The organism is Bradyrhizobium sp. Arg237L, assembly GCF_029990105.1.
Taxonomy (GTDB): Bacteria; Pseudomonadota; Alphaproteobacteria; order Rhizobiales; family Xanthobacteraceae; genus Bradyrhizobium.
The window spans coordinates 1-57,671 of record NZ_JAQMIL010000013.1 but is presented as its reverse complement, the minus strand read 5'-3'; the positions used below and the strand labels follow the sequence as shown (position 1 = coordinate 57,671).

General features: G+C 61.5%; 51 protein-coding genes and 1 pseudogene (1 of these 52 running past the window's edge). 40 read left to right on the top strand and 12 right to left on the bottom strand.

The genetic code is table 11. The features are described 5' to 3' along the window. The 7 genes from nosZ to OZ411_RS10530 all read left to right on the top strand — a co-directional run. On the top strand, positions 1-1,828 hold the 3' portion of the coding sequence (gene nosZ, locus OZ411_RS10560; RefSeq protein WP_282527880.1) for a TAT-dependent nitrous-oxide reductase. The gene continues 119 nt to the left of window position 1, outside the view; only the last 1,828 of its 1,947 coding nucleotides appear in the window; its start codon lies beyond the left edge, outside the window; the stop codon is at positions 1,826-1,828. Beyond that, entirely contained in the window at positions 1,828-3,228 is a 1,401-nt protein-coding gene (locus tag OZ411_RS10555) for a nitrous oxide reductase family maturation protein NosD (protein WP_282527879.1), read from the top strand. The genes nosZ and OZ411_RS10555 overlap by 1 nt, the downstream gene beginning before the upstream one ends. After that, positions 3,225-4,142, top strand: a complete 918-nt coding sequence (locus OZ411_RS10550) for an ABC transporter ATP-binding protein (protein WP_282527878.1) — start codon at positions 3,225-3,227, stop codon at positions 4,140-4,142. Before OZ411_RS10555 ends, OZ411_RS10550 begins: the two co-directional genes overlap by 4 nt. Further along, positions 4,139-4,972 carry an ABC transporter permease subunit gene (locus tag OZ411_RS10545; protein ID WP_282527877.1) on the top strand — a complete coding sequence of 278 codons (834 nt, stop codon included), beginning with the start codon at positions 4,139-4,141 and terminating at the stop codon, positions 4,970-4,972. The genes OZ411_RS10550 and OZ411_RS10545 overlap by 4 nt, the downstream gene beginning before the upstream one ends. Next, entirely contained in the window at positions 4,969-5,520 is a 552-nt protein-coding gene (locus OZ411_RS10540) for a nitrous oxide reductase accessory protein NosL (RefSeq protein ID WP_282527876.1), read from the top strand. The genes OZ411_RS10545 and OZ411_RS10540 overlap by 4 nt, the downstream gene beginning before the upstream one ends. Positions 5,521-5,530: 10 nt before the next feature. Further along, complete coding sequence (locus tag OZ411_RS10535) at positions 5,531-6,526, top strand: FAD:protein FMN transferase (RefSeq protein ID WP_282527875.1); 996 nt, start codon at positions 5,531-5,533, stop codon at positions 6,524-6,526. Positions 6,527-6,660: 134 nt separating this feature from the next. Beyond that, positions 6,661-7,017, top strand: coding sequence for a YbaN family protein (locus OZ411_RS10530; protein ID WP_282527874.1), 357 nt, complete (start codon positions 6,661-6,663; stop codon positions 7,015-7,017). Between the two features lie 46 nt (positions 7,018-7,063). On the opposite strand, the gene OZ411_RS10525 is transcribed toward OZ411_RS10530, so the two are convergent. Then, complete coding sequence (locus OZ411_RS10525) at positions 7,064-8,275, bottom strand: ABC transporter substrate-binding protein (RefSeq protein WP_282527873.1); 1,212 nt, start codon at positions 8,273-8,275, stop codon at positions 7,064-7,066. Positions 8,276-8,315: 40 nt separating this feature from the next. Continuing rightward, on the bottom strand, positions 8,316-9,929 hold the full coding sequence (gene ggt, locus OZ411_RS10520; protein WP_282527872.1) for a gamma-glutamyltransferase: 1,614 nt from the start codon (positions 9,927-9,929) through the stop codon (positions 8,316-8,318). A gap of 156 nt (positions 9,930-10,085) precedes the next feature. On the opposite strand from ggt, the gene OZ411_RS10515 reads away from it, so the two are divergent. Continuing rightward, the gene (locus OZ411_RS10515; RefSeq protein ID WP_282527871.1) at positions 10,086-10,991 is read left to right on the top strand and encodes a LysR family transcriptional regulator; all 906 of its coding nucleotides are present in this window, start codon (positions 10,086-10,088) and stop codon (positions 10,989-10,991) included. 103 nt (positions 10,992-11,094) lie between these two features. Here the strand turns inward: OZ411_RS10515 and OZ411_RS10510 are convergent, their stop codons facing one another. Both OZ411_RS10510 and OZ411_RS10505 read right to left on the bottom strand, forming a co-directional pair. Next, complete coding sequence (locus OZ411_RS10510; protein ID WP_282527870.1) at positions 11,095-11,478, bottom strand: carboxymuconolactone decarboxylase family protein; 384 nt, start codon at positions 11,476-11,478, stop codon at positions 11,095-11,097. Beyond that, positions 11,475-13,061 carry an MmgE/PrpD family protein gene (locus OZ411_RS10505; RefSeq protein WP_282527869.1) on the bottom strand — a complete coding sequence of 529 codons (1,587 nt, stop codon included), beginning with the start codon at positions 13,059-13,061 and terminating at the stop codon, positions 11,475-11,477. The genes OZ411_RS10510 and OZ411_RS10505 overlap by 4 nt, the downstream gene beginning before the upstream one ends. On the opposite strand from OZ411_RS10505, the gene OZ411_RS10500 reads away from it, so the two are divergent. The 10 genes from OZ411_RS10500 (at position 13,036) to OZ411_RS10455 (ending at position 24,044) form a co-directional block, all read left to right on the top strand. Then, positions 13,036-13,929, top strand: coding sequence for an NAD(P)-dependent oxidoreductase (locus OZ411_RS10500; RefSeq protein WP_282527868.1), 894 nt, complete (start codon positions 13,036-13,038; stop codon positions 13,927-13,929). The genes OZ411_RS10505 and OZ411_RS10500 overlap by 26 nt on opposite strands. A 30-nt stretch (positions 13,930-13,959) precedes the next feature. Then, the gene (locus OZ411_RS10495; RefSeq protein WP_282527867.1) at positions 13,960-15,357 is read left to right on the top strand and encodes an MmgE/PrpD family protein; all 1,398 of its coding nucleotides are present in this window, start codon (positions 13,960-13,962) and stop codon (positions 15,355-15,357) included. Positions 15,358-15,472: 115 nt separating this feature from the next. Next, the gene (locus OZ411_RS10490) at positions 15,473-16,408 is read left to right on the top strand and encodes a branched-chain amino acid ABC transporter permease (protein WP_130576554.1); all 936 of its coding nucleotides are present in this window, start codon (positions 15,473-15,475) and stop codon (positions 16,406-16,408) included. Then, positions 16,405-18,183 carry a branched-chain amino acid ABC transporter ATP-binding protein/permease gene (locus OZ411_RS10485; RefSeq protein WP_282527866.1) on the top strand — a complete coding sequence of 593 codons (1,779 nt, stop codon included), beginning with the start codon at positions 16,405-16,407 and terminating at the stop codon, positions 18,181-18,183. Before OZ411_RS10490 ends, OZ411_RS10485 begins: the two co-directional genes overlap by 4 nt. Continuing rightward, the gene (locus OZ411_RS10480; RefSeq protein WP_282527865.1) at positions 18,170-18,877 is read left to right on the top strand and encodes an ABC transporter ATP-binding protein; all 708 of its coding nucleotides are present in this window, start codon (positions 18,170-18,172) and stop codon (positions 18,875-18,877) included. Before OZ411_RS10485 ends, OZ411_RS10480 begins: the two co-directional genes overlap by 14 nt. Before the next feature lie 32 nt (positions 18,878-18,909). Next, positions 18,910-20,160 carry an ABC transporter substrate-binding protein gene (locus tag OZ411_RS10475; RefSeq protein WP_282527864.1) on the top strand — a complete coding sequence of 417 codons (1,251 nt, stop codon included), beginning with the start codon at positions 18,910-18,912 and terminating at the stop codon, positions 20,158-20,160. Positions 20,161-20,182: 22 nt separating this feature from the next. After that, positions 20,183-21,418 (top strand): ABC transporter substrate-binding protein, encoded by a 1,236-nt coding sequence (locus OZ411_RS10470; protein WP_282527863.1) that lies wholly within the window; start codon positions 20,183-20,185, stop codon positions 21,416-21,418. Positions 21,419-21,472: 54 nt separating this feature from the next. After that, a complete protein-coding gene (locus OZ411_RS10465; protein ID WP_282527862.1) occupies positions 21,473-22,243 on the top strand; it encodes an SDR family oxidoreductase in 771 nt (256 codons plus the stop codon). A gap of 85 nt (positions 22,244-22,328) precedes the next feature. Continuing rightward, positions 22,329-23,042, top strand: coding sequence for a GntR family transcriptional regulator (locus OZ411_RS10460; RefSeq protein WP_130576541.1), 714 nt, complete (start codon positions 22,329-22,331; stop codon positions 23,040-23,042). A gap of 27 nt (positions 23,043-23,069) precedes the next feature. Further along, positions 23,070-24,044, top strand: coding sequence for a tripartite tricarboxylate transporter substrate-binding protein (locus tag OZ411_RS10455; protein ID WP_130576539.1), 975 nt, complete (start codon positions 23,070-23,072; stop codon positions 24,042-24,044). A gap of 11 nt (positions 24,045-24,055) precedes the next feature. Here OZ411_RS10455 and OZ411_RS10450 read toward each other — a convergent pair whose 3' ends face one another. Then, positions 24,056-24,688: a GntR family transcriptional regulator gene (locus tag OZ411_RS10450; protein WP_282527861.1), complete on the bottom strand. Its 633-nt coding sequence runs from the start codon at positions 24,686-24,688 to the stop codon at positions 24,056-24,058. 125 nt (positions 24,689-24,813) lie between these two features. Between OZ411_RS10450 and bioB the strand changes: the two genes are divergently transcribed. Genes bioB through OZ411_RS10430 form a run of 4 tightly spaced genes read left to right on the top strand, consistent with a single transcriptional unit; the run spans position 24,814 to position 28,941 of the window. Continuing rightward, positions 24,814-25,824 (top strand): biotin synthase BioB, encoded by a 1,011-nt coding sequence (bioB, locus tag OZ411_RS10445; RefSeq protein ID WP_282527860.1) that lies wholly within the window; start codon positions 24,814-24,816, stop codon positions 25,822-25,824. Between the two features lie 47 nt (positions 25,825-25,871). Then, on the top strand, positions 25,872-27,026 hold the full coding sequence (locus OZ411_RS10440; protein WP_282527859.1) for an 8-amino-7-oxononanoate synthase: 1,155 nt from the start codon (positions 25,872-25,874) through the stop codon (positions 27,024-27,026). After that, positions 27,023-27,655 carry a dethiobiotin synthase gene (gene bioD / locus OZ411_RS10435; RefSeq protein WP_282527858.1) on the top strand — a complete coding sequence of 211 codons (633 nt, stop codon included), beginning with the start codon at positions 27,023-27,025 and terminating at the stop codon, positions 27,653-27,655. Before OZ411_RS10440 ends, bioD begins: the two co-directional genes overlap by 4 nt. Next, positions 27,652-28,941, top strand: a complete 1,290-nt coding sequence (locus tag OZ411_RS10430) for an adenosylmethionine--8-amino-7-oxononanoate transaminase (protein WP_282527857.1) — start codon at positions 27,652-27,654, stop codon at positions 28,939-28,941. The genes bioD and OZ411_RS10430 overlap by 4 nt, the downstream gene beginning before the upstream one ends. A 39-nt stretch (positions 28,942-28,980) precedes the next feature. Here OZ411_RS10430 and OZ411_RS10425 read toward each other — a convergent pair whose 3' ends face one another. Next, complete coding sequence (locus tag OZ411_RS10425) at positions 28,981-30,483, bottom strand: UbiD family decarboxylase (protein ID WP_282527856.1); 1,503 nt, start codon at positions 30,481-30,483, stop codon at positions 28,981-28,983. A 117-nt stretch (positions 30,484-30,600) separates the two neighbouring features. Between OZ411_RS10425 and OZ411_RS10420 the strand changes: the two genes are divergently transcribed. The 4 genes from OZ411_RS10420 to OZ411_RS10405 are packed head-to-tail and all read left to right on the top strand — an operon-like array spanning position 30,601 to position 33,509. Continuing rightward, entirely contained in the window at positions 30,601-31,137 is a 537-nt protein-coding gene (locus tag OZ411_RS10420; protein ID WP_282527855.1) for an SCP2 sterol-binding domain-containing protein, read from the top strand. 2 nt (positions 31,138-31,139) lie between these two features. Then, complete coding sequence (locus OZ411_RS10415) at positions 31,140-32,117, top strand: peptidase U32 family protein (RefSeq protein WP_282527854.1); 978 nt, start codon at positions 31,140-31,142, stop codon at positions 32,115-32,117. Positions 32,118-32,173: 56 nt separating this feature from the next. Then, the gene (locus tag OZ411_RS10410) at positions 32,174-33,121 is read left to right on the top strand and encodes a U32 family peptidase (RefSeq protein ID WP_282527853.1); all 948 of its coding nucleotides are present in this window, start codon (positions 32,174-32,176) and stop codon (positions 33,119-33,121) included. 34 nt (positions 33,122-33,155) lie between these two features. Further along, complete coding sequence (locus OZ411_RS10405) at positions 33,156-33,509, top strand: hypothetical protein (protein ID WP_282527852.1); 354 nt, start codon at positions 33,156-33,158, stop codon at positions 33,507-33,509. 55 nt (positions 33,510-33,564) lie between these two features. On the opposite strand, the gene OZ411_RS10400 is transcribed toward OZ411_RS10405, so the two are convergent. Next, positions 33,565-34,284, bottom strand: coding sequence for a Crp/Fnr family transcriptional regulator (locus OZ411_RS10400; protein ID WP_282527851.1), 720 nt, complete (start codon positions 34,282-34,284; stop codon positions 33,565-33,567). 187 nt (positions 34,285-34,471) lie between these two features. Here OZ411_RS10400 and OZ411_RS10395 point away from each other — a divergent pair, with 187 nt between their 5' ends. The 6 genes from OZ411_RS10395 to OZ411_RS10370 all read left to right on the top strand — a co-directional run bounded on the left by OZ411_RS10395 (position 34,472) and on the right by OZ411_RS10370 (position 40,013). Beyond that, a complete protein-coding gene (locus OZ411_RS10395) occupies positions 34,472-35,122 on the top strand; it encodes an alternative oxidase (protein ID WP_282527850.1) in 651 nt (216 codons plus the stop codon). Positions 35,123-35,628: 506 nt separating this feature from the next. Next, positions 35,629-35,769, top strand: coding sequence for a hypothetical protein (locus OZ411_RS10390; protein WP_165420928.1), 141 nt, complete (start codon positions 35,629-35,631; stop codon positions 35,767-35,769). A 173-nt stretch (positions 35,770-35,942) separates the two neighbouring features. Continuing rightward, positions 35,943-36,869 carry a lactate dehydrogenase gene (locus OZ411_RS10385; RefSeq protein WP_130576523.1) on the top strand — a complete coding sequence of 309 codons (927 nt, stop codon included), beginning with the start codon at positions 35,943-35,945 and terminating at the stop codon, positions 36,867-36,869. Positions 36,870-37,089: 220 nt separating this feature from the next. Then, positions 37,090-38,391 carry a cytochrome c peroxidase gene (locus OZ411_RS10380; RefSeq protein ID WP_282527849.1) on the top strand — a complete coding sequence of 434 codons (1,302 nt, stop codon included), beginning with the start codon at positions 37,090-37,092 and terminating at the stop codon, positions 38,389-38,391. 127 nt (positions 38,392-38,518) lie between these two features. Beyond that, entirely contained in the window at positions 38,519-39,187 is a 669-nt protein-coding gene (locus OZ411_RS10375; RefSeq protein WP_282527848.1) for a phosphate ABC transporter ATP-binding protein, read from the top strand. Beyond that, positions 39,177-40,013 carry an ABC transporter permease gene (locus OZ411_RS10370; protein ID WP_282527847.1) on the top strand — a complete coding sequence of 279 codons (837 nt, stop codon included), beginning with the start codon at positions 39,177-39,179 and terminating at the stop codon, positions 40,011-40,013. Before OZ411_RS10375 ends, OZ411_RS10370 begins: the two co-directional genes overlap by 11 nt. Before the next feature lie 82 nt (positions 40,014-40,095). Here OZ411_RS10370 and OZ411_RS10365 read toward each other — a convergent pair whose 3' ends face one another. Continuing rightward, positions 40,096-40,479: a hypothetical protein gene (locus OZ411_RS10365; RefSeq protein ID WP_245475590.1), complete on the bottom strand. Its 384-nt coding sequence runs from the start codon at positions 40,477-40,479 to the stop codon at positions 40,096-40,098. Between the two features lie 572 nt (positions 40,480-41,051). Then, positions 41,052-42,407, bottom strand: coding sequence for a glycosyltransferase family 4 protein (locus tag OZ411_RS10360; protein WP_130576520.1), 1,356 nt, complete (start codon positions 42,405-42,407; stop codon positions 41,052-41,054). Between the two features lie 905 nt (positions 42,408-43,312). Here OZ411_RS10360 and OZ411_RS10355 point away from each other — a divergent pair. The 4 genes and pseudogenes from OZ411_RS10355 (at position 43,313) to OZ411_RS10340 (ending at position 49,052) form a co-directional block, all read left to right on the top strand. Continuing rightward, positions 43,313-44,185: a hypothetical protein gene (locus OZ411_RS10355; RefSeq protein WP_130576518.1), complete on the top strand. Its 873-nt coding sequence runs from the start codon at positions 43,313-43,315 to the stop codon at positions 44,183-44,185. Positions 44,186-44,526: 341 nt separating this feature from the next. Next, a pseudogene (locus OZ411_RS10350) lies at positions 44,527-45,597 on the top strand (glycosyltransferase); the annotation flags it as partial. Between the two features lie 216 nt (positions 45,598-45,813). Continuing rightward, complete coding sequence (locus tag OZ411_RS10345) at positions 45,814-46,707, top strand: hypothetical protein (RefSeq protein WP_282527928.1); 894 nt, start codon at positions 45,814-45,816, stop codon at positions 46,705-46,707. After that, on the top strand, positions 46,704-49,052 hold the full coding sequence (locus tag OZ411_RS10340; RefSeq protein ID WP_282527846.1) for a glycosyltransferase family 2 protein: 2,349 nt from the start codon (positions 46,704-46,706) through the stop codon (positions 49,050-49,052). Before OZ411_RS10345 ends, OZ411_RS10340 begins: the two co-directional genes overlap by 4 nt. A gap of 135 nt (positions 49,053-49,187) precedes the next feature. Here the strand turns inward: OZ411_RS10340 and OZ411_RS10335 are convergent, their stop codons facing one another. Continuing rightward, a complete protein-coding gene (locus tag OZ411_RS10335) occupies positions 49,188-50,162 on the bottom strand; it encodes a Hint domain-containing protein (RefSeq protein WP_282527845.1) in 975 nt (324 codons plus the stop codon). 179 nt (positions 50,163-50,341) lie between these two features. On the opposite strand from OZ411_RS10335, the gene OZ411_RS10330 reads away from it, so the two are divergent. Together OZ411_RS10330 and OZ411_RS10325 are read left to right on the top strand one after the other, a co-directional pair. Next, positions 50,342-51,370 (top strand): helix-turn-helix domain-containing protein, encoded by a 1,029-nt coding sequence (locus OZ411_RS10330; RefSeq protein WP_282527921.1) that lies wholly within the window; start codon positions 50,342-50,344, stop codon positions 51,368-51,370. Between the two features lie 245 nt (positions 51,371-51,615). Next, on the top strand, positions 51,616-54,999 hold the full coding sequence (locus OZ411_RS10325; RefSeq protein ID WP_282527844.1) for a tetratricopeptide repeat protein: 3,384 nt from the start codon (positions 51,616-51,618) through the stop codon (positions 54,997-54,999). A gap of 8 nt (positions 55,000-55,007) precedes the next feature. Here OZ411_RS10325 and rfbD read toward each other — a convergent pair whose 3' ends face one another. Together rfbD and rfbC are read right to left on the bottom strand one after the other, a co-directional pair. Next, positions 55,008-55,922, bottom strand: a complete 915-nt coding sequence (rfbD, locus tag OZ411_RS10320; RefSeq protein ID WP_282527843.1) for a dTDP-4-dehydrorhamnose reductase — start codon at positions 55,920-55,922, stop codon at positions 55,008-55,010. Continuing rightward, complete coding sequence (gene rfbC / locus OZ411_RS10315; RefSeq protein ID WP_028164743.1) at positions 55,922-56,476, bottom strand: dTDP-4-dehydrorhamnose 3,5-epimerase; 555 nt, start codon at positions 56,474-56,476, stop codon at positions 55,922-55,924. The genes rfbD and rfbC overlap by 1 nt, the downstream gene beginning before the upstream one ends. Before the next feature lie 109 nt (positions 56,477-56,585). Between rfbC and rfbA the strand changes: the two genes are divergently transcribed. Both rfbA and OZ411_RS10305 read left to right on the top strand, forming a co-directional pair. Next, entirely contained in the window at positions 56,586-57,461 is an 876-nt protein-coding gene (gene rfbA, locus OZ411_RS10310; protein ID WP_282527842.1) for a glucose-1-phosphate thymidylyltransferase RfbA, read from the top strand. A 25-nt stretch (positions 57,462-57,486) separates the two neighbouring features. Further along, positions 57,487-57,671 (top strand): NAD-dependent epimerase/dehydratase family protein (locus tag OZ411_RS10305; protein WP_282527841.1); only part of this gene is annotated, 185 nt, incomplete at its 3' end.

Below are 57,671 nucleotides of genomic sequence, written 5' to 3'. Positions count from 1 at the left end.
TGCGCCCGAACCGGCCGCGGCACAGACCAAGGCGGCGCCGGCGCGTGCCGGTGGCCTGAAGTCGGAGATCGCGCCCGGCGAGCTCGACGAATACTACGTCTTCTTCTCAAGCGGCCAGACCGGCGAAGTCCGCATCGTTGGTATGCCTTCGATGCGCGAGTTGATGCGCATTCCGGTATTCAACCGTTGCAGCGCGACTGGCTGGGGCCAGACCAATGAGAGCCGCAAGATCATGACGGAGGGCCTGCTGCCGGAGACCCGCGAGCGGCTGAAGAGCCGCCTCGGCATCTGGACGAACGGCGACTGCCACCATCCGCATATGTCGTTCACGGACGGAACCTATGACGGCCGCTACGTCTTCATCAACGACAAGGCAAATACCCGCCTCGCCCGCATTCGCACCGACATCATGAAGTGCGACAAGATCATCGAGCTTCCCAACCAGTACACGATCCACGGCATGCGCCCGCAGAAATATCCGCGCACCGGATATCTTTTCTGCAACGGCGAATACGAGGTGCCGCTGCCAAACGATGGCAAGGTGCTGGACGACAAGAGCAAATACTGGTCGATCTTCTCCGCCGTCGACGGCGACACCATGAAGGTCGCCTGGCAGGTGATGGTCGACGGCAACCTCGACAATACCGACTGCGACTACCAGGGCAAATATGCGTTCGCGACCTGCTACAACTCCGAGAAAGGCGTGACGCTCGCCGAAATGACCGCAAGCGAGCAAGACTGGGTCACTGTCTTCAACATCAAGCGAATCGAGGAGGCGGTCAAGAAAGGCGACTACAAGGAGATGAATGGTGTGCCCGTGATCGACGGGCGGCATGGTTCGCCTTACACGCGCTACATCCCTGTCTCCAACAGCCCGCACGGATTGAACACCGCACCTGACGGGATTCATGTCGTCGCCAACGGCAAGCTGGCTCCGACGGTGACCGTCCTCGACGTTCGCCTGCTCGACCAGCTATTCGATGACAAGATCAAGCCGCGCGATGTCGTGGTCGCCGAGCCCGAGCTCGGACTCGGCCCGCTGCATACGGCCTTCGACGGCAGAGGCAACGCCTACACGACCCTGTTTCTCGACAGTCAGGTGTGCAAGTGGAACATCGATCAAGCCAAGCGAGCGTTCAAGGGCGAGAAGGTCAACCCGATTGCCCAGAAGCTCGACGTCCACTATCAGCCAGGTCACAACCATGCCTCGATGGGCGAGACGAAGGAGGCTGACGGCAAATGGCTGCTGTCGCTGAACAAGTTCTCCAAGGATCGCTTCCTCAATGTCGGTCCGCTCAAGCCGGAGAACGATCAGCTCATCGACATCTCGGGCGACCGCATGCGCCTCGTCCATGACGGTCCGAGCTTCGCCGAACCCCATGATGCCGTGATCGTGCACCGTTCGAAGCTGGAAGGCCGCGTTCTCAGCATCTGGAAGCGCGACGATCCGTTCTTCGAGGAAGCGCGCAAGCAGGCGGCTGCCGACGGCGTCAAGCTCGAAAGCGACGCCAAGGTCGTCCGCGACGGCAACAAGGTGCGAGTCTACATGTATTCCGCCGCACCCGCCTTCGCGCTGGACAAGTTCGAGGTCAATCAGGGCGACGAGGTGACCGTCTATATCACCAACATCGACGACGTCGAGGACCTCACCCATGGGTTCTGCATCGTCAACTATGGCATCAACATGGAGATCGACTCGCAGCAGACATCGTCGGTGACCTTCGTCGCCGACAAGCCGGGTGTCTATTGGTACTTCTGCACTTGGTTCTGCCACGCCATGCACATGGAAATGCGCGGGCGCATGTTGGTGCACCCGCGAAACGCGTGATGGTGGGGGCGCCACACCATATGGCGCGGTTCGGGCTGGCGGCACTTGCCGCTGCCAGCCTTGTCGCACGCGCATCGGCAGCGCAGCTCGCGGTTACACCGGAGCTGGGCGACCTGCAGGCGGTGCTCGACCAGGCGGCGGATGGCGATGAAGTGCGCCTCTCCGCCGGCACCTATCGCGGACCGTTGCGGATCGCCCACCGCATGACGCTTGCCGGCGAAAGCGGAGCCGTAGTCGCAGGATCTGGCCAGGGCAGCGTCGTGACGGTCACCGCCCCCGGCGCCGTGGTGCGCGGCATTGAAGTGCGCGGGTCCGGACGCTCGCTCGAGACGATGGACTCCGGCATTTTTGTCGAGCAATCCGCGCGCGACGCCGTCATCGAGGACAACCGCATCGAGGACAATCTGTTCGGCGTCTATGTGCACGGGGCTCCCGATGCCGTGGTTCGCCACAACCACATCACCGGCTTGCACCAGACGCGCATCAGCGAGGCCGGCAACGGCGTGTCGGTGTGGAATGCTCCCGGGGCCAAGGTGATCGACAACGAATTCCGCTACGGGCGCGACGGCATCTTCGTCATCTCGAGCCGCAACAATCTTTTCAGCGGCAACCGTTTCAGCAACCTGCGCTTCGCGATCCACTACATGTACGCCAATGACGGCGAGATCACGAACAACGTCTCGACCGGGAATACCATCGGCTTCGCCTTCATGTTCTCTAACCGGCTCGTGGTTCGGGACAATGTTTCCGAGCGCGATCGGGATCGAGGTATGCTGTTCAACGCTGCGAATGGTTCGAAAATCACAGGCAACACCGTGATTGGCGGATTGCAGCCGGCCGAACGCTGGGCGACATCAGACAGCCGTGCCGCGGAAGAAGGCATGTCGCAGATGGAAGCCGGCACCGCCGCGCAGGCAAGCCAGACCAAGGCTCCGCGCCTGGGTCCGGAAAAATGCGTATTCATCTACAACACCAACAACAACCGGCTCGAGAACAACTGGTTCGAAGGCTGTGAAATCGGCGTGCATTTCACTGCAGGTTCCGAAGGCAACGCCATCATCGACAATGCGTTCGTCAACAATTCCAACCAGGTCAAGTATGTCGGTACTCGCTATCTCGACTGGTCGAAGGGCGGGCGCGGCAATTATTGGAGCGACAACCCGGCTTTCGATCTCAACGGCGACGGTATTGCCGATACGGCGTATCGGCCTGGCGACCTGATCGACCGGGTGTTGTGGACCGCGCCTGCGGCAAAAGTGTTGATCAACAGTCCCGCCGTGCAGGTGATCCGGTGGGCGCAGGGACAATTTCCCGCGCTGCTGCCCGGCGGCGTCGTCGACAGTCATCCGCTGATGTCGCCGCCGGCGCGCCGCAAGCTTGCGGAAGGGATTCGGCCATGACCACGGTGCGAATAACGGACGTCAGCAAACGGTATGGGCGGATCGATGCGGTGTCCGGCGCCTCGTTCGAGCTCGACCAAGGCGAAATGGTCGCCTTGATCGGTCACAACGGTGCCGGCAAGACCACGCTGATGAAGCTGATGCTGGGTTTGATTCATCCGACGCACGGCACCATCCGGGTCCTCGGCGAGAATCCCGCCGCAGGTCAGTTTTCGGCGCGGCGCCGGCTTGGCTACCTGCCGGAAAACGTTTCCTTCGATGCCACGCTAACCGGACGCGAGACGCAGCGCTTCTTTGCTCGGCTGAAGCAGGAGCCGATCGCAAAGGCGGAGCAACTGCTTGATATCGTCGGGCTCGGCGCAGCCGTCGACCGGCGCGTCGGCACTTATTCGAAAGGCATGCGCCAGCGCCTCGGCCTGGCGCAAGCGTTGATCGGACGGCCGCAATTGCTGCTGCTCGACGAACCGACCACCGGTCTCGATCCGGAACTGCGCCAGACCTTCTATGAAGCGATCCAACGGCTTGCTGCCGAAGGCACCACGGTTCTGCTCTGCTCGCACGCGCTGACCGAACTCGAGGAACGGGCGGGACGCGTGATCATCATGAACCGCGGGGTCAAGGTCGCCGATGGCTCGCTCGATGAGCTGAGGCGGCTGGCGCAACTGCCGACCCGGATCCGGCTCAAAATATCCGGCCTTGCTCAAGGCGAGGTACCCGCCTGGCTACCCGCATCCGCGCCATACCGGCGGCTCAACGGCCACGTTGTCGAGATCGATGCGGCACCGGAGCAAAAGATCGATCTGTTGCGGCGCGTGACTGCAGCCGATACCTCGGTCGAGGATATCGACGTGATGTCGCCGAGTCTCGACGAACTCTATGCGCATTTCCTGCGATCGGCGGAGCGGAAGCGATGAATGCCATTCTCACCATCACGGCCAAAGAAATCCGCCAGGCCGTGCGCAACCGCTGGGTGTTTGCCGCAACGCTGCTGCTGGCAGCGCTGGCGTTGTCGCTGACCTTCCTTGGCAGTGCGCCAAGCGGCAGCAATGTGGGCGCGCGTCCGCTCGATGTGATCATCGTCAGCCTTTCGAGCCTTACGATCTTCCTGGTGCCGCTGATTGCGCTCCTGATCGCGCACGATGCGATCGTCGGCGACATGGAACGTGGCACCATGCTCCTGCTCCTGAGCTACCCAGTCGCCCGCTGGCAGGTGCTGGTCGGGAAATTCTGCGGACATCTCGCCGTGCTCGCCTTCGCGACCTGCTTTGGCTATGGGGCTGCCGTCGCAGCCCTGTTGGCAACGGGCAGTGATATGGATCGCGAGGGGCTGGAGGCATTCATCGCCATGATCGCTTCCTCCGTACTGCTGGGAGCGGTCTTCATTGCAATCGGCTACTGGGTCAGCGCGCAGGTGCGCGACCGCGGCACCGCTGCTGGCGTCTGTATCGGCCTGTGGCTGTTGCTCGTGCTGGTTTACGACATGGCGTTGCTCGGCCTCCTCGTCCTGGACAAGGGTCAGAACATGTCGGGCCCTGTTCTCAACACCTTGCTCCTCCTCAATCCGACCGACATCTACAGACTCCTCAATTTGACCGGCTTTGCCAATGTCAGCGCATTCTCGGGCATGGCAGGGCTTGCCGGCAGCGCGACGTTGTCGGTCCGCGTCCTCGTGGCGGCGCTCGCGCTGTGGACACTTATTCCACTGACAGCCGCAAGCCTGTCGTTCTCCCGGAGGGAGCTATGAAGCGTATTGCTGTTGTCCACACGCTGCTCGCGCTGATCCTGCTCGCAGGCTGCAACGAAAAACAGCAGACCGCGCTCCCGCTGCCGCACGCGATGACGGCGGAGGCGATCGGCCGTTATTGCGGCATGAACGTGCTCGAGCACCCAGGGCCGAAGGGACAGATCCTGACCGCTGGCCTGATCGAACCGGTCTGGTTCTCCTCGGCGCGCGATGCCATCGCCTTCACGATGCTGCCGGACGAACCGAAGGACATCCAAGCCATCTACGTCTCCGACATGGCGAAGGCACCGAGCTGGGACAAGCCCGGCGCGGATAATTGGGTGGAGGCGCGAAAGGCGCTGTTCGTAATCGGCAGCCGCATCAAGGGCGGAATGGGCGGCGCCGAAGCTGTGCCGTTCTCGAACCGGGCCGCCGCGGAGAAGTTTGTCGCCGAGAATGGCGGACAGATCGTTGGTTTCACGGAGGTGCCGCGGGATTACGTGCTGGGATCGAACGAGTCCAGCGCGTCGACGGACGACAGACCATCCGCGCCTGGCTCGACGAATTGAGGAGAGGTTCATGGCCGCGATGCTATCGCGCCGCCGCTTTATCTGCATCACCGCCGCGGCGGCAGGCCTTTCCCTCGTTCCTTTCGGACGCGGGGCAAGGGCGGACGCCAACCTGCTCACCTGGCGCGGCACGATGCTCGGAGCCGTCGCCACCATGAAGATCCATCACGAGCACCCGCATGAAGCGGAACGCCTGATCGCGGCAGCCTGCTCGGAAGCGCGACGGCTCGAGCGGCTGTTCAGCCTTTATCGAGAAGACTCCGCCCTGGTCGAGCTGAACCGGACGGGCGTGCTGGTCGACCCTGCTGCAGAACTCGTCGAGCTCCTGGAAATCTCCTTGCGTTATGCCAAGCTGACGAACGGGGCGTTCGATCCAACTGTGCAGCCGCTATGGCGTCTCTATGCCGATCATTTCTCGCGCGCCCACGCCGATCCCAACGGCCCGGCCCTGGCCGACGTGCAGGCGGCCCTCGCAAATGTGGGCTACCACCGGCTTCACGTCAGCCGCGACCGCATTTCGATGCCGCGCGGTGCTGCGATCACCCTGAACGGCATCGCGCAAGGCCATGTCACGGACAGGATCGTCGACCTCCTGCGCGCGCAAGGTATCGCGCGCAGTCTCGTCGACATGGGCGAGAGCCGCGCCATCGGACCGCGTCCGGATGGACAGCCTTGGGAAATCGGGATTGCCGACCCAGATTCGGTAGGCGTCACCGCGACGGTCATTCCGATCATCGACCGGGCGGTATCGACATCGGGCGGCTACGGCTTCTGTTTCGATGCCGATGGTCGCTTCAACCACCTGTTCGACCCGTCGAGCGGCGGGTGCGCCGGACGCTACCGCAGCGTGACCACGGTCTCCGCCGATGCGACCGCCGCCGATGCAATGTCCACCGCCTTCAGCCTCATGGCGGAGCCGCGCATCCAGTCACTGCTTATGCCCGCGCGGATCGAACGGGTACACCTCATCGATGCGCGCGGGCGTGCCTCTGATCTGGTCGCATAACGACCAGATGATGATCCAGCCCTTTCGCCCAGCCGGCGCCGCCGACCTGGAACTACGATCGGCGCCGCCGACCTGGAACTACGATAAGCTCGGCATCCGTCACAAGCCCTCCTCTTGCATGGTGGTTGCGGCCGATGCGTCGCGTTTATCTTGTTCTCGGTTTCATCTTCGTCGCCACCGGTTTTGTCGGTGCATTCTTGCCAGTGCTCCCGACAACGCCATTCCTCATTCTTGCCACGACCTGCTTCGCGCGATCCTCGCCGCGGCTTGAAAACTGGCTCCTCTCCCATCCTCGCTTCGGGCCGGCACTGCGTGCGTGGCATGAGCATGGCGCGATCCCCTCGCGAGCGAAGCTGCTGGCGCTTGCCGGCATGAGCCTCGGATTCCTGCTGTTCTGGATCGGAACCGCGCCTGGCCCGATCCTGATGGCAAGCGTCGGAGTGCTCATGCTTACGGGTCTGGTCTACGTCTTCACCAGACCGTCTCCTTGAACTTGAACAGGCTGGTTGCGGCGTTCCCCTAAGGACTGACGCAGAGCTATTTCTCCACCAGCGGACATTGGCTTTCGGAGAGCGGACGGAACGATTCCTCGCCGGACATCTCAGCCAACACCTGATAGAAATCGCCGCGATATTTGGATTCGGCGGGAGACTTCACCTTCATAAGGTAAGTCTTGTGCATCACACGGCCATCGACCCGGACTTCAACGTTCTTGTTATAGAAATCGTTCACTGGCATTTCCCGCATCTTCGCGGCGACCGCTCTGCCGTCATCGGTGTCGGCCGCCTGCACAGCCTTCAAATAGTGCATCACCGAGGCATAAGTGCCGGCGCTGATCAGATTTGGGATAAAGCCACCCGAGCGTTCCATGAAGCGCTTGGCCCAGGCCCGGGTCTCGTCGTTAGCATCCCAATAGAATGAGGTGGTCAACGTCAGACCTTGAGCGACGTCGAGTCCAAGCCCCTCGATGTCGTTGATATAGATTACCAGACTCGCCAGGTTTTGCCCGGATTGGACGATACCGAATTCGCGAGCCTGTTTGATGGCGGTCAGCAGATCGGCGCCCGACATCGCCAGCCCGATTTCCTTGGCTTTCGACGCCTGCGCCTGCAAGAGGAACGAGGAGAAGTCCGGTGAGCCAAAGGGAAAACGTACGCTGCCGACTACCGTGCCGCCATTCGCCTCGACGAAGCGGCTCGCATCATTCTGAAGAGAATGACCGAAGGCATAGTCGCTGGTCAGGAAGAACCAGGAAGTGCCACCCTGCTTAGTCACTTGGCTGGCCGTGCCCTTGGCGAACGAGTATGTGTCATAGCTCCACTGCGTCGTGGTCGCCGAACAGGCCTTTCCCGTGAGCTCTGTGGTCGCTGCGCCCGAGATCAACAGGATCTTGTTGCGCGGACGCGCAATCTCTTGCGTCGCCAGCGCGACCGCCGAGCCGGCGACGTCCGTGATCGCATCGACGCCTTCAGTGTCAAACCACTTGCGACTTAAAGTAGAGGCGATGTCGGCCTTGTTCTGATGATCCGCGGTAACGACGACAATCGGCTTCCCCAGAACCTTCCCTCCGAAGTCATCAACGGCCATCTGTGTGGCCTCGACCGAATGCTTGCCAACGAGATACGCGAATCCGCCCGAATGGTCCGTCAACACCCCAATTTTGACGACGTCGTCGGAAACTTGCGCGTGCGCGGCGGCGCACGACGCCAGCACAGCAGCCACGGCCAATCCCAAGCTTGATGTCTTCACAATCGTTCTCCCCTCTGGAATTTTCGTTGTTGTCTACAGCTCAGACGGCCAGTGCGATCCCGTCGTGCCCGGGATCGGCTCCGCCGTCGAGCTTGTCGCCATCGATGCGGATGCCGTGGACGGCCGCGAATCCGAACGTGTACGGACTGCGGATCACCTCGTATCCCTCAGCCTCGAGCTGTCTGGTAGTACGATGGATGATCCGATTTGAGACATCGATCGCGTCGCTGGTTGCCGAGAACCGCGGCGCGCTCACCGCTTCGGTCATCGTCATGCCGAAATCGAGGACGTTGAGGATCGCTTGCAGCACGCCCATCGCAATCTGGGTGGCGCCCGGAGCGCCAATCACCAGGTAAGGCCTGCCATCACGAAGAATGATCGAAGGGCACACTGAAGTGAAGCGCGCCTTGCCGGGCGCAATGCTACCCGCCCGGCCCGGCCGCGGGTCGAACACGGCCATGCATCCGTTATAAAAGAAGCCAAGGCCGTCGCTGATCACGCCGGAAGGCATTCCCAGCGAATGAGTCATGGTTACGCAATTGCCGTCGCGGTCGATAACCGATACCTGGGTTGTATCCTTCGACGGAAATCCGGAATTGAGGCGCGGCACATCTGCTTTGATCCTGGCCGCGATGTCCTTCGCCATGGCCGCAGCGTAGTCCTTCGACGCCAGGCGTGAGATGGGAACGTCGACGAAGCCAGGATCGCCCATGAAGTTATCTTTGTCGATGGTCGCGCGCTTCATGGCTTCGCATACGACACGAAGATACTCGGCGCTGTTATGTCCTATATCCGCCAGGTCGAACCGCTCGAGCATATTGAGCATCTCGATGAGCATGAGGCCGCCGCCGGGCGGATTGTTGGTGGTGACTTCGTAGCCGCGATATGTACTTCGCAGCGGATCGAGCCATTTGGGCTGATACGATGCAAGATCCTCGGCGGTGATCAGGCCGCCGTGTTCCCGCATATCGCGTGCGATGCGCTGCGCTAGTTCACCCCTATAGAAAACGTCAGAGCCCCCCTCGGCAATCAGGTGGAGCGTTTTGGCATAGTCCGGATTGCGCACGAGATCACCCACGCGCTTGGGCGTGCCATCGTCGCGACAATAGAGGCTTCGCCCAGATGGCGAAAACGCCAACCGCTCCGCGCCGGACGCACGCCCCATCGTGCCGGGATCGGACCAGAAAAACTCGACATGCGGGCGCACCATCCAGCCGCGCTCAGCCCACTCGATGGCTGGAACCACAACGTCGCGCCACGGCAGCACGCCGAATCTGGCGTGTGCCTCGAAATATGCTTTCAGCGACGCCGGAACACAGGTCGATTGATAACCGACGTCATTGACCTTGCCCTTGAGAATGAAGCCATAGCCGTCCCGGGCCTCGCCTTCGATCAGGTGCGCCCACATGTCGGGTCGTGCAGCGGCGGGCGACGGGGCATGAAAGTCGAGATATTTGTGAAAGTTCTGCGCCGGGAAGTAGATGCCGGCACTTCCGAACCCGGCGATACCGGTCATCAGCGGGTCCACCACGCCCTGCACAAGCGCGCAGGCGATCGCTGCATCGATAGCGTTGCCGCCGGCATGCAGCATCATCGCCCCTGCCTCCGCCGCTTCGGCTTGTGCCGCGACGATCATCGCCTTCGCTTGGGGCATGCTTCCTCCGTTTCGCCTCGCTGGTTCGGCGGCAGCAGGGAACTACAGGCCGCGTCCAGCATTCGCATCATTGCCTACGGATTTGGCAAATAGTATTCATGCCTGTCCAATACTAAATGAGCACTGATTGATAACCATGTGATATCAGTTCCCCAGATGATCCATCCCTCGCTTCACGCCAAGACGCAGCACTTCCTTGCCGTTGCGGAAACGCTGAGCTTCCGAAAAGCGGCTCAGATGTTGGGAATCGCTCAGCCGGCTCTCAGCCGCAGCATCCGACACCTCGAGAGGCAGTTCGGCTTTCCCCTGTTTGAGCGCTCGACACGTCATGTGGCGCTGACCCCTGCCGGCGAAACCCTCTATCGCGAAGCCGCCGAAGCGATGCGCCGATTAACACGTGCTTTTGCGCGCGCCAGCGCTGTGGCGCAGGGTCTCAGCGGCACGGTGATGGTCGGCTACTCTACGTTCGCCGCAACCGGTCCAATGTCAGATGTCATCATCGAGTTCCGCAAGAAGTATCCGGAAGCTCAAGTCGGGCTACGATTGCTTGCGTCATCGGAGCAATCCGAAGCGCTGAATGAAGGCACTATCGACCTCGGCTTCATGATGTCCAATGTGTCGTCGGGTCCACAGAAGAGCATCCCCATCTCGCGCGAACGGCTCATCGCGATTGTGCCCGCCAGTCACGCTTGGGCCAAGCAACGATCGATAACACTGCGACGCATCGCGACGGCACCGATCGTGATCGGCACCGCAAGTCGATGGCGTGGCTTCAGGATGCTTGTCGACGATATGACTGCAGCGAAGGGAGTGACATTGAACGTTGTCGAGGAGGCCGACGACTTGCCTGTGCTGCTTCAGCTCGTGCGATCGGGCTTCGGCTGCACGATTCTCGATGCGTCTTTCGTTCCGACGCTGCCGCCGGGAATCAAGCCACTCGAAATCAAAGATGCAAAAGCAACCCTGGATATCGCGCTGGCCTGGCGAGAGGACAGCCTCTCCCCGCTAACCGCGCGGTTTATCGAGGTCGCGAGAGAACTGATCAAAAGCCCAAAGGGCTAACGGCTGTGCCACGATCAAGCCGAAGGTGAACAACTCGAAGGCATTGCCCCCAGGATCGCTCGTCGGCCATCGCCGAGAGGCGGACCGACGAGCCTCCTGCAGATCACTTCGTCTCAATCTCATTGAAAGCGTCGCGTGCATTGCGGAATGCGTCTATGCCGGCGGGCACGCCGCAATAGACGGCGACCTGTAGCAATATTTCCTTGATCTCGTCCTTGGTAAGTCCATTCTTCAGGGCGCCCTTGACGTGAAGCTTCAGTTCATGCGGCCGATTGAGCGCGCCGAGCATGGCCAGGTTGACGATCGAGCGGGTACGCCGATCGAGTCCGGGCCGTGTCCACAGCGCGCCCCAGCAGAACTCGGTCGACCATTCCGCCATCGTCCGGGTGAATTCGTCGGCGCCCGCGATCGATTTGTTGACGTAGTCCTCGCCGAGTACTTCCTTGCGAACTTTGAGGCCCTTTTCGAACAACTCGCTTTTGCTCATAATCGTCCTTTCAGGTTTGGAGAGCGCTGCATCAATTCGGAGATGTCATCGAGCTCATCGATTTGCCAGACGGCCTCGATAACGCCGTCCGCGTCCCAATCGCTCCCGCCGGTCCGCACGCACGCGCGCAATTTGGCTTCGATGTCGCGATCGGTGAGCGGATCGGCCAGACTGCCCCGTGGCGACGTGACGGTCTCAGTGAAGACTTCGCCGGTCACGAGGCGCACACTCACCCGGGCCGCGCCATCGGGCATCGTGTCGTCAAGATCAGCCCTCACCTTCTGCCGCAACTGCACGACGTCAGGTTGGAACACTGTCTTGTGCCCAAATTCGCCAATGCCGGCCGCGCCGATCAGTAAGCCGCATGCCGCGCAATGATGGATACTCACGCGCGCATCGCGCTCGTTATGCACTGGCCGATCGCCGCGCGCCAGCAACAATGCGGAGCCCTGCACCGTCACAGAGTCGATTTGATCGGTTCGCTTGCCGATCCGATCGCGAAGACGGAAGCAAGCGTCGATAACGGCATGGAACACGATGCCGGCTGGATAGGGCTTGTAGGTATTTCTTGCGATCTCCCAGGTGTTGCCGAGGCCGCCGAGCAGACGGTCGAGATCGGCTTCGTCGCCCATGGTGCGCGCCCATCCGAGCGGCCCTTCGATGGCACGGGGCGCCGCCGCATACCCCTGCTCCGCAAACAGTGCGGCAAAAAGCCCGTTCCGCGCGGCATTGCCGACGCTCACATTCTTGGCGGCGGTCGGCAGGTTCTCGACATTGCCCGCCGATTGGCTCGCGGCAATCCCGATCGCGTTTGCAATACCCTCTGCTGGTAGTCCCAGCAGCTTTGCGCAAGCGGTCGCCGCGCCGAATATCCCGCAGGTCGAGGTGATATGCCAACCACGCGCATAGTGGCGCGGCGAGACCGCATTGCCAATGCGGCACTCGACCTCGACACCGAGGATGAATGCCGTCAACACATCGCGTCCCGGCAACCGGCGCGCTTGTCCAAGTGCCAGCACCGGAGCCGCGACTGGCGCAGCCGGATGAATGATCGTTTCGGGATGGGTGTCGTCGAAGTCGAGCAGGTTGGCGGAGATGGCGTTGATGAATGACGCACACAGGGCATCGAGCCACTCGGAACGGCCGATGATCATCGAGGTCTGAGGACCGCTGAGCGGCGACAATGTGCGCAACGCGATCGTCACCGCCGGATCGTGGGCCGAACCCAGTGCGGTCGCGAAGAAATTGAGAATTGCCCGCTTCGCATCATGACCTTGCTCCGCGACATCCGCCCACGATGTGGCGGCGACAAATTCGGCGAGCGTCCGGCTGACGCTTGAAACCTTCTCTTGTGGCACCTGAGCGCATTCCTCGTCTTTCCGAAACCTTAAGCCGACCCGCGGCCAACTGTCGACCACAAAATGTTCTGCTTGACAGATTGACTGACAATCCGAACAGTTAGGACCGCGGGTGCAGAAACCGCTGCCTCGACGACGACAAGCGGCGATAACAACAAGAGCGCGTTCATCCTGGAAACGCGCGACACGGGAGTGAACGATGGCCGGAGAGACGCTCGGCGTCATTGGTACGGGCCGCATGGGCGGCCCGATGGCAGGACGATTGATGGACGCCGGTTATTCGCTGGTCGTCTATGACACACAGCGCGAGGCGACCGAACCGCTGGTCAAGCGCGGTGCCCACCTGGCGAAATCGCCGGCCGATGTCGCCTCTCGCGCGGACATCGTGCTGGCCAGCCTACCCACTCCCGACATTGTGAAGGCGGTCGCGCTCGGTCCGGATGGGATCAGCAGCGGGAGCCGCGCGCGAATCGTGATCGATCTGTCGACCACCGGCCCGGGCGTAGCCAAGCTCGTGGCAGAGGGTCTGAAAGCAAAAGGCATGACACTGGTCGACGCGCCCGTGAGTGGCGGCATCAAGGGTGCCGTCAACGGCACGCTGGCGGTGATGGTGTCGTGCCCGCAGACGACCTATGAGACTGTCCAGCCGACCCTGAAGAATTTCGGCAAGCTGTTCTACACCGGCGACAAGCCCGGCGTGGCGCAGACAGCCAAGCTCGCCAACAATCTGATGGCAGCGGCGGCTCTGGTGATCACATCCGAAGCGGTGGCAATGGGCGTGAAGGGTGGCGTCAATGCCAAGGTCCTGATTGATATCATCAACGCCAGCAGCGGTCGCAACAGCGCGTCCGAAGACAAGTTCCCGCGTTCAGTGCTGCCCGGCACCTTCGATTTCGGCTTCACCACCGGCCTCTCCTACAAGGACGTCCGGCTGTGCGTCGATGAGGCCGAAGCCATGGGTGTGCCCATGGTGTGCGGCGCTGTGGTGCGGCAAATGCTGGCGATTACCAACGCCAAATATGGCGCCGCATCCGATTTCACCTCGATCGCCAAGGTAGTCGAGGAATGGGCCGGAGTGCAGATGCGCGGCTGATCACAACGCTTCAGGGGAGCAGCGATTGCGATGACGATCGGCCCGACCGGATCCGGCAAGGCATCGCTCGCGCGGCAGATGGCGCAATCCGCGCTTGCCGTCGATCTCGGGGATTTCGGCCCTGAGGTGATCGCGAAGGCAAAGCTCTGCCTGCTCGATTTCCTGTCCTGCGCCTTCGAAGCAGGCACTCATCCCTGGAGCCACCAGGCTGTTGCGATCGCGCACGCCACGGGCGACGGCGCAACCATCATCGGTACCTCGCGGCTTGCCTCGCCGACTGAGGCCGCATTCGCCAACGCTGTGATGGGGCACGGTCTGGTGCGCGAAGACATGCATGCCGCCAGCATATCGCATCATGGCGTCGTGATCTGGCCAACCCTGCTCGCGCTATCGGAGCAGGCCCCGTTGCGTGGCGCCACCCTGCTCACCGCCGCCATCATCGGTTACGAGACCGGCGCGCGGATCGGTCGCGCGCTCCTTACGTCCGACCTCGCACGCCTGTACCGCCCGACAGGGCTGGTTGCGCCGCTTGGTGCGGCGCTGGCCGGAAGCTTTGCACTCGGACTATCCGAGGACGCCGCGACCAGCGCCATGGCGATCGCCGCCAACACCTCAAGCGGCCTGAACCAGTGGCCGCACACGGGCGCCTCGGACATGTATTTTCATCCCGGCTTCGCGGCGAGCAATGCGATCAAGGCAATAGGCCTCGCCGCAGCCGGCGCATTCGGGTCGGAGACGATCCTCGAAGGCGAAGCCGGCCTGTTCGCGGCCTATCGGCGCGAGACAGCGCCCGTCAGCATTGAACTCTTCGCAGGCGGCGAGTGCGAGATCATGGCCGTCTACAACAAGCCGGCGCCCGCCTGCAACTTCGCCCAAACCGCAGCACAGGCAGCGCTCCGAGCCTCGCACGAGCTCGCCAGCATGGATGACGTTGATCGTATCGTCATTCGCGCTCCCGATGCCGCCGTTCGCTATCCAGGATGCGACTCGAAGGGGCCCTACCGGAACACGCTCCAGGCGAAGATGAGCATTCCGTTCACCGTCGCAGCAGTGCTCGCGCGAGGCGAGATCGAGGAAGAGAACTACGCGGAGCTGGACGATCCCGAAATCCTCCGCCTCATTGCGGCATCCAGCCTGCAGAGTGATCCCGGCTTCACCGCTTCCTTCCCCGGCAAGCAAAGCGCGGAAGTGACTGTGTTACTGCGTGACGGAAGGACGATCAGACACGCCCTGGCCGATGTCGTTCCGGCAACGCCTGCAGACATTCGCGCACGCTATCGGACCGCGGCAACGTGCGTCATCGGCGAGGACCGCGCGCAACGCCTCGAACAACTCATCGATGGCTGCGAGCAGCTTGGCGATGCCAGTGTGATCGCGGCGCAATGCCGGCTGGAATCGCCGGAGCGGATTTTGCGATCGGCATCATAGAAAACGCCAGACATTGCGGAGGTGAAATGGCGGACCGGGAGACCAGCGTTGCAGCGACGACCGCGAAGGATCGCCTGCAAATCGGCCTTGTCCCTGCACCGCGGAGACCTCGCTGATGGAAGGATTTCTGCAAGCCCTCGCCGCAGGCCTGCTGATCGGTGCGGTCTACGGCCTGATGTGCGTCGGACTTGGCCTGATCTTCGGCGTCATGCGGGTCATCAACTTCGCCCATGGCGATTTCATGATGCTCGGCATGTATGTCGCCTTCTACCTGTTCACCGCCGCTGGCGTCCAGGCCGTCTTCGGCAATGCTGTCGGGCCGTTCATCGCGATCCTGCTGGCTGGTCCGGTGCTCGCGCTGTTCGGCTATTTCGTTCACCTTACGCTGATTTCGCATGTGTCGGGCACGCGCACCGCTTCGCTCGAGGGTGAAGGTCACTACGCCCAACTCATCCTGACGCTCGGCATTGCGCTGATTCTCCAGAATGGCGGCCTCATCATCTTCGGATCGGTGCTGGCTTCAATCCGCACGCCACTGTCGAGTTCGGCCTGGGAACTCGGCCCATTCTTCGACATGAGCATCTTCATCAACAAGGCGCGCGGCATCGACGCCGTCGTCTCGCTGTTGATCATGACGCTGCTGTCGCTGTTGATCACGCGGTCTCGGATCGGCAAATCGCTTCGTGCCGCCGCCGACAATCCAACCGCCGCGACCTATATGGGCATTGATGTCGACCGTGCCCACCGCACCGCCTTCGCGCTCGGCTCCGGCATCACGGCCATTGCCGGCGGCCTGCTCGCCACCAACTATCCGTTCCATCCCTTTGTCGGGCTCGACTACGTCATCGTCATGTATGCCGGCGTCGTTCTCGGTGGCATGGGCAGCATCATCGGCGCCTTCTGGGGCGGCATGACGATCGGGCTGGTCCAGCAGATGTCGACACTGATCTTGCCGACGCAGTTGCAGAACGCAGCGATTTTTGTCGTGTTCCTCCTCATCATTTTCTTCCGTCCGCAAGGCTTCTTCGGGCGCATGGTCGAGAGGACATGACCGTGCCCCAATTGCGCTCGCTGGTCCCTGCCCTCGTCTTCACGATCGCTTATGCGGCGATCTCGCTCGGCGTCACCAACTCGTACTATCAACTGGTTCTGACGCTGGTTCCGGTGTGGGCGGTCTTCGGGCTGTCCTGGAATCTGCTGAGCGGATACACCGGACTGATCTCGTTCGGGCACGCAGCCTTTTTCGGGATCGGCGCCTATACGACAGCGCTCGGACAAATCTACTTCGACCTGTCGCCTTGGCTCCTGATTCCGGTCGCCGCAATGCTTGGCGGCATTGCCGGGCTGCTGATCGGATTTCCGACTTTTCGCCTGCAGGGCCACTATTTCGCGTTGGCGATGTTGGCCTATCCGCTCGCCATTCTCTACGTGTTCGAGTGGCTCGGCTTCCAGGAAGTCACGCTCCCGATCAAGCGCGACGCCCCGATCGCCTATATGCAGTTTGCCGATCCCCGGCTCTACACCTTACTGGCGCTGGCGATCATGCTTGCCACGATCCTGCTGACGCGCCTCATCGAACGTTCCCGCTTTGGCATGGCGCTGCTGGCAATCAAGCAGAACGAGGCCGCAGCCGAAGCCGCCGGCATCGATACGCTGGCCTGGAAGCTGCGCGCGATCACGCTCAGCGGCGCGATAGCCGCCGCCATCGGCGCATTCTATGCGCAGGTGCTGCTGGTGGTCACCCCGCAATCGGTGTTCGGCATGCTGGTGTCGGCGCAGGCGCTGACGGTCGCCATGTTCGGCGGCGTCGGCACGGTCTGGGGGCCAGTCATCGGATCCGTGATCCTCATCCCGCTTGCCGAGATCCTGCATGCCGAGGCTGGCGCACGCTTCCCTGGCATTCAGGGCGTGATCTTCGGATTTGCCATCGTCTGCGTCATCCTGGTCGCTCCGGAAGGATTATTCTGGAAGTTGCGAGATCTCCTGCGCAAGCGGCTTGCACCAAAGGCAGCCGCGACGCTGGATGATTCGCAGGCCCCGGCAACAACCGTGACGGCGTCGCGGCCGGCTCGACAGCGCGCCGCAAACGGCGAAGTTGTGCTCGAGGTCCGGAACCTCTCGCGCTCTTTCGGCGGCTTGAAAGCCGTCCAGGACGTCAGCTTCAAACTGCACAAGAACGAAATCCTCGGCATCATCGGCCCGAACGGCGCCGGCAAGACGACGCTTTTCAATCTCCTGAACGGCTTCCTGCGACCGAACCAAGGCGAAGTGCTGATCGACGGCCGCAACATGTCCGGTGAGCGGCCGCATACCATCTGCGAGGCCGGCGTCGGCCGCACCTTCCAGGTCATGCGTCCATTCCTGCGCATGTCGATCCTCGACAATGTCGTGGTCGGCGCCTATGTGCGCGCACGAACGGACGAAGAGGCGCGAAAGCTTGCCGCTGACGCGATCGCGCGCGTCGGCCTCTCCGCGGTGGCAGACCGCGTCGCCGGCGAACTCTCGACCAAGGAACTGCGGCTGATGGAGCTCGCACGCGCGCTCGCGGGCCAGCCGCGCATCCTGTTGCTCGACGAGACGCTCGCCGGCCTCGGCCATGGCGAAGCGGACGAAGTCGTCGCCGTGATCCAGCAGCTTGCGCGCGACGGCATGACGATCGCCATCATCGAGCACACGATGCAGGCGATGGTTCGCCTGGTCGACAGCTTCCTCGTGCTCGACCATGGCGCCGTCATCACCGAGGGCGAGCCGGAGGTGGTCACACGCGACGGCCGCGTGATCGAGGCCTATCTCGGCAAGAAATGGATGGCCCATGCTCCGCATTGAGGGATTGAGCGCGGGCTATTCGGCAAAGCCCGTCCTGAACGGCGTATCCATCAATATCGATGCAGGTCAGTTCGTCGCCATCGTCGGACCGAACGGCGCCGGTAAGACGACCCTGTTCAAGACCATTTCTGGCATCCTGAAGCCGAGCGGCGGCGGGATCTCCTTTAACGGCGTTGATCTCCTCGCAGTACCGCCTGCGCAGCGGGCTCACCTTGGTATCGCTCACGTCCCCGAGGGCCGGCAGGTTTTCCCTTCGCTGACCGTGATGGAGAACCTGGAAATGGGCGCGATGACCGAGAGCGGCCGGCGCGACTGGGCGGTGAATATCGAGCGCATCTTCGCGTGGCTGCCGGTGCTCGCGGAACGCCGCGGCCAATTCGCGGGCACCCTGTCCGGCGGCCAGCAGCAGATGCTCGCGATCGGGCGCGGGCTCGCTTCCTCGCCAAAACTGCTGATGCTGGATGAGCCCTCGATGGGGCTTGCACCATCGACCGCCGATTTCATCTTCGAGCGGCTGATCGAGATCCGCCGCCAGTCCGGCCTGACCATGTTGCTGGTCGAGCAGCGCGTGGCGGAGGCGCTCGAGTCCGCGGATCACGGCTATGTCCTCGAGGCCGGACGCGTCGTGCTCGAAGGCAACAACGAAACCCTGCGCGCCGACGATCGCGTGCGCAAGGCCTATCTCGGCATGTGACGAGCCAACGAACAATGGGGAGCGAGAACAAGATGAACAAGACGACCAAGGGATTGACCCGCCGTAGCGTGCTGTCGGCTGCCGCCGCCGTCGGTCTCACGCGGGTGGCGCGCGCACAGCAACCGGCTGAGGTCAAGGTCGGCCTGATCGTACCGTTGTCCGGCATCTATACCCGACCGGGCCAGGTGATGAAGATGGGCGCCGAGATGGGCATCGAGCACATCAATGCGCAGGGCGGTGTCAAGGCGCTCGGCGGCGCGAAGCTGAAGCTGGTCGTGATCGACTGCGGCGATACCACCGAGAAAGCCAAGAACGCAGCGCAGCGCATGGTGGCGCAGGAGCCCGACCTTGTCGCCGCCACCGGCGCCTATCTCTCCTCTTTCACTTTGGCGGTCACCGAGGTAACCGAGCGCGCTGAATTGCCGGTGCTGACGTTGTCCTATTCGGATCTGCTGACCGACCGCGGCTTCAAATACATCTTCCAGACCGCGGCAACCGCAAGCCGTCAATCCGAACTCGGATTGCCGACGCTGATGAAACTGGCCGAAGCTGCATCCGGCAAGCGGCCGAAAACCGTGGCGATGTTGATGGACAACACCGCGACCTCGGTCGCAACCGCCAAGGCGCTCAAGGAAAAACTGTTCGCGCAGGAAGGACTGCAGCTCGTCGTCGAGGAAGTCTGGACGCCACCCCTGTCCGATGCGACTCCTCTGATCCAGAAGGTCCGCTCCGCGAAGCCGGACCTGCTGCTGTTCATGCCCAACGCTGTATCCGACGCGAAGCTCGGGCTTGAGAAAATCAGCGAATTCGGCCTCGGCCAGGGCAAGGTCCCGACCGTCTCCTTCAGCATCACCATCGCAGAACCGGACATGCTGCAAAGCGTCAGCCCCGACGTCGTGCAGGGCATCATGACGATCGTCGCAAACTGGGGGTCGAAGGGTCATGAGGATCTGATCGCGGAGCTCAAGGCCAAATACAAGGAGCCCTGGATGACACAGAATGTCATCTCGACCTATGGCGACATGTGGCTGATGAAGGAAGCGCTGGAGAAGGCCGGCAAGGCTGATCGCCAGGCCGTGGCGCAGGCCTTCCGCACCATGGATGCCGGCCCGTCGAAATACTATCCGGGCGGCCAGCTCAAATTCGACGAGAAGGGCCGCCGAGTCGGCGCCGGCGTCGTCATCGTGCAGTGGCAATCGGGCGTGCCGGTCACCGTCTATCCGCCTGAACTCGCGCAATCGCAGCCGTTCTGGCCGAAGAAATCCCTGATGGCAGCCTCGTGACCATTCGCGGAGGAGAATCGTCATGACTGGGAAGAACCGAACCGCAGTGACGCGGCGAACGCTGCTTGTGGGCGCGTCCAGCACGGTGATCGCATCCCGCGCGTGGGCACAGCAGCCCTCGGAAGTGAAGGTCGGCTTGCTGGTGCCGATCTCCGGGCTCTATGCGCGCCCGGGGACGGTCATGCGTGAAGGCGCCGAAATGGCTGTCGATCACATCAATGCTCAAGGCGGCATTAAGGCGCTCGGCGGCGCCAAGCTGAAACTGCTGGTGCTGGATTCCGGCGACACCACGGAAAAGGCCAAGAATGCCGCCCAGCGCATGGTCGCGCAGGAGCCCGACCTGGTCGCGGCGAGCGGCGCCTATCTCTCCTCGTTCACGCTCGCCGTCACCGAGGTCACCGAGCGCGCCAACCTGCCCGTCCTCACTCTCTCCTACTCGGACCTGATCACCGATCGCGGCTTCAAATACGTTTTCCAGACCTCGGCAACGGCGGGCTCGCAGGCTCGTCAGGCGTTGCCGCAGATCATCAAGCTGGCGGAGACGGCTTCCGGCAAGCGGCCGAAGACGGTTGCGATCCTCACCGACAATACGGCGGCGTCCATCGCATCCGCGAAATCGATGCGCGAGAGCCTTTTGGCGGAAAACCAGTTGCAGTTGATCGTCGATGAGACGTTCACGCCGCCACTCGCCGATGCGACGCCGCTGGTGCAGAAGATTCGCTCCGCGAAACCCGATCTTCTCTTCTTCCTGCCGACGGTGATTTCGGACGCGAAACTGCTGCTGGAAAAGATGAACGAATTCGGTCTCGGCCAGGGCAAGGTGCCGACCATCTCGTTCGGCATCGCGATCGCCGAACCGGACATGCTGCAGACCGTCAGCCCCGAGCTGCTTCAAGGCGTCCTGACCTGCGTCGCAAGCTGGGGCGCCAAGGGACATGAGGCACTGATCGCCGAGCTGAAGACCCGCTACAAGGAGCCGTGGATGACGCAGAACGCGATCTCCACCTATGGCGACATGTGGGTGATCAAGGATGCGCTGGAGAAGGCCGGCAAGGCCGACCGCGTTGCCGTCGCCGAGGCCCTGCGCAGCATGGATGCCGGTCCCTCGAAATACTACCCGCTGGGTGAGATCAAGTTCGACGAGAAGGGCCGTCGCGTCGGCGCCGGCATGACCATCGTGCAGTGGCAGTCCGGTGTGCCGGTGACGGTGTTCCCGCCCGAGCTCGCGCCGGCGCAGCCGTTCTGGCCGAAGAGCTGACAACGCCACCCGCAGTGACGCCGAACTCGACAAGAAATAGGGAACCGCCGCGCTATGAAGGACAAATGGGCACTCGTAACCGGGGCGACCGCCGGCCTGGGATTGGCGGTGGCGGAAAGCCTTGCCGGCGCGGGGGCCAATATCGTCCTGCATGATCTCATCGTGCCGAACGAATCCGCGGACCGGTTGCGCGCCCGGTTCGGCGTCGAAGTGATCGCTGCGGGAGCCGACCTGTCACAGCGCTCCGCCATCGAGGCCATGCTGGCCGACCTGCTTCGTCGCTGCGGCGCGATCGATATCCTCGTCAACAATGCCGTGGTCCGGCATTTCGCGGCAGTCGAGCACTTTCCGCCGGATCAATGGGAGCGCGCGCTGGCGGTGAACGTGTCCGCGCCCTTCCATTTGATCCGCCTCGCACTGCCCGCCATGAAGCAGCGCGGGTGGGGCCGCATCATCAACATGGCCTCCATCTATTCGACCCGAGCGGTCGAAGATCGCATCGACTATGTCACCACCAAGACGGCGATCCTCGGCATCACCCGCGCCGTCGCGCTGGAGACCGCGCGCACCGGAATCACCTGCAACGCGGTCTCCCCGGGGACGCTGCCGACCCCCGCCATCCAGAGCAAGATCGCTTCCATTGCGGCCAAGGATGGCGAGACGGTGGACCGCGCGACAGAAAAATATCTCTCGGAGCGCCAGCCCTCCGGCCGGTTCATCGGGATGGAAGCCGTTGGCGCCCTGGTGGTGTTCCTCTGCAGCGCTGCCGCGCAGGACATCACCGGGGCCAGCCTGCCGATCGACGGAGGCTGGTCGATCGCATGAACAAACCGATCTCGAGAGAGCGACAAATGCTGATTCTGCCGGTAAATCGCTGGTGAACCCGCAATAGAACGAAGGCATCTCGCAAATGGACCGACGCGCCGAACTGCAGTCCACGCTTCGCATCGAAGACGTCCCGACCGTCAGGAAGATGGTCGCACAAAAGCTGCGCGAGGCGATAATGTCCGGCACGCTCAAACCCGGCCAGCGGCTGGTCGAGCGCGAGCTGTGCGAGATGATGGGCGTCAGCCGCCCCTCGATCCGGGAAGCGCTGCGGCTGCTGGAGGCTGACGGGCTGGTCAACACCATCCCCCACCGCGGCCCGGTGGTCAGCCGGATCAGCCTCGAGGAGGCCCGGCAGCTCTATGCCGCCCGTGCGGTGCTGGAGGGATTTGCAGGCCGCGAATGCGCCCGTCTGCACGATCCCGAAGTGGTGCGCCGGATCGGCGATGCTTTGACCCGGCTGAAGACGGCGGCCGCGAAACAGGACCTCACCGGGTGTCTCGAGGCCAAGACCGACTTCTACGGCGCGCTGATCGGCGGCTGCCGCAACGCCTTTATCGAGCGCATGCTCAAGCCGTTGCATGACCGGATCACGCTGCTGCGGATCACCTCGATGTCGCAGCCGAAGCGGATCAACAAGAGCTTGCGCGAGGTCACGGCGATCTGGCGCGCGATCCAGAGCGGAGACGAGGAACTCGCCGAACGCTGCTGCGTCGATCATGTCAAGGCGGCGGCTGTCGCCGCGCTCGACATGATCGAGCGGACATCGGCCAAGGAAATGACGCTTCCCGACCCATAGGCGAAGCGCAAAGGGAGGGAGTGCGTGATGATGTCTTTGGTACGATCGCTGATCCTGCTTCTGCTGCTGTCACCATGCGCGACGGCATTCGCGCAGGACTATCCCTCCCGCCCGATCACCATGATCGTGCCCTTCTCGGCCGGCGGTCCTGGTGACGTGATTGCGCGAATTCTCGGCAGCGCAATGAGCGCGACACTGAAGCAGTCGATCGTGATCGAGAATGTGGTCGGCGCCGGTGGCACGCTGGGCACTAACCGTGTCGCCAAGGCGCCGCCTGACGGCTATACGCTGCTGCTGATGCATGTCGGTCAGGCGACCGCTCCGTCGCTCTACGCCAAGCTTCCGTTCGATCCGGTCGGCGACTTCGCCATGATCGGCCTCGTCACCGACGTGCCGATGATCCTGGTCGCGCGGCCGAACTTTCCCGCCAAGGATCTGAAGGAATTGGTCGGGCGGATTCGCAGCGACGGCGACAAGATGACGTTCGGCAATGTTGGCCTCGGCTCCGCCTCGCAACTCTGCGGCCTGATGTTCATGAGCACGACCGACACCAAGCTCACGTCGGTCTATTACAAGGGCGGTGGGCCAGCGCTCAACGACGTCATCGCCGGCCATATCGATGTCTATTGCGATCCGGCTACAGGGCCTACGCCCTATATCCAGTCTGGCACCATCAAGGGCTATGCGATCACCAGCAAGAAACGCGTCGCGACGCTGCCGGACGTTCCGACTTCGGCGGAAGCCGGCATTCCCGCGTTCGATGTGACCACCTGGTATGCCCTCTATGCGCCCCGCAACACTCCGAAGCCGGTGGTCGACGTGCTGGTCAGCGCCCTGCAGACGGCCCTCAAGGACCCGCCACTCGTCAGCCGCTTTGCTGAGCTCAGCATGACCCCGGTCGAAACCGAACGCGCAACTCCCGAAGCGCTCGAAGCTTTCCTGAAGGCCGAGATCGACAAATGGGCGCGGATCATCAAGGCTGCGGGAATCGAGCCACAATAGGACACTTCCGCTCACGAGGCGGGAATTGCGAGGCGCTCGATGGTTTGGATGTGACGGGCGAGCAGACCACAGGCCTGATCGAGATTGCGCGCTCGCAGCGCTTGCAGGATCAAGCGATGATCCTGATTGGACCGCGGTCGCCAGCCGGCATTACGCGCCAGTGCGAACACCAAGCGCGAATTTGCAAGCTGCAAACCGTCGAGGCTGGCGAGCAGTCGCGGCATCGCACAGGGCGCCACCAGCGCGTGGTGAAAGGCGCGGTTGGCAGTCTCAAAGTCCTGGATCGTCTCAGCGTTGTCTCCCTCAATCAGCGCCAATTCGATCCGCGCCAAATGAGCTGACGTCAATTTCGGCGCGGCGTTCCGCAACGCGACGACTTCGAGCGCTGCACGCATCTCGGCAATTTCCTTCACGGAGTTGGTATCGAGCGGCGCAACGCGCACACCGCGACGGGGCACAGCGACAACAAGATGTTGAGCTTCCAGTTGCCGGAACGCCTCGCGTACCGGGACGTGGCTTGAACTGAATTCCCGCGCAATGTGGTCCTGCCGGAGCGGCGCATCCGGCTGCAATGCGCCGCTGATGATGCGCGCCCCGATTGACTCGGCAATGCGCCCCGCTGTCGTTGTGTTCTCGTCGGCCATCATAGATTATCTATCATAAAAACGAGTGCATTTGCGTACGGCCTCGGCTAGCGTTGGTCCAAAGACCAGTATCATAGATAAAACTCAGGATTATCTATGATAATATCCAAGAGAGGGCAAGTCCTATGGTGCATGCCGTAGAAGCGAAAGAGGGCGACAGCCGCAACACCGAAGCGGTCCGCACCGACTGGGACCGCGCAGAGGCCGAAGCGCTCTACGCCCTTCCCTTTCCCGACCTGATCTTTCGTGCCCAGAGCATTCATCGCAAGCATTTCGATCCGAACCATGTCGAAACGGCGAGCCTGCTCAGCATCAAGACTGGCGGCTGTCCGGAAGACTGCGGCTACTGCTCACAGAGCGCACATTACGACACCGGCCTGAAGGCCACGCGCCTGATGGACCACGCGGATGTGATCGCAACCGCTGAGCGCGCCAAGGACGCCGGCGCCACCCGCTTCTGCATGGCCGCCGCCTGGCGCAATCCGAAAGACCGTGACCTCGAGAAGGTCTGCGATATGGTCAGCGCGGTGAAAGGCCTCGGCATGGAGACCTGCGTCACGCTCGGCATGCTGACGCCGGGCCAGGCCGCGCGGCTCGCCGAAGCCGGGCTCGACTTCTACAATCACAATGTCGACACGTCGCCCGAGTTCTACGACAAGATCATCACCACCCGCACCCTGCAGGATCGCATCGATACGCTGACACACGCGCGCGACGCCGGCATCAAGGTCTGTTGTGGCGGCATCATCGGCATGGGTGAACGCGTTGATGACCGGCTGGGTATGCTGGTTCTGCTCGCCAATCTGCCTGTTCATCCGGAGAGCGTGCCGATCAACCTCTGGAACGAGGTCAAGGGCGTCCCGGTCAACGACATCGCCGAGCGACCCGATCCGATCGCGCTGGTGCGGCTGATCGCGGTCGCCCGCATCCTGATGCCGAAGAGCGTGGTGCGGCTCTCCGCTGGACGACAGTACATGACCGACGAGCTGCAGGCACTCTGTTTCCTCGCCGGCGCTAACTCGATCTTCATCGGCGACGTCCTCCTGACCACCAAGAACCCGCAGCGCGATCGCGATGCGAAGTTGCTGCAGCGGCTCGGCATGACATCCCGGCTTGGCCAGAGCCACGTCGCTTAGTCTGCTGTCAACTCGCCCAACTGATTGCTTGTCCGGGACTCGAGGCAATGAACGCAATCCATACGGACAAGACTGTCAGCTATCACACCGCCTTGCAGGCCTTGAAGGACGATGACCGGCTGCGCGGCCTCAAGCCGCGTGCAGGTATCGATTTCGTGTCGAACGACTATCTTGCACTGGCGAGCGCGCCGCGCATGAGGAACGCCGTCGCAGCCGCACTCGAGGCAGGCACACCGATCGGAAGCGGCGGGTCACGGCTTCTGCGCGGAAATTGCGAGGAGCATGAACAGCTCGAGGCAGAGGCTGCCAGGTTCTTCGGAGCCGAGACGACGCTATTTTTCGGCGGCGGATATCTGGCAAACTTTGCGCTTCTGACAACGTTGCCGCAACGAGGCGACCTTCTCGTCCTCGATTCTCTCGTTCACGCGAGTATTCATGAAGGAGCACGCGCTGGCCGGGCCGGATTTTGCGAAAGCGCCCACAATGATCCGCAGTCGATTGAAGACAGGATTCGCGACTGGCGGGCAAAAGGCGGAACAGGCCGCGTTTGGATCGTGGTCGAAAGCATCTACAGCATGGACGGCGATTTCGCGCCGCTTGCGGAACTCGTCGCGATAGCAGACCAGTACGATGCATTCCTGATCGTGGATGAGGCTCATGCCACCGGCGTCTACGGTGCGCAGGGTCGAGGACTGACCGCCCCCTATGAGGGGCGCGAAAACCTGATCGTCATTCATACCTGCGGCAAGGCACTGGGTGCAGCCGGAGCAATCGTCACTTTGACCCGCGTGCTGCGCGACTTCATGGTCAATCGTTGCCGTCCGTTTATCTTCGCTACCGCTCCGTCACCCCTGATGGCTGTTGCTGTGCAGGAGGCGCTATCAATCCTGCAGCAGGAACCTGACCGGCAGCAACGTCTGGCCAGCCTGGTCGCGTTCACGCATCGAGAGCTCGCCGTGCGCGGCAGCCGAAGTCCTTCACGCTCGCAGATCGTGCCCTATATCGTTGGCGACAATGCCCGTGCGATGGCTTTGGCGGCTGCGTTGCAGGCTCGAGGCTTTGACATCCGTGGAGTCCGACCGCCAACCGTACCGGCAGGCACGGCACGGTTGCGGATCTCTATAACCCTCAACGTCGGCGAAGATGATGTGCGGGCAATGCTCGATGCCCTGTCCGAAGAGACAAGGGCCACGTCCCCATGAGCGAGCGGATCGTGGTGACTGGCACGGACACCGGGATCGGCAAAACAGTCTTCGCGGCAGGACTCACCGGTTTCCTCGGCGCCAAATATTGGAAGCCTGTTCAAGCGGGTCTCGACGAGGAGACTGATTCTGAGCACGTCGCGCGGCTGGGCGGCCTCTCCTGCGATCGCATCGTGCCAGAGCGTTACCGTCTTAAGACACCCGCTTCGCCCCATCTGGCTGCCGAGATTGACGGACTTGGCATCGATACGGAGTCGCTCCACGTGCCTGATACCGGCAAGTGTCCGCTTGTGATAGAGGGCGCTGGCGGGCTGCTGGTGCCGCTTAGCCGCAGCGAGCTGTACATTGACATCTTTGCGCGCTGGCAGCTTCCGGTCCTGCTTTGCGCGCGCACTGCGCTCGGCACCATCAATCATTCGCTGCTGTCGATCGAAGCGCTGCGACATCGTAGGATCGATGTTCTCGGGATTGCATTCATTGGCGACGAAAACACCGATACCGAGACCACGATCTGCAGGATCGGACGGATACGGAAGCTTGGACGATTGCCCTGGCTTTCCCCTCTAAGCCCGGACGCGCTGCGGACCGCCTTCGAAGGCTCATTTAACCGCGACGATTTCAAGCCATGATGCACGAAAAGCAGTCCCGCATCTGGCATCCATTCACGCAACACGCGCTGCAGGGCGCGATGACGAAGGTTGTGCGCGGAGAAGGCGCCTATCTCTATACCGCAGACGACCGTCGTATTATCGATGCAATCGCGTCCTGGTGGGTCGTGACCCACGGCCACTGCCATCCGCACATCGTAAGCGCCATTCAGAAGCAGGCGGAGCAGCTCAACCAGATTATCTTTGCTGGCCATACCCACGAACCGGCGGAAGAGAGCGCTGCGCTGCTTCTGAAATTGGCCCCCCGTGGCCTCGATTACGTCTTTTTTTCCGACAGCGGCTCGACCAGCGTGGAGGTCGCGCTGAAAATGGCGCTCGGCTACTGGCACAACATCGGCGAGCCGCGCTCGCGCATTGTCGTGATGCAGCACTCCTACCACGGCGACACGGTGGGTACGATGTCGGTCGGCGCACGAGGTGTATTCAACGCGGCATATGAACCGTTACTGTTCGACGTCACCTCAGTGCCGTTTCCGGAACGCGGTCGCGAACAGGCAACGCTTGATGCGCTCGAAGCTGCGTGTCGCAACGACAATCCGGCCGCGTTCATTGTGGAGCCGCTGATCCTGGGCGCGGGCGGGATGCTGATGTATCCAGCCTGGGTGCTGAGAGAGATGAAGCGGATCTGCGAGGCATCTAATGTCCTGTTCATTGCCGATGAAGTCATGACCGGTTGGGGCCGGACGGGGACATTGTTCGCGTCTGAGCAGGCGGACGTGTCGCCCGACATCGCCTGCTATTCCAAAGGCCTCACTGGCGGATCGCTTCCGCTCGCCGTGACACTCTGCCGCGCCGATATCTTTGACGCCCACTATTCGAAAGATCGCGCGCGCACGTTCTTTCATTCGAGCTCATACACGGCCAATCCGATCGCGTGCGCCGCCGCGAAAGCGAACCTGGATCTTTGGCAAGAACCGGAAGTTCGAAAGCGCATCGCATCCGTGGCAGCAATGCAAGAAGAAGGAATTGAATCGTTTCGCGCGGACGCACGCTTCAACAACGTTCGCCGGGTCGGCACCATCACCGCGCTTGATTTGGCAGTCCCCGACGGGGGCTACCTCGCTGACATTGGTCCGAAGCTTCAAGCCTTTTTTCGCGACCGAAATCTCTTGCTGCGGCCGCTCGGCAATACGATCTACGTTATGCCGCCTTATTGCGTCACAGCGGCCGACCTCAATGAGATCTATGTCGGCATCAGCGATGCCGCCGATGCGCTAGTCTCTGGGAAGTCAGCTGGGATTTCTTGAGGACACTATAGCCAGCATCGCGTCGAAGATCGGCAAGGCTTATCCACCGAGACCCAGGACCGGCCACATGGCGTCGACGCGTGCCACCACGTCTGGGTCCATGGTCAGCACCTCGCCCCATGCACGCTCGGTTTCCGGCGGCATCTTTGTCGTTGCATCGATTCCGAGTTTGCCGCCAAGACCTGGTTTTGGCGAGGCGAAGTCGAGATAGTCGATCGGGGTATCGGCAAGCGTGACGAGATCACGCGAACTGTCGCTGCGCGTAGCAACCGCCCACATCACGGAACGCCAGTCGCGGATATCGATATCGCCATCGACGACGATGAGAAACTTGGTGTAGGTGAGCTGGGGCAGCATTGACCACAGCCCGAGCATCACGCGCCGCGCCTGCCCTGGATAGCGCTTGGAAATGGCCGCAACCGCGATCCGGTAAGAACACGCTTCCGGCGGGAGCCAGAGGTCGATAACTTCCGGAAACTGCTGTTGTACCAGAGGCAGGAACAGATGATTGAGCGCCTCGCCGATGCGGGACGGCTCGTCCGGCGGACGTCCGGTGAAGGTCGAGAGATAGATCGACTTGCGCCGCCGGGTCACCGCCGTCACGCGCAACACAGGAAACTCCTCGACGGAATTATAATAGCCGGTGTGGTCGCCATAAGGACCCTCGGGCGCCGTTTCCGTCGCGGACACATAACCCTCGATGACGATTTCGGCCGTGGCGGGCACCGAGAGCGGAACGGTGATGCAGCGGACCAGATCCAGCCGCTGCCCGCGCAGCATGCCAGCCAGCCGCAGTTCGGAGATCGCTTCCGGCGCAGGCAAGACCGCAGCCAGGATGGTCGCAGGATCGGCGCCGATGACGATGGCGACCGGCATGTCCCGGCCAAGCCTTTTCCACTGATCGTGGTGACGGGCACCGCCGCGATGCGGCAGCCAGCGCATGATGGCGCTGTCGCGGCCCAGCACCTGTATCCGGTAGACTCCCATGTTGTCCTGGCCCAAAGCGGCGGGCTCGGGCGGCGCAGTCATGACCAGCGGCCAGGTGATCAGGGGCGCCGGCTCTCCGGGCCAGCAGACCTGGGCCGGCAAAATGCCGAGGTCTATGGCGTCGCCGGTTGCGATACATTCCTGCACCAGCGCCGCTGAAATCGTGCGCGGCCGGGTCGCCAGCGCGGCCCTTGCAAGGGGAAGCTTGCGCCATGCGTCGATCAGGCTTTGCGGCGGCCGGGGCGCGCGCAGTTCGGCCATCAGTTCGCCAAGCTCCCTCAGCCGGTCCGGCCGCACGCCAAATCCCCAGGCCACCCGTTCGATCGTACCGAAAAGATTGGTCAGCAGCGGCATATCCGAAGGAGCCCCATCCGCCCTCACCGGCTGTTCGAACAGAAGGGCCGGTCCTTCCGCGCGAAGAACGCGACGATGGATTTCCGTGATGTCGTGCACCACCGACACCTTCTCGCGAATGCGTCGCAATTGCCCCTTGCTCTCGAGAAAAACCAGGAAGTCGTGCAGTTCCTGAAAATTCGGCACGTCGCGACGTAACAAGAGGCTTCTCCTTAAGACACAGAGACTCCTATGCAGCAAAATTCCAGGTCTTCTTTGTTCTTGCACAAACAACGCTCGTGATCATCGCTCTATCCTGACGGAATGAACTTTTCGAAAATGACCTCGCCTGCGCCGTCACCGTTGCCGGTGCCTCCATTGCTGGCGCTTGCTGTGCGCCCGTTGCCGCTGTTGCCGCTTCAGACTGTACTCACGGTCGTGCTGCTTCGCATTTGCAGGGAACATCCGAGGATGTTCGACAGGCTCGGCGAGCATGCCCGAAAACGATTTGGCATCAAGCCGACCGATCTGCCCTTTGGCTTTCTGCTCGAGCCCGCCCCTTCCCGCCCGCGGCTGTCGGTGGTGCGCAACCTGCCGGATGATGTTGACGCTCGGATTTCCAGTCCGTTAGCCGGGCTATTTGGTCTGATCGAAGGCAGCCTTGACGGCGATGCATTGCTGTTTTCGCGCGACCTCGTGGTGGAAGGTGATGTCGAGGCGGTGCTCGCGCTTCGCAACGCGATTGATGACGCGCAACTCGACCCGGTGGCGGAGATCGCCAGCATATTCGGACCACTGGCCGAACCATTGAAACGCACGCTGCAAATTGCTCGAACGGTGGCCGGCGCCTCAAATCGATCGCACAAAGGGATTTGACGATGGAGCTGATCTGTCCCGCGGGCACACCAGCCGCATTGAAGACCGCGATCGACGCCGGAGCCGATGCGATCTATTGCGGCTTCAACGACGAGACCAATGCACGAAACTTTCCGGGTCTGAATTTCAGCCGCGCCGAACTCTCCGATGCGATCGCGCTTGCACATCGCCGCGGCGTGAAGGTCCTGGTCGCCATCAACACATTCCCGCGCGCGGGCGCCGTCAGTCTCTGGCATCGGGCGATAGACGACGCTGTTGCGGCCAAAGCTGACGCGCTAATCCTGGCCGATGTCGGCCTGCTGGAATATGCAGCTCGCCGCCATCCTGCCCAACGCTTGCACGTCTCGGTGCAGGCGGCCGCCGCCAACGCGGATGCCATGGCTTTTTACGCCGAGACATTCGGCGCCCGTCGCGTCGTCTTGCCCCGCGTCCTGAGCGTCGCGGAAATAGCTGGCATCGTCCGCGAGATCACCTGCGAGACCGAAGTGTTCGTCTTCGGCGGCCTTTGCGTGATGGCTGAAGGCCGCTGCTCGCTGTCGTCCTATGCCACCGGGCAGTCGCCGAACATGCAGGGCGTATGTTCACCCGCAAGCCATGTCGCCTATGAGCAGGAGAACGGCAGGACGAAGTCGCGCCTCGGTGGATTCACGATCAACAGCTTCGAGATCGGTGAAGCCGCCGGCTATCCGACGCTTTGCAAAGGTCGCTTCACGACCAAACACGGCACCGGTTACATCTTCGAAGATCCCGTGAGCCTTGACGCTGCAACCTTGCTTGCCGGGCTGCGCGACGCCGGCGTTACGGCGCTCAAGATCGAAGGGCGCCAGCGCGGCCGAGCCTATGTCGAGGGTGTCGTGCGGCACTTCCGTCAGGCTCTCAACGCGCTGGACTCCGGCCTGCCGATCGATGCCGGGCAACTTATGCCATTCACGGAAGGTCAGGCTACGACCGTAGGTGCCTATCGCAAGACCTGGAGGTGAACGTCCCAGCCGTCTTTGTTGAATGACTAGAGAAAACCGACCGGAGGAATGGTTTCATGCAGCTCAGCCTCGGCCCAGTTCTTTATAATTGGGCGCCGGAACGCTGGCGCGACTTCTACTTTCGCATTGCGGACGAGGCGCCGGTCGACACCGTCGTGATTGGAGAGATCGTCTGCTCGAAGCGATCGCCCTTCATCGCTCCACATCTGCCTGCGGTCGTTGAGCGGCTCCGCGCCGCCGGAAAACAAGTCCTGCTCGGCTCCCTGATCCTGACCTCGCTGCCGCGCGAGCGGCGGCAGATGGCCGAGCTCGTCAACACGGCAGAGCTCCTGGTCGAGGTGAACGATCTGACCTGTCTCAAGCCACTTGTCGGTCGCCCTCATGCGATCGGTCCGTTCATCAACATCTATAACGAGGCCAGCGCCGCGTTCCACGCCCAGCGTGGCGCGACAAGACTCTGCCTCCCGCCGGAGCTGCCGATGTCTTCGATCGCGGCGATTGCTGCCGCGCTTCCCAGCGTCCTGATCGACATATTCGCCTTCGGTCGGGTGCCTCTGGCAATCTCCGCCCGCTGCTATCACGCGCGCCTTCACAAGCTGACAAAAGACAATTGCCAGTTCGTCTGCGAGCGGGACCCGGATGGATTGATGCTGAAGACGCTGGATGGCGCCGACTTCCTGACAGTCAACGGCGTTCAGACCCTGTCGTCCACCTGCGCCAACCTGCTGGGCGACGCCGATGCCTTGAGCGAAGCCGGCGTCGGGTCATTTCGCCTGTCGCCGCAGGATTGCGACATGGTCGCGGTCATCAGCATCTTCCGCGCAGTCCTTGATGGCCGGGAGGATGCGGAGAGCGGAACGCGAGGTCTTGCGCAACTTTATCCGGACGTGCCCTTTTCCAACGGGCTTCTCCACGGAGTGGCCGGCTTTCTCTCCGTGGCACCCGACGCCCGCACCAACCAGCGACCCGGATTCCGTGAGCCGATCAAACCGCACATGCTCTAGCAACACATGCTCTAGCAACCTTTTGGGGCCCCATATGGCGATTGCAGCACGGCGCCTACCGCAGGACGGAACCATCGATGTCGTCAACCGGCTGCGGCATGTTCTCACGCAGGTTAACTTGGACTGCACGTGTCAGGATTCTCTGGCTGGGGCCCTCGATCGATTTGCGATGCTTGAAAAGCGCCGCTTCTCCCGGCGGCAGCTTGTCCAGGCACGCGACTGCAGAAATCAAATCGCTGCCTTTCTATCGCTTCTATCGGAGCTTGACGCGCTTACCGAGAGCGAACCTGACCGGACCGTGTTCAGAGAAATGGAGCTCGTATTTTCCGAGATCGTCGATTGTGCCTTCGCCGGAGTGTTGGCATTGAGGCAAATCGCAACGGAGTAGGCAGCCACCCGCACCAGCGGAACGTGAATGCTAGATTTGGACCGCAAGGCCCGAACTATTCCTCCTCGTCCGCGATGGCCACGAGAGCATGCGGCTTGCACAGGACCACGCGGCACCGCCCGCAACTGACGATGCCCCGCTCTTCCCAGGCGCTAAGCGTCCTGCTGACGGTATGCAGGGTGGTCCCGACCATTTCGGCGAGGTCACGGCGGGACAGCGGAAACGCGATCTCGATGCCGCGCGCCGTGCGGCGCCCCGACTGGTGCGCCAGACGAAGAAGGGTATGACCAATCCGACGCTCGACCCGTTCGGTCGACAGTTCACGCACACGGATCTGCATCTCGTGATACCGCTGGCCCAACAGCGTGAGGGCGTTGATGGCAACGACGGGATAACGCTCCATGATCTGTCTGACAATGGCGCTCGTCCAGCCGATCAGATGACTATCGTCCACTGCGGTCACCGTGCCGGGATGGGTATCACTGCCCACAAGTGCCGCGTAGCCCGCAACCTCTCCCGGACCAAGATAACGGATGATAATCTGCTGACCGTCCTGGGCCATCTGCGACGCCCGCAACCGGCCCGCAATCACGACAAAAAGGGACGTTGTGCGGTCGCCCTGTTGAAACAGGATATCGCCGGCGGCGAGACGCCTTCGTCCCGCTGAAGCTTGAAGGAATCGGAGCGCGTCTGGAGGAGTCCCCTGGAACAGTTCGGTCCGGGCGAAAAGATCGAGGTCCGGAGAGTAATCCATGCCGCCGACTTCATGCTGCACATCTGGCGGTGTACCTCCGCTGTCACATAGTAGTGTGCGGCAACGCCCTCCAATTTGCGCCAGCGCAAATAGTTGGATCGATTATTCCCAATAATACCAAGGCTTGTCATACAAGAGGAAAGCCCCTGCCCGCCGACCCAAAGACGGGGCGACTGATGCCGAGGCGTACCCCAATACGGGATCGAAAATGCTGCTCGTCAACAAGACGGATCTGTTTCGACATCGCGTGCCAGACACCCTGGCTGACCGAATTGCGCTGGGCATCGTGCGCGCGGGCACATCGATAGCCGGCGCCCTCTTTGGCGGTCGATACGGCCATCGTGTCGTTGTGCTCGAGACCGTAGCCGCGGTCCCGCCGATGGTCGCCGCAACGTTGCTGCATCTCAAATGCCTGCGCCTTATGCTCGACGATCGCGGCTGGATCCGGACCTTCATGGACGAGGCGGAGAACCAGCGCGTTCATCTGATGTCGTTTATTGCGCTGGCTCAGCCTCGCGCCTGGGAACGTATCCTGATCGCCATCGCGCAAGCGGCATTCTATAATGCTTTTTTCATTCTCTACTTGATATCCGCCCGGACAGCGCATCGCCTGGCCGGATATTTCGCCGAGCAAGCGGTCCGGGGTTACTCGGAATATCTCATTCGGCTCGGATCTGATGATCGCAGCAGCGATGCGGCACCCGCATCGGCCATCGCGTACTGGGATTTGCCATCCGATGCGGATGTCACTGACATGATCCTCGCCATGCGCGAGGATGAGGCCATCCACCGCGACCTGCACCATGCCTTCGCCGACGCGCTGGCGGCAGGTCAGGCATTTCCACGCGGCAACGCCTGAGGCGATTTTTCTGGCTCAGTTGGTGACCCTGCGAAAAGGAACGGGAAATGGCGCGACGAACCGATCTGCCCCTTGTGTATTCCTGCTCTGGCTGTTCAAGCGCTGCTCAACTGGCGAACCATCTCGCCATTCGACTGGATCGAACCGGGAAAGCGGAAATGTCCTGCATCGCAGGGGTCGGAGGCGACGTTCCTTCGCTTGTACGAGTTGCGACCTCGGGGCGGCCAATAGTCGCGATCGACGGCTGCGCGCTCAAATGTGTTCAGAGTTGCCTGACGCGACACGGTGTCCAAGCAGCAAGCCATTACGATCTCACGCGGTTCGGCGCAAAGAAGCGATTCAGGATGGATTTTGATCCTGCTCAAGCTGACCAGCTATTCGAACGCATCGTCGACGATCTGTCACAGCGATTCACTGCCGCAGAGGCCTCCGAGAGGTTCGCCGAGAATCGTACGTAGTTCCAGCTTTCCGCCTCGGCCGGTCAAATGCGGATGCGGCTATTCGCCGTGGGTCCACTCACCCGCGCCGCGTTCTGCGAGATCATTGCGATTCCCGATATCCGCACTCAATGCGCCACGCTCGCCGCCCTGCTCGCCACCCGAGACGAGGAACGGCAGTTCGAGCGTATCGGCGCGCAATCGCCTTAGCTGGTGAATTCATCCGCACGACGGACTGTCGTCTGCCTCATGCGTTGGCCTTTCAAATAAGCACGACACTTGCGATGAAGCACCGGTGCACTCGCTTTATAGCTCGGCACGCTGCCACTATACTCATGTGGCGGAAGGGCCTTTGTCCGATACCTGCGCAGGAGCAATAGAGCATGCGGAAAGTCGGAATTGTCGGGGCCGGCGCGGTCGGCGCCGCCTGCGCGATGGCGCTAAGTCTTCGGCGCAGCGCGGACGAAGTCGTCCTCGTGAACAGAACACCGGCAAAGAGCGTCGGGATCGCCACGGATATCACCTATGGAGCGGCGATCGGCGACGTGACCGCCGTTCGCAGCGGCGACATCGCCGATCTGACCGGTTGCTCGGTCGTTCTCCTCACTGCCGGCGTCAACGAAAAGACCGGAGGCGCAACCGACCGGAGCGACAAGGAAGGCCGTCTGAAGCTCCTCACCGCCAATGCCAAGATCTACAGGGAACTGGTTCCTGCCATCGTCGCTGCCGCGCCGGATGCCGTGATCATTGTCGTCACCGATCCGCCGGACCCGCTCACCGATGTCGCCCGCGACGCTGCCGGGCATGAACGCGTGTTCGGCACCGGTACGTTCCTTGACAGCCTGCGCTTCCGGACTCATCTTGCCCGTCACTTCGGCGTTGCTCCAACCGCCGTAGATGCTCTCGTGCTCGGCGAACACGGCACTTCGAGCGTCTTTCTCTGGTCCTCCGCCCGAATTGCAGGCAGTCCGGTCGAGACACTTTTCGATCGACCGGCGGAAACGAAAGTGCAGATTGAACGGGATGTCCGGCAGGCCAACATCACGATCATCGAGGGGATCGGCGCCAGCCAGTACGGGATCGGAATCGTATCCGCCCGGATCGCCGAGGCGGTCCTCGGGGATGAGAAGGTTGTTCTTCCGGTGTCGAGCCCCCAAAAAGCATTTGAGGTCAGCCTCTCCCTGCCCTCCGTGATCGGAGCAGCCGGTGTCGAGCGCGTTCTCACGCCGCAGATGAGCCGGCAGGAACAGGCAGCGCTACGCGCGAGCGCGCAGCACATCGCGGACGCGTCTGCCCGTCTGAAGCAGTAGAACGATCGCTTCCGGGCCGTGCGTTCGTTCGGACAAACCTGCGTGCGGATCGGAAATACAGGCCACCGCCACACGTTTACCGCAATAGCGGTGCCTTGCGAATGCCGAAGGGACGGCCGACCGCCCGCAAGGTCGTGCCTCGCCTCCTCGCGAGGACGAAGTTGTCCTGAATCCACCTTCTTTGGAATATCTGCTCAGCGCAACGGCAAAGGCATATCGGATGCGCGCCACGTCATTCGCGGCCTTGTTACTCCTGTTGCCTACTCTGTCGGCGACTGCGGCTTCGACCGTCAGCGAAGATACCGGACCACCGCCGGCGCTGGAGCCGGGCAAGGCACCCCCACTGCCCCAGCAGGGGCCGCTCGCTGAGCCCCGCTCGTCAAATCAGGTCGGCTTTCCCGCGGCGCTGACGGCATCGGCTATCCCACCAGCCAGCCCGCTTACGCCTGCCGCGGTTGCGTTGGGTGAGAAGCTGTTCTTCGACGGCCGGCTGTCGGATGACGGCACCGTCGCGTGCGCCACATGTCACGATCCGGCGCGCGCCTTCACCGATGGACGGCCCGTGTCGATCGGAATCCATGGCCGTGCCGGACAACGCAATGCTCCAACCGTGCTGAACGCACTTTATAACAAGACGCAGTTTTGGGATGGCCGGGTCGACACGCTGGAGCAGCAAGCGGCCCTGCCGATCACCAACCCGTTCGAGATGGGTTCGTCCAGTATCGCCGCTGCCGTGTCCAGGATCGCTGGCGACAAGGACTATCAAGTGCAATTCATGCAGGCCTTCGGCCGCGACGTGAACGAACAGGACCTGCTGCGCGCGATCGCGACCTATGAACGGACACTGGCGTCTTTCGATTCTCCGTTTGACCATTTCATCGCCGGAGACGCCGGCGCTATCAGCGACTCGGCTAAACGCGGCTGGGAATTGTTCAATACCAAGGCACGCTGCAACCTTTGCCACGCCTTGGCGGACAACAAACGCGACGTGACTGTCTTTACCGACAACGACTTCCACAACATCGGCATCGGAATCCTCCGGCACCACGTAGGTCCCTTGGCGCAGCAGGCGGAACGCGAGCTTGCGCAAGGACGCCTGCCGGATGTCGACGCCGCGGCGATCGCGAGCGAGATGTCGGTCCTGGGACGTTTTCTGATCACGAAACGGCAGAGCGACATCGCCGCATTCAAGACGCCTGACTTGCGCAATATACTGGTGACGGGGCCCTACTTCCACGACGGATCGATGCAAACCTTGTGGGACGTCGTCGATCACTACAACAAGGGCGACGGCCGCGCCGACCCCTGGCTCGACGAAGACATCCAGCCGTTGGCCATGACGGAGGCCGAGATTGATGATCTGGTCGCGTTTCTTGCCTCGCTGACTAGTTCTCCATACAAGGAGGCCAGCGACCACGAATATGCGCGGCAACTCGCGTTATCCAGGGTTGATCGCCCACAGCGAGACACCGCGCGGGCTTTCGGCCCGAAGCCATCGCAGCCGAAGCCGCCACCATTTTGATGGATCAGCGCATTGCGTCGAAAGAGGCCCCGTGACGAACCCTGCCCTATCGAACGATCCTGACGACGCGACCGCGTTCGCGCGCGCATCCCGCCAAGGCGAGAACCGTCCTCAGCCAGCGATTGCGATGCTGGAAACCAGGCATCTGTCGCGGAGCGTCGGACAACGGCTGCTCGTCAATGACATCAGTGTACAAGTCTGTGCGGGTGAGATTCTCGCCGTCGTCGGCGCGAGCGGGGCCGGGAAGTCATCGTTCCTGCGGCTGCTCAACCGGCTGGACGAGCCTACGGCCGGCACGGTTCTGCTGACGTCTACGGACTACCGGTCAATTGCGCCGCAGGAGTTGCGGCGGCGCGTCGGCATGGTCATGCAAACGGCCTTTCTGTTTCCCGGCACAATCTCTGCGAACATCGCTTTCGGACCGCGCCAGCGCGGGGAAGTCATGGCGCCGACGCAGATCGCAACGCTGCTCGAGCGAGTCGGCTTATCCGGATTCGCCGACCGTGATGTCGGCAACCTTTCCGGCGGCGAGGCCCAGCGCGTGGCGCTGGCTCGAACGCTGGCGAATGCTCCTGAGGTTCTGCTGCTCGACGAGCCGACCTCCGCGCTCGATGAGGCGTCCGTGCGCGGGGTCGAGGAGCTCATTCTCGGCATCATCCGAGAACGGCGAATGGCCTGCGTGATCGTCACGCACAACCGTGAGCAAGCCATCCGTCTCGCGGACAGAACCATGATCATGGAAGCGGGCCGACTTGTCGCGATCGGCGCAACCAGGGAGGTGCTGCATGCTGACTGAGTTGGAGAGCAGCATAGGCAGCGAAGTGTTGATGGGCCTTGCCCAAGCCGCCGGCGCCATCGCGCTGTGCGCCGCCGTGGTGGCGCTTTGCCGGTGGCACGCCGTCCGCGTCGAGCGCGAGGCCGCCGTATCGATGGCACGTGGACTCATACAGATGGTTCTCGTTGGGATGGTGCTGGCGGTGTTGCTCCAAGGCAGCTTGCTGATCGGCACTCTTATCCTGCTGATGATGACGGTCGCCGCGGCATTCACGGCAGCTCGCCGCCTCCAGAAAATGGAAGGCGCGCTGCTGCTGTGCTTCTGGGCGATCGGCGCCGGCGCCGGAACCGTGATCGCGGCGATGCTGGTGACCCGGAGCCTTCGGGCCGACATCGCGATCCTCGTGCCTGTCGGCAGCATGATCATCGCCAATGCGATGAATGCATGCGCGCAGGCGGCCGAGCGCTTCCGGGCCGAGATCGTCGCCCATGTCGGACAGATCGAGGCAAGCCTCTCGCTGGGCGCAGAGCCCGCCGTTACGGTTACGCCTTATCTTCAGAGCGCGGTCTATGCGAGCCTTCTGCCTCGGCTCGATATGCTGAAGTCTCTCGGTTTGGTGTGGATCCCCGGGGTCATGGCCGGCATGATGGTCTCCGGCGCGAGTCCGGTCTACGCCGCCATCTACCAATTCGTGGTCGTTGCCATGATCCTGGCTGCGTCGGGGATTACCGGCCTCGTCGCCACCCTTCTCATGCGGTCCCGCGTGTTTACTTCAGCGGCACAGTTGGCGCTTCGGCCTGCGGAAGCGTCAACGTCGAGCCCTACGGCGACGCGGGCTCATCCGTAAGCCGGGCAGGCTCGGTCATCGCGCCCCCTGCGCGAACTCGTTCGGTCATGTCAGCACAAGTTGGTCGAACTGCGCGGTCGATTCAACTCATGCTGCCCGGCATGAAGCATCGCGGTTTCGGATGACCATCTTGATAGTAGGGCCACACCATCGTCCGCCCCGAGAGGTTCGGCCCATCTACGACAGCTTCCCTGGGAACGTCGACCCATTCGCCATCGATGCGCACCCGATAGTGACCATCCTTGCTTTCCCAATCGGCGTCATCGACGCGCTTCGCATCTGTGCCGTCACAGCATGGGCCCTTGCCGCTGTGCAAGCTCTCATACCAATGGTTCAATTCGGGGTGCCCAGAATCGTGAGCGCGGGCGGACCCGAATGCAAAAATTGACAGCACGACAGCAAGAATAAGAAGCGCTGGCTGCTTGCAATCCGTACTCATTCCACGACCAATCTGTGCTGCGATCATATCCGATACCCAACTCCAGTATGCTGGTCGCGAAGCTCGCAAATCACGTGCCACCAGATCACCGGTGCAGCATTAATTTTGATCTCCGCGATGATTATTTTGCGGGCAGGCCGATCGCACCTAGAGTCCTCTCGTTGCGATCAAAAACGTCGCGGCGCAGCGATCGGTGACGAACGCTGCGAACGCCTCCCTATGCCGGCCACATCATTGTTCTGCTGTTCGTGGAGATATGACCGACGATGTCCACGTCAATTATATGATTTTTCTCATACCATCACGTTGCCGAGAGTAGTCACACTCATCGCGCCTGACTTCGCTGGGTTGTCTGCGCATACGGCGATGTTCGTAGTCGCTCGCGATCGATTGATCGTTCAGGGCCGTCATCATCACGCCTGTGTCACCGCGAGGACGAACTTCTCGAAATAGGTGTGCCGTCGATGAGCCAAACGTAGCAACATGCCTGCGACCGCTCTCAACCGTTTCGGACGGCCTGCACAGATAAAGGTCGACGTCGCCATTTTCGACGCATCGGAAAATAGATGTCTTGGATAGAGTCCCGCGTGCCGCGCGGCCTACGAAAGGCCAGCGCCCTCTTCGCCTGACATTCCCAATCCCGCCGCGGCGGACGATTTCCGGGAAGCACGCTTGGTGCCTTTCGACAAGTCTGACGGCGAGCGCCCCGGCCAAAAGTTCCGCGCTGACGGCACCGAGGGCGCCCTCAAATCGAGAAGGCGACGCATTCGCGGTATGCAGACCTGCTCTGCGTCATAGTGATCGATGACGAAGCGGCGGGCGGCCTGCCTCATCGACGAGAACTTCGCGGGTTCCTGCAGCGCTTCAATCACGCGTTCGGCGAGCTCATCGACCGCAAAAAATGGAACCAGCAAACCATTCTCGCCGGAACTGATGACTTCGCGCACCGGCTCCGTATCAGACCCAATCACCAAACAACCGGCGCTCATAGCTTCCAGCGCCGACCAGGACAGCACGAAGGGATAAGTCAAATAGACATGTGCCGATGATACCTGGAGCGCTGAAATGAATGTCTGATATGGGACGCCTCCCATGAAATGAACGCGCGACAGATCCAACTGATCGCGGACCTCGTCGAGAAAGATCGACTTCCAGGTCTTGCCGGCCGGCGGAGGAAGTCCATACGATAATCCATCCCTGCCGATGATGACGATCTGCGCGTTGGGCCGCCGCCTGAGGATTTCGGGGAGAGCACGCATGAAGACGTGGTAGCCCCTGAGCGGTTCGAGATTGCGTACGACAAACGTCACAATCTCATCCGACGAACGTACTTCCCGGCCATTCGGCAGCATCAGGCGCGCCCGCGGATCTGGCCGCACGCGCGATGTATCAATTCCTTCATGAATCACTTCGATCTTGCTTTGATAATGCGAGGGAAAGGTCGATTGCTGCCAAGTGGTAGGCGAGATTCCGAGGTCGCAATCTGCCAGCGCCAGCAATGTCGTCGCATTCTTCAACTGCAGTCCGATATGACCATCCAGTCCGGACATCGGAAATTCCGGATCGAATCCGATGTCCCGCCCCTCGGCGCCGTAAAAGAACTCGCAATAGACGAACAATCTTGCCTTGGGGAACATCGTGCGCAGTGGCAGGGTCTCTCCCCATCCCGGGTGGGCCAGAATCAAGTCCGGGGCGAAGCCCGACGCCGCCAAGGTCGAAAGACTGTAAAGCACTTGCTCAGCGCGGCGGCACTCAAGGTCGAATCGCCTAGCGAAAGGATGGGTTCCGGAAACATCTGCTTCGGGGAGCATATATTTAATCAACTTAACCGAAGGCATCGGCTGCGCGCTCGATGCACCGACAGCAACGAGCTCGAAGCCGGGTTCGTTAGCCAACGCAGCCGCCAGATTGCGGTACTGTGCCGGGAAGTTATTGTGAACGAATAAAATCTTCATCGACGATGCTGTCGCCTGTCTGCTTCAAGCAGTACGATCAATCGAGAACGGACTGAAGCTTGCGCGTCGTGTTTATAGCAAGAATTTCCTGCAGCGAACCATCAATCGCTAATCGCCGAACGATAGTTCGGCATTCGCACTATGTGGTGACAAAGTTCCCTATGATTAGAATGCTGCAATTCTGCATCAGCAAAAAGCTTTCGTTCCATCTGACATCTTCCTGCCCCAAAATTCGTCGATTAGTCGCAACTCCATGCAACTTTTGGTTTTGCTTTGGGCATCCAAATGTTGAAACTCAGTGTAGTCTCAGGAATGCAAGGGCAAGCGTGTGGGCAACGCTATGAAATTCAAACGACCTCCTTCCGACCGCCAACCGCAAATCCGGCATCTCGATCTGTGCAGCGCTGAGAACATCGCCGACTCCATCGCACTGCTGAGAGATGAAAACGACAGGCTCCGCCGGATGGTGGCATTATTGAGTGCAGAGACTGAGTACATCCGTCGCTCTCTCTCGTCGTCAGGATCCACTCATTGGCGCTCGTCCTCACGCTTGAGGGCGCTTCCTTGACTTGCCTTTGCTGACGGAGCAGGTGTCTTGCTGTGGATAACCGGCTTGGCGCTTCGGCAAGGCCGAGTTGGCAGTCACATCATTCTCGCCTCAAGCGTCTTGGATGGCTCTCGCCGCTGCCTTTCGGCGCGCCGGAGCACGTCTGGTTGCAACACCCAAGACTGAAAGGCGAAAAATCGTGAACTGCGATCTTTGGTTGCATGGCCTGCTTAGCCACATTTGCCCCGAAGTTTGTTGAGTTCACGATAACAAACATGTCTAACTTTTGGGCGACCACATATGATATGCTCGCTAACCGAAGTAGATTACAATTGTTACGATTTGTTCGGGGGTTTTGATGAGCGACGCTGAGCAGCAGAAAGTGGTGAACCTCGACCGCGGACTGTTCTTCGTGAATTACAGGAGTGCCGAAGACTCCCTCTCTCCACCTCATGTTACGGTCGCACCGGCGGTAGGCCACGAAAGGCGGATGGAGATCATCCTGCACCCTGATGCGACCGAGCCAACCCTTTGGGAGCCGAATTCCGGCTTGGTGGTCCGAGTCAACACGCCCGGCACTTTGCAGGTCCAAGTCCAGCCCATGCGACTTGGAGGATCGCAAGCCGCCGTGGTTCGCATTGAACCGATCCAATCCGGCCGAGCCCACGTCGTCACGGCGCAAAGCGAAAGCCTGGGCTTGCATGCCAATGCCACGACGGAAGGCCTGAAGGTGCTTGGCCACGTGGCGGGTCGCGGCGACGTCACTGTCGGACCCAACGCATGGATTGCAGGTCCAACGGCACCGTCCCGCGTGGAAGGGGTGGCCCTGGAATGGCCGGAGAAGCCGGTCGGTCTTGATATCCGCTATGCGGTTCAGTTCGCCAACGGTCAGGCCGGGAGCGGCAGAATGGTCCCGCTCGGCGCCTACGCCGGTACACGCGGGCGGGCCCTGCCCATTACGGGCGTGGTCCTGGAAATGAGCGGCACCGACGAATTAGAGTTCGTCGCGGAGGCAGGGTTCTTGAACGCACCGACCTTGCGCGCGGTCGGCAAACGCGTGGTGCTGTCGGGTCCGACCAATCGCGAACCTCTCGTTGGCATTCGCATTGGCATCGAACGGATTGCAGCCGCGGAACAGGTCGCAGCGCCTGCGAAGCCGCGAAAGCCTGCCGGTTCGGGGCGGGTCCGTGTGTTCCGCAGCCGGCCGCGCCAAGAGAGTCCGGTTACCTGAAGCGATCCGGACACTGAGACTTCGGAGCGCCGGCAAGCGACCGCAATCGGTCAGGGCACGGTTAAATGGTTCTCGGCACCGTCATTGACGCCCCAGCGCTCGTCGGACCTCGCTCACATATCGCGCTCGAGCGCCTGGCGGCGCAGGCGCTGACCGCTCAAGACTTTATCACAGCGTTCAAATATGCGGATCGACGCTGCCGTATTGAACCGCCGCCGGCCGCCCATTGCTTCATTCTCCGCGCGGAGGCGAACTGGAAGCTTGGACGCGGCGAAGCGGCGCTCGCCGACCTCACCGAAGCGCTTCTTGTCGACCCTTCCGACGTCGGCGCCAACCGTCGAATGCTTGCCTGGGCCACGGACGATCGGCGGCGGGGCGCGGCTGCCAATCTGATAAGCCGTGACGGCAATCCGGCCATCCTGCGAGCTGCCATCGCTGAGCTCCGGCGTGCTGGGGATCGGCACTGGGCCGCCTGCTCGGTGTTTGACAATCACGTGACAGGCTGGGTCGCCTGGACCAAGGCGGCCACAGTCGAAGCGAGCCTTGCGACCGAAGACGGCACGTTAACGAGCCTGCTCGAGCCCAACTCATTTCATCCCTTGGCCAGCAGGGACGTTCAGGCGACCGCCTTTCTCGTTAGGCGGCCACCATCCAGGACCCCTCAGACGCTGACGTTGAAATGCGATGGCGAGATCTTCCAGATCCGGCGGCTCGCACCCAACCTGTCGCCGCCGGCGCGGGTCCGAGCACACGCGCATCCCTCCGCTCGGCCAAGGCCTCGCACCTCCGCCCCCACCGTCATCGTTCCCGTCTATCGGGACGTACAGGCAACGATCGACTGCTTTGAAAGCCTCGTTAAGGCAAGAGCTTCGGGTGCGTCGAGAAGCGAGCCGTTCCGCATTCTGGCCGTCGATGATGCCAGCCCCGAGGTGGAGTTGCGGCGCTATCTCCAAGAGCTTGCCGCGGCCGACACGATCGACCTTGTTGTGAACGCGGTAAACCTTGGCTTCGTCGGAGCGATCAATCGTGCGCTGGAGGAGGTGCCGACGGGCGACGTCGTGTTGCTGAACTCCGACACCGTCGCAGCACCCGGCTTTGTTGATCGATTGGCGGCCGTGGCGCGTTCGGCACCCAACATCGGGACGATCACGCCGCTTTCCAACAACGGTGACATCTTTTCGTTCCCGATGCCGAATGACGTCAATCCGATGCCGAGCTATGAGCAAATACTCGAGATCGATCGTATCGCGGGTGTTGCCGACGCCGGCGATGCAATCGACGTGCCAAGCGGCATCGGGTTTTGTCTCTATATCACGCGCGCCTGTCTCGATGCCGTAGGCGGGCTGTCGGAAACGTTTGAGCGCGGCTATCTCGAAGATGTCGACCTCTGCCTTCGCGCGCGCGCCAAGGGCTTTCGCAATGTTTGCGCGCCGTCGGTCTATGTCGGGCATCACGGCTCGAAATCCTTCCAGCACGAGAAGCGAAGCCTGGTGCTTCGCAATCTGGGTGTTCTGGACCAGCGATTCCCGAACCATCGGAACGAATGCCGCGCGTTTGAGACCGCCGATCCGCTACGACCGGCGCGCGCAGCGCTTGAGCGCGCGCTGCCCTGGTCGTCAGAACCATCCGTGCTGATCGTCGGGAATCAACGCTCCTGCGCAGCCATAGCCGAGGAGCGAGCGCGCCACCTCCGCCAGCATGGCGAGCGCGTGGTTCTGCTCTTGCGAGAGCGCGATGTCTTCCATCTCAAGGCCGCGGACGGCACGAGCCCGCAATCGATTCATTTGAAGCTCGGCAGCGAAGCGGACATCGCCGACGCCGCCGAGCTCCTTACACGGCTGCGTGCAAAACGCGTCGACATCGTCGAGCCGAATCCGTTGCTGGAACTGATCAATCTGATGCGGGCACTCAACCTTCCGCTCAATTTCTGGCTGGTGAGAGGAAACCTTGGCGAAGCGGCTGTCTCGCTTCCCGACGGGACGCCCCTCCTTGTTCCCAGCGAAGCGGCCAAGGCTTTTGCCAAGGCTCGTTGGCCCAAACGCAACATCGTCGCCCAGCATTGGCCAACCCGGTCGCTCGACCTGCCGCTGCTTTCCGGCTCGCGAAAATCGCTTGTCATCGTTCCATCTGCGCCCTCGCCCGCATCCTTGCGCGTGATGCGGAGCCTGGCGGATTGCCTGCAACGGCGGGAACCATCCCGATCGATCGTTATCGCTGGCACGACGTATGACGACGATCGCCTGATGTCGTACCCAAATGTCTTCATAACCGGCGCGATTGCAGCCGGCGAGCTTGGCGATGTTCTGGCACCGCATGATCCGGGCTGGCTGCTCACCGATTTCGAAGAACCAATATTCGGCCATCCGCTGATTGAGACTGTAAAGCAAGCTTTAAGACCTGTCGCATATCGCGACTGGTCGGGCGGATCGCCCAAACCGCGCAAAGGTGACCTTGCCCTTCCTGCCAACGTAGACGAGGCAGGACTTGTCGATGCGGTGGTCGATTGGGTCGAACAATCATGAGCATCGCGCGCGTCACCCGCACCGCACCGGCGGCCAAACCGAAACTGATCAGCCGGCTCGCGCTCGCTCACGACAGTACGGTATCGGGCTTCGTGTTCGATCCTGAGGCTCCGGAGCGCCGCTTCACCGTCGATATCCTGCTCGATGGTCTGGTCCTGAGAACGACGTACGCCGATTCCCTCGTCCCGGAGCTCTTTGAGCAAGGACTGGATGGCGCTTACGGATTCGCGGTGACACTCGAACCGGACCTGCTCCAAGCCGCGAGCGTCCTTGAGGCACGCCTCGCCAATCTCGGAACCCCCATCGGCCACCCCATCGACCTGGAGAATGAAAGCACACTTGTCGATCTTCGACCGAGCAGCGAATTGCGCTGGCTCGGTGGTTTGCATTTCGAAGGCTGGATCGACAGCGAAATCGCTGCCACGCTTGAAGCGATCGTCGATGGAGAAACTGTCGCACAGGTCCGCGCGACGGCCTGGACGCACATCGGCGACAATGCCAACGGGCAAGGATCCCGCAACGCCCGCGCTTTCGATTTCCATGTCCCGCAGCGCTTCGCCGACGGACGTGTCCATAGGATTGGATTGCGCAAAGACGACGGCGAGCCGGTTCCGGCAACGGCCGTCTTTGTCGCGTTTCCCGATGGCCTTGCCGGAATGATTGACGCGATCGGGGGTCACGGCGCCGAACGCCTCCGCGGCAAATTGTACGATCGGCTCATTCCGGCCTCGCTTCCTCTCGCCGACTATGCCAATTGGCGCGATCGCTTCCCGTTGCCCGAACCGCAGACGAGCCGGCTTCAACTGGCTGTCGTTATCGCCGGCACCGCCGGAACTCAGCAAACGCTCTCCACCCTGGAAACGCAGAGCCACGAGAACTGGACCGCAGGCGTGATCGATGGTCAGCCGCTTTCCGTCGACAGCGAAGCCCTCCTGGAATTTCTCGAAGACGCCGCATCCGATGCGGAACATATCGTCGTCACCATGGCAGGCATATCGCTCGAACCGAGCGCGTTGGCTCGCATCGCAGCCGCATTTGACGCCTATCCGGACGCTACGGCCGTGTACGGCGATCTCGACTTCCTCGCTGACGACGGCCGGCTCTGGCCGCTTGCCTTTCCGGCGTTCGACTACGAGAGAATGCTCGAGCAAGGGTATTGTGCGCACCTGTTCGCGGTCCGACGAGAAGCGCTGCTTGCCGGGCTTGAGGCTCGTCCCGACAATCTCTATCGGCTTTTCAACTGCCTGCTCGATCATACCGATCCACGACAGGCGAACATCCTACACTTGCCGGGAGCCTTGGCGACGCTGCCGAAACTCAATCGGGTGAATGCCGCCTCTCGGCTTTCCGCCGCGAGCCACATGCATTTGCGGGCGCGCGGCATTGGGGCGGAGGTGAGCCAGCAGCAAGGCAATCTCTTCCCCGCGGTCCGAATCAAGCGACCGATCCCGCACGAGCGGGTGACCGTGATCATCCCGACCCGCGACCGCCTCTCGCTGTTGCGCACCTGCCTCGACAGCATTGCGCCCGCGGTCGAGCGCTGCCGTGCCGATATCCTCGTCGTCGACAACGATAGTGCCGACCACGAGACGATCGATTATTTCGCAGATCTGCGCCGACACGGCATCCGGACTTTGCGGATCGAGGGGTCGTTCAACTTCGCAAGGCTCAACAATCAAGCCGCTGCGATGCTCGGCAGTGACGTCTTATGTCTTCTCAACAACGATATCGAGGCAAGCTCGGACGACTGGCTTGAAGAGATGCTGACGCGGCTGGCCGAGCCGGACGTCGGCGCCGTCGGCGCGCTCTTAACCTGGCCCGGTGGCGTTGTGCAGCATGGCGGCGTCGTATTGGGAATGAACTTCGCGGCGACCCACGCATACACCGATAGATTTGGCAATGATCCCGGTTTCGTTGATCAGCTACTCGTCGCGCACGAATGCAGTGCGCTAACCGCGGCCTGCCTCGTGACCCGACGTAAAGATTATCTTGCCGTCGGCGGAATGGACGAAGCCCGCTTCGCGGTCGCATTCAACGATGTCGACTATTGTCTCCGCCTGCGCCAAACCGGCAAGCGCATTGTCTTCACGCCGCATGCGAAGCTGGTCCATGCCGAATCCGCCAGCCGGGGCAAGGACGATCGGGCGGACCGCCGAGACCGGTTCGAGCGTGAGCTCAGTCTGCTTCGCGCGCGCTGGGGCGAGTTGCTCAATGACGACCCGACCTACAACCCGCAGCTCTCACGCGATGGAGTCCCCTACAGCGGCCTGGCTTGGCCCCCGGGACCACGCGCCCCCAGGTTCAACAATCTTCCGCCTGCACGCGACATACCGCCAGGATTTTAGCGGCAGCGCCGGCCACAGCACCAAGCTCGCCCGAACCGCCGCCCCGATGACGTCGGCGAAGGATATTGCCCTTTCGCACGGACGGGCGGGACAGCGGCCGGCTTGTCTCGGTCAACCGTGAGGCTTCAACAGATCTTACGCCACCTCGGCAGCAGTTTGGCTGGCGCCGATCGCTTGCACCCGGGCGGCAAGCATAATGCGCGTCTGAACAGGCACCTGACGGTGCGACTTCGCGCGCGGGTACGGCAACTCCCTGATCGATTTACCGTTTGGATAAAGGGCCTCGTGCTCGGCCCAATTGTCGAAATGCAACCGCTCGATGTTGTCGACGAACGTCTCGGCCGGCGTGCTCTCGGCGAGAATCAACGAGTGATCCTCGACCTCCACATGATAATAGGTAAAGGTCGTCGGTACATTGTGCTCACGGACGATAGACGTGCCGTTGACTAGCGCGCCCGCCTGAATCAGAGCACCATCGACGAGGACCGCATGGTCCGGCGAAATCAGGAGATCCCGGGAGGGTACGCCCTCAGCTAGTGCGCCGGCCTTGATGCGGATCGGCAGGACGCGCATCCTGTCGGCGAACCTCGTCGAAACCGTCTGAATGCCGAGCCAGTCGACCGTCGCGACTCCACCATCCTGAGTTAAGACCTTGTCACCGCACGTCAAAGTCTCAACGGGTACTTCGCCAGCCGGTGTGCCAATCAGAGTACCGGCCATGAAGCAGATGGTCGTACTGCCGCTGGTAATGGTCACATCACCGTTATGCCCATTCAGCTTGCCCGAATACTGGGTGTCGGTCAAAAAAAACGAACGTCCATCGCTGTCCAGGATGATAATCCCGCTGATCGTGTTGCCGTGATCCTGAACGGTCGCTGCGCCAACGAAAGTGTATTTTCCTGTCTCAAGGTCACCCAAATCGGCGCCAATCTTCGCGACCTTGATCTTGTCGCCGGCAAAGATATCACCGCCGTTCGGATCTTTGACCTTCACGCCGCCCGCCACGTAGTCCACAAAATCAGTCTTCGGATTAGCGTCGTCAATTCGGTAGCCCGCCTTACCGCCGTTGGCCAATGCGTAGGCGTAGTGAAACGTCTCGCTAGTCGCCATCGAACCCCTCACTCTGAATGTTATGGCTAAGTTAACATTATAAAAACACGTTAGCGTTCCGATAACCTTTGCGCAATCCGAAAAGGGGCTGTTGAGACGGTTCGGCAAAATATTGCGATAATCTGCAAATTCGCTTATCGATCACCACTGATAATATTAGCTTTGAAAGATTATTGGAGATGATGATTAGATCGTACCGGTGGAAGCAAGCCGGCGATCGGGAAGAAGCGCAGACGTGGCTCGCCACCTATCATCCCATTTATGTAAGTAATAAAGTCCCCCTCCTCGGCCCCGGAGGATCGCAAGAGATCTGGGCCGGTCGAATCTTTGTGCTTAGCCAGACTAGCTGCGCGCATGCCGAGCTTGTCCGAGGGGCAACGGCGGTCTCAGGCCGCGCACTCGATCACTTCGCCCTCCAAGTCGTGATGGGCGGCTTTGTCGAAATGCATCATCGTGGAGGCACAGTGACTGCCCGCGCCGGGGATTTGCTTTTGCTGGACCTTCAGGCGCCGGTTCGGCTGATCCGCGGCACCGATAACGGTCCCAGTGCTGACCTGACGCTCTGGATACCGCGAGCAAGCCTGCCAGCGAAGTTCGCCGATCTGACCGGCAGACATGCCACGCTGGCCAAGGCGGCCGCCCCGGGCGCTTCCGTGGTCTCCGCAGCCTTGCAGGCCATGCTTGCACAGGTCGATCTTGTCACTGCCGCGGAGATGGATGAAATCGCGTCGGGCATTGCGCTGCTGGCGGTGCAGATACTGACCTCGGCGGCGAGACGCAATTCCCCTGTTGAGCCTTCGAATTCGCTGCCTCTCGACAGCTTTGCTATCATCAGCCGCTACATTGAGAATCATCTTGCGGCGAAGGACCTGAGCGCCGACAGTCTGGTCAAGACGTTTGGCCTATCCCGTGCCTCTTTGTATCGTCTCTTTGAACCAACTGGCGGTGTTGCATCCTACATCCGCGCACGCCGCCTCGTCCGCGTTCAACAGGAGATCACGGCTGGGGGACTCGGCAACAGACGAATAGCTCCGATCGCCTACCGCTACGGATTTCGCAGCATTCCCGCATTCAATCGGGCCTTTAAGAGCACGTACGGCCGAACACCTCGCGAGGCGCTCATGGCGAAACGATCAAGCTTACACTGCCCCGCCGGCTCGTCTCACGCGCCGGGAAAACTTGCGCAATGGCTCTTGGACATTTCGTGACAAGTTTGCCGCAATAAATCCGACCGTTGCCAGCGGATAATGAATTGCATCGCCCTCCACGATTAAGCCGTCTTTTCGATCTGCTTTTAACAAACGATCGTTGTTGTTTTAGCCGCCTGATCCTAGGCATACACCCGTCGTTTAGCTGATTATCCGTCACTTTTCTGTCATGCTCGATCTTGAAGACCGTTTCGCTTGGCTGATGTGCTCGATCTGTCAATTCAAATGCTGGGGTCACACCCAGCATGAATGACGGACAGCCGGTAAAAATGCTTATCGAGCAAGGCCGGCGAATTCGAGCGACGGGCGATCGCAGAGCTTCGCTCGCCGCATTCCTCAGCGCGACGGAGAGCGACCCTTCCAACGTCTTTGCAACCGTTGAAAGCGGCTATGATCACCTGCACCTGGCACAGATCCCTCAGGCACGCTCCATGTTCGAGCGCTCGCTCGCGCTGGATCCAGATAACAAGCCGGCCTTGATCGGCCTCGGTCATACCCTGCGACATCTGGGGGAGTTCGAAGGTGCCGCACAATCGTTCCAGCGAGTCCTGCAACTTGAGCCCGGTCATGCCGGTGCCAACGAAGGACTGGGCTATGCACTGAAATCCTTGAGCAGGAACGAGGATGCGCTCGCAGCATTCCAGGCTGCAGCACGCACCAATCCGAGAGACACCAGACCACATATTGAAGTTGCGCGCATGCTGCGCGATCTCGGCCGGACCGAGGAGGCCGTCACCGCGCTGCGTGACATAGTCGCGCAAGATCCCAATAACACTGCCCATCTGTTGACGCTTGCGCGTTTGTTGCGGCAAACCGGCTCGGCAGTCGAAGCACTCGACACTTTCCGAAAACTTGCGGAACTCGATTCTGCCAATCTCGGCTTCAGAATCGAGCTTGGGCATCTTCTTCGCGAAACCGACCTCATCGACGAGGCGAGCAAGGTCCTTGAAAAGGTTCTGCAGGAGGCGCCCCTCAATATCAGCGCGCTGAATGCCCTTGGGTGGACTCATCGCAAGGCAAATTCTCTTGAAGCTGCGCAGGTCTGCTTCGAGAGAATTCTTGAGATCGAACCAACCAATATCGGAGCCTTGCACGCGCTCGGTCTCGTCGAACGGCAGCGTGGCAGTCATGAAAATGCGCTCGTGCTGTTTACCCGCGCGAAGGAAGTGAGCCCAAAGGCCTTCCATATTCGCCTCGAGGTTTGTCACTGCCTTCGGAACTTGAAACGCTTCGGCGACGCCATCTCCGAATTCAGGGAGGTTCTGCGCGAGTGGCCCCGAAGCCCCGAAGCTCATCTTGGCCTCGGTTATGCCATGCGCGATTCCGGCAAGGTCGAGCAGGCACTTGACGCGTTCGACGAAGCCGCCCGCGATGATCCCTCTCACCCAAACGGCTTGATCGAAGCGGGACATACTCTGCTCCGTCTTGGTCGACCAGCCGAGGCCGAGCAGCGGTTTCGCGGCGCGCTCGATCGATCACCAGGCAACGCGGCGGCGTTGGTCGGTCTGAGCTATGCCCTCCGTCGCCTTGAGTGCGCTGGCGAGGCGGAAGAAGCTTTACGTAAAGCTCTTCGCCGGGAGCCGGGCAATCACGGTGCGCGTATCGCGCTGGCGCACCTTTTGGAGGCTGGATACCGCCTGGAAGAAGCCGCCGAACTTTTGCTGGAACTCATCTCCAGACAGCCGGAGCATGCCGACAGTCTCGCCGCGCTGGGCAATATCCGTCGGCGTCAGGGCGATCGCAAGCAGGCTTTGGCGTTTTTCCGCCGCGCTTCGAAGGCGGATCCGACGAATATATCTCGCCTGACCGACATCGCGATCGAGCTTCGCGACGTCGGGCGGTTTGAAGAAGCCGAAATGCTGCTCGATGAAGTTCTCGCCGTCAGTCGGGCCGATGCGCGGGCGTTGCTGCAGCGCGGGCAACTGCTGCGTCGCCAGGAACGCCGATCTGAGGCTCTTGCCGCCTTTTCGGAGTTGCTGAGGCTTGACCCAAACAGTGCGCAGGCCATGGTCGAAGCTGCCGCCGAAGAGCGTGCCCTTGGCCGCCCGAATGTCGCCAGACAATGGCTAGAAAAGGCGCTGGATATCGAAGTCGATCACCTCGACGCGCTGCTTGCTCTGGCCGACATCGCCTTGCAGAGTGACGATGCCGATACGGCGCTTGCGCTGTATCGGCGGGCTGGCAAGACGCATCCGACAAGCGTCTGGGGTCGGCTGGGGGAAGCGCGCGCCTGCTTTGAGCTTGGCGAGCGCGATCGGGCGTTCCAAGTCGTGACGGAGGCGCGCGAGTGCCTTGGTCCTCACCCTGAAATTGCGGGCGTCGAGGTTGAGCTTCTCAGGCATATGCGCGACTGGACGAGGGCCCAGGAAGTGCTCGATGACGCGCTCGCCGAAGCATCGCGGCCGAATTTCTGGTTGTGGTCCCACAAAGTGCAGATTGCAACGATGACGGGCCAGTACGACGCTGCCGCGCGTCTCCTGCAACAGGCGCCGGCATCGGACACGGTCGCTGAGGCCCGCGTGGCCCTGCTCGGCGGACAGCTTGCCGAGGCGCAGTTCCGCTACGAAGAGGCGATTTCGCTTTATCGGCAGTCGATCCGTTTGAATTCCGGAGATGCCTGGTCGCACTTCGAGCTCGCCCGCGCCGCCCTCATGAATCTCGACGTCGATGCCGCCCGTGCCGCGCTCGGCGCCTTCATCCAAGTGAGCCAATCGTCATTGTTGCTGCGGGGGCAGTCGCTCAGCCCATCGCAGAACCATGTCGGCCAGCTGCTCGATGAATTTCTGCTCGATAGTGAGGCTCTGGCGACGCTGCGCCACATCCGCCTTCGTCCGCTCGATTCACAATTCGAGCCGTTGAGGGAATTGATCAAGCAATACCCGGACTATACGCCCGCAGCGATCATCGCCGCGATCGCGCTGCGCCAGACCGGCCAGTTTCAGCAGGAAGCAACTGTCGAGAGCTCCCTGAAGCGTGCCATTCCCTCTACGATCGCGCAGTTCTGGGATGTTACGCCCCCAGAGGACGTCCGCAACCTAATGAAGTCATGGCAAGAGCTTCATCCGACGTATCAGTGGACATGTTTTGACGATCAGAAGGCGTTTGCGTTCCTGAACGAACATTACGGACGCGAGATCGTGGACGCCTATTTCCGCGCGCCATTCCCTGCACAAAAGGCGGACATCTTCCGTCTGGCATTCCTGGTTGCTCGTGGCGGAATCTATGCCGACGCGGACGATCGTTGCCTGGTGCCGGTCGACAGCTTCATTCGGCCCGATGCGACGCTGGTTGTTCATCAGGAAAATTACGGCTCCATCGGCAACAATTTCATCGCGGCAACGCCGGAGCATCCGGTGCTGGCTCGGGCGCTGGAGCTTGCTGCGGCGGCGATGCGCCGCGGTGATCGCGACCTCATTTGGCTGTCGACCGGTCCCGGACTGTTGACTCGTGCGTTTGCTCAAGAGTGGGCGGCGCAGCGACCGGTAGGCCTACTCCGAAGAACGCAGGTTATGAACCTCGGAGAGCTGCAGCGCTCCGTCGGAATCCACTGCCCGGTCCGCTACAAGTCGACCGAACTGCACTGGAGCCGATCGGCCTTCGCAAAGAAAGCCCTCCGCCGACGAGGCTAAATCCGTCGTCAGCGGCTCGCCGGTGCTTGCTGCATGGCGGCGAACTCCTCGAGCTCCGCTGTCAAGGCATCCTGCCAGGCCGGCGTGGTCATTCCAAACTGATTTTTCAGCCGCGACAAATCGAGCCGAGAATTACCAGGCCGCTTGGCCTTGGTCGGAAAATCGGCGGCCGCGATCGGAACGATAGACTCTACGGCGAGCTCCACACCGCGCGACTTCAGGCCGGCGACGATGGCGCTCGCGAAGCCATGCCAACTGGTCTCGCCGGCGCAGACAAGGTTAACCACGCCGCTGTTGCGCACAAGCAGCGCGTTCAAGTCCGAAAGGTTTGGCGGCACGATGCCGGCGATCGCGTCGGCAATCGCGCTCGCCGACGTCGGGGCGCCGATCTGGTCGGCGACGATGCGCAGCTCTTTGCGCTCGCCGGCCAGCCGCGCGATCGTACGCAGGAAGTTGGCTCCCTTGGCGGCATAGACCCAGGACGTGCGCGCGATCAGATGCGGCCCGCCGGCCGACTGGATCGCCGCGTCGCCGGCCAGCTTGCTGGCGCCATAGACTGAGAGCGGGTTCGTGGGACTGTCCTCGCGCCACGGCTTGTCGCCAGAGCCGTCGAAGACATAGTCGGTGGAGAAATGGACCAGCGGCACGCGATGCTGTGCCGCCCATTTCGCGATCATCTCCGGCGCCTTGGCGTTGACGAGGAAGGCGAGTTCGCGTTCGTCTTCGGCGCGATCCACCGCGGTATAGGCGGCAGGGTTGATGATGAGATCTGGTCGGAAATTGTCGAGCCTCTCAGCGAGCGTCTCAGGCTTAGATAGGTCAAACTCCGCGCGGGGCGGCGCGATGATCGTGCCATGCTTCGCCAGCAGCGGCTGCAATGCGCCGCCCACCTGGCCATTGGTACCCGTCAACAAGATCCGCATCAGATTTGCCCATAGACTGGAAGGTTTTTCACGTCGGCTAACAGCGGCGCCACGGCGTCCTTGGCCGACAAAGACGGCTTTTCGACGCCCCAGTTGATGCCGATCGCGGGATCGTCCCAGCGGATCGAGACCTCATCCTTGGGACTGTAAAGATCGTCGCATTTGTAGAAAAAGTCGGCGGTTTCGGAGAGAACGACAAAGCCGTGCGCGAAGCCACGGGGGACCCAGAGTTGTCGCCTGTTCTCTTCGCTCAATTCGACGGCAACATGGCGTCCAAAATTCGGGCTGCCGACCCGCACGTCGACGGCGACATCCAGCACCTTGCCGCGCAGCGCGGTGACCAGTTTTCCCTGCGTAACCGGATTCTGCAGATGCAGCCCGCGCAGCACGCCAAAGCTCGAGCGTGACATGTTGTCCTGCACGAAAGGCCGCGCGATCCCGTGCTCGGCGTAACGGAAGGACTGATAAGTTTCGAGGAAAAAGCCGCGCTGATCGCCGAACAGCTTGGGTTCGATGATGAGGACTTCGGGAAGCTCGGTCTGGATGACATTCATTTTACAACACTTCGAAATTGCTGGCTCACGATGCTATCACTGCATTGATAACAACCTTGTGCACTTCACATTATATGTTATGTTTTGTGATAGCAAAACGTGAGGGGCTATGAAGGGCATTATCCTCGCCGGCGGGACGGGCTCACGCCTTTACCCAGTGACGACGGTCGTATCAAAGCAGCTTCTGCCCGTTTTCGACAAGCCGATGATCTATTATCCGCTGTCGACGCTGATGTTGGGCGGAATTCGGGACATTTTGATCATTTCGACGCCGCAAGACAAGCCGCTGTTTCAGCGGCTGCTCGGGGACGGCAGCGAGATCGGCTTGCGCTTTTCCTATGCCACGCAGGAGACGCCGCGCGGGCTTGCCGACGCCTTCATCGTGGGCCGCGACTTCATCGGCTCGGACTCGGTCGCGCTTGTGTTAGGCGATAACATTTTCTACGGGCATGGGTTGCCGGAGATGCTCTCCGCCGCTTCCTCCCGCAAGGAGGGCGCGACCGTGTTCGGCTACGTCGTCAATACGCCTGAGCAATATGGGGTCGTCGAACTCGATCACACCGGCCGCGCGCTCTCGATCGAAGAGAAGCCGAAACTGCCAAAGTCCAACGTAGCCGTCACCGGGCTATACTTTTATGACAACGACGTCGTCGAGATCGCGGCTCGGATCAAGCCGTCGGCCCGCGGCGAGATCGAGATCACCGACGTCAATAACGCCTATCTCGAGCGCGGCGATCTCTATGTCGAGGTGCTCGGCCGCGGCTTTGCCTGGCTCGATACCGGCACGCATTCCTCGCTGGTCGAGGCCAGCCATTTCGTCCAGATCCTTGAGCAGCGCCAGGGCTTGCGCATCGCCTGCCCCGAAGAGATCGCGCTGCGGCAGGGCTACATCTCGCTTCAAGCGTTCGAGAAGGTGGCCGAGAAGACCGCGAAAAGCAGCTACGGCGAGTATCTGAAGTCCGTTGCCCGCTCGTATCAGGGCTGATTCCACTGCATGGAGGCGATAGATCATGCGCTTTAAGGGCTCGACTATTTTTGTCACCGGCGGCGCCGGCTTCATTGGTTCAGCCGTGGTGCGTCATCTCCTGCGCGACAGTCACGCCCGCGTGGTCAACATCGACAAGCTCACCTATGCCGCCAATCTCGACTCGCTGCCGGCAGCGAAAGAGAACCTGAACTACGCCTTCGAGAAGCA

Excerpts from the sequence above, each read along its gene's own strand:
- OZ411_RS10555 (WP_282527879.1), top strand. The coding sequence starts at position 1,828 with ATGGTGGGGGCGCCACACCATATGGCGCGGTTCGGGCTGGCGGCACTT.
- OZ411_RS10550 (WP_282527878.1), top strand. The coding sequence starts at position 3,225 with ATGACCACGGTGCGAATAACGGACGTCAGCAAACGGTATGGGCGGATC.
- OZ411_RS10545 (WP_282527877.1), top strand. The coding sequence starts at position 4,139 with ATGAATGCCATTCTCACCATCACGGCCAAAGAAATCCGCCAGGCCGTG.
- OZ411_RS10540 (WP_282527876.1), top strand. The coding sequence starts at position 4,969 with ATGAAGCGTATTGCTGTTGTCCACACGCTGCTCGCGCTGATCCTGCTC.
- OZ411_RS10535 (WP_282527875.1), top strand. The coding sequence starts at position 5,531 with ATGGCCGCGATGCTATCGCGCCGCCGCTTTATCTGCATCACCGCCGCG.
- OZ411_RS10530 (WP_282527874.1), top strand. The coding sequence starts at position 6,661 with ATGCGTCGCGTTTATCTTGTTCTCGGTTTCATCTTCGTCGCCACCGGT.
- ggt (WP_282527872.1), bottom strand. The coding sequence starts at position 9,929 with ATGCCCCAAGCGAAGGCGATGATCGTCGCGGCACAAGCCGAAGCGGCG.
- OZ411_RS10515 (WP_282527871.1), top strand. The coding sequence starts at position 10,086 with ATGATCCATCCCTCGCTTCACGCCAAGACGCAGCACTTCCTTGCCGTT.
- OZ411_RS10510 (WP_282527870.1), bottom strand. The coding sequence starts at position 11,478 with ATGAGCAAAAGCGAGTTGTTCGAAAAGGGCCTCAAAGTTCGCAAGGAA.
- OZ411_RS10500 (WP_282527868.1), top strand. The coding sequence starts at position 13,036 with ATGGCCGGAGAGACGCTCGGCGTCATTGGTACGGGCCGCATGGGCGGC.
- OZ411_RS10505 (WP_282527869.1), bottom strand. The coding sequence starts at position 13,061 with ATGACGCCGAGCGTCTCTCCGGCCATCGTTCACTCCCGTGTCGCGCGT.
- OZ411_RS10495 (WP_282527867.1), top strand. The coding sequence starts at position 13,960 with ATGACGATCGGCCCGACCGGATCCGGCAAGGCATCGCTCGCGCGGCAG.
- OZ411_RS10490 (WP_130576554.1), top strand. The coding sequence starts at position 15,473 with ATGGAAGGATTTCTGCAAGCCCTCGCCGCAGGCCTGCTGATCGGTGCG.
- OZ411_RS10485 (WP_282527866.1), top strand. The coding sequence starts at position 16,405 with ATGACCGTGCCCCAATTGCGCTCGCTGGTCCCTGCCCTCGTCTTCACG.
- OZ411_RS10480 (WP_282527865.1), top strand. The coding sequence starts at position 18,170 with ATGCTCCGCATTGAGGGATTGAGCGCGGGCTATTCGGCAAAGCCCGTC.
- OZ411_RS10475 (WP_282527864.1), top strand. The coding sequence starts at position 18,910 with ATGAACAAGACGACCAAGGGATTGACCCGCCGTAGCGTGCTGTCGGCT.
- OZ411_RS10470 (WP_282527863.1), top strand. The coding sequence starts at position 20,183 with ATGACTGGGAAGAACCGAACCGCAGTGACGCGGCGAACGCTGCTTGTG.
- OZ411_RS10465 (WP_282527862.1), top strand. The coding sequence starts at position 21,473 with ATGAAGGACAAATGGGCACTCGTAACCGGGGCGACCGCCGGCCTGGGA.
- OZ411_RS10460 (WP_130576541.1), top strand. The coding sequence starts at position 22,329 with ATGGACCGACGCGCCGAACTGCAGTCCACGCTTCGCATCGAAGACGTC.
- OZ411_RS10455 (WP_130576539.1), top strand. The coding sequence starts at position 23,070 with ATGATGTCTTTGGTACGATCGCTGATCCTGCTTCTGCTGCTGTCACCA.
- OZ411_RS10450 (WP_282527861.1), bottom strand. The coding sequence starts at position 24,688 with ATGGCCGACGAGAACACAACGACAGCGGGGCGCATTGCCGAGTCAATC.
- bioB (WP_282527860.1), top strand. The coding sequence starts at position 24,814 with ATGGTGCATGCCGTAGAAGCGAAAGAGGGCGACAGCCGCAACACCGAA.
- OZ411_RS10440 (WP_282527859.1), top strand. The coding sequence starts at position 25,872 with ATGAACGCAATCCATACGGACAAGACTGTCAGCTATCACACCGCCTTG.
- bioD (WP_282527858.1), top strand. The coding sequence starts at position 27,023 with ATGAGCGAGCGGATCGTGGTGACTGGCACGGACACCGGGATCGGCAAA.
- OZ411_RS10430 (WP_282527857.1), top strand. The coding sequence starts at position 27,652 with ATGATGCACGAAAAGCAGTCCCGCATCTGGCATCCATTCACGCAACAC.
- OZ411_RS10420 (WP_282527855.1), top strand. The coding sequence starts at position 30,601 with ATGACCTCGCCTGCGCCGTCACCGTTGCCGGTGCCTCCATTGCTGGCG.
- OZ411_RS10415 (WP_282527854.1), top strand. The coding sequence starts at position 31,140 with ATGGAGCTGATCTGTCCCGCGGGCACACCAGCCGCATTGAAGACCGCG.
- OZ411_RS10410 (WP_282527853.1), top strand. The coding sequence starts at position 32,174 with ATGCAGCTCAGCCTCGGCCCAGTTCTTTATAATTGGGCGCCGGAACGC.
- OZ411_RS10405 (WP_282527852.1), top strand. The coding sequence starts at position 33,156 with ATGGCGATTGCAGCACGGCGCCTACCGCAGGACGGAACCATCGATGTC.
- OZ411_RS10395 (WP_282527850.1), top strand. The coding sequence starts at position 34,472 with ATGCTGCTCGTCAACAAGACGGATCTGTTTCGACATCGCGTGCCAGAC.
- OZ411_RS10385 (WP_130576523.1), top strand. The coding sequence starts at position 35,943 with ATGCGGAAAGTCGGAATTGTCGGGGCCGGCGCGGTCGGCGCCGCCTGC.
- OZ411_RS10380 (WP_282527849.1), top strand. The coding sequence starts at position 37,090 with ATGCGCGCCACGTCATTCGCGGCCTTGTTACTCCTGTTGCCTACTCTG.
- OZ411_RS10375 (WP_282527848.1), top strand. The coding sequence starts at position 38,519 with ATGCTGGAAACCAGGCATCTGTCGCGGAGCGTCGGACAACGGCTGCTC.
- OZ411_RS10370 (WP_282527847.1), top strand. The coding sequence starts at position 39,177 with ATGCTGACTGAGTTGGAGAGCAGCATAGGCAGCGAAGTGTTGATGGGC.
- OZ411_RS10365 (WP_245475590.1), bottom strand. The coding sequence starts at position 40,479 with ATGATCGCAGCACAGATTGGTCGTGGAATGAGTACGGATTGCAAGCAG.
- OZ411_RS10360 (WP_130576520.1), bottom strand. The coding sequence starts at position 42,407 with ATGAAGATTTTATTCGTTCACAATAACTTCCCGGCACAGTACCGCAAT.
- OZ411_RS10355 (WP_130576518.1), top strand. The coding sequence starts at position 43,313 with ATGAGCGACGCTGAGCAGCAGAAAGTGGTGAACCTCGACCGCGGACTG.
- OZ411_RS10340 (WP_282527846.1), top strand. The coding sequence starts at position 46,704 with ATGAGCATCGCGCGCGTCACCCGCACCGCACCGGCGGCCAAACCGAAA.
- OZ411_RS10335 (WP_282527845.1), bottom strand. The coding sequence starts at position 50,162 with ATGGCGACTAGCGAGACGTTTCACTACGCCTACGCATTGGCCAACGGC.
- OZ411_RS10330 (WP_282527921.1), top strand. The coding sequence starts at position 50,342 with ATGATGATTAGATCGTACCGGTGGAAGCAAGCCGGCGATCGGGAAGAA.
- OZ411_RS10325 (WP_282527844.1), top strand. The coding sequence starts at position 51,616 with ATGAATGACGGACAGCCGGTAAAAATGCTTATCGAGCAAGGCCGGCGA.
- rfbD (WP_282527843.1), bottom strand. The coding sequence starts at position 55,922 with ATGCGGATCTTGTTGACGGGTACCAATGGCCAGGTGGGCGGCGCATTG.
- rfbC (WP_028164743.1), bottom strand. The coding sequence starts at position 56,476 with ATGAATGTCATCCAGACCGAGCTTCCCGAAGTCCTCATCATCGAACCC.
- rfbA (WP_282527842.1), top strand. The coding sequence starts at position 56,586 with ATGAAGGGCATTATCCTCGCCGGCGGGACGGGCTCACGCCTTTACCCA.